This is a genomic window from Pedobacter gandavensis (assembly GCF_014172405.1).
Taxonomy (GTDB): Bacteria; Bacteroidota; Bacteroidia; order Sphingobacteriales; family Sphingobacteriaceae; genus Pedobacter; species Pedobacter gandavensis.
The window spans coordinates 173,015-230,685 of record NZ_WNXC01000009.1 but is presented as its reverse complement, the minus strand read 5'-3'; the positions used below and the strand labels follow the sequence as shown (position 1 = coordinate 230,685).

The 57,671-nt window shown below is 40.2% G+C and carries 41 protein-coding genes (1 of these 41 cut by a window edge); 31 read left to right on the top strand and 10 right to left on the bottom strand.

The features are described from left to right. Positions 1-5,333, bottom strand: partial view of a DUF7507 domain-containing protein gene (locus GM920_RS21065; RefSeq protein WP_182961202.1) — the start only. The gene continues 6,418 nt to the left of window position 1, outside the view; the window shows 5,333 of its 11,751 coding nt (coding positions 1-5,333); its start codon is at positions 5,331-5,333; its stop codon lies off the left edge, out of view. Between the two features lie 417 nt (positions 5,334-5,750). Between GM920_RS21065 and GM920_RS21060 the strand changes: the two genes are divergently transcribed. From GM920_RS21060 to GM920_RS20940, 25 genes are all read left to right on the top strand, one after another. Continuing rightward, positions 5,751-6,302: a ferritin gene (locus GM920_RS21060; protein ID WP_182961200.1), complete on the top strand. Its 552-nt coding sequence runs from the start codon at positions 5,751-5,753 to the stop codon at positions 6,300-6,302. Positions 6,303-6,355: 53 nt separating this feature from the next. Next, positions 6,356-6,598, top strand: a complete 243-nt coding sequence (locus tag GM920_RS21055) for a hypothetical protein (RefSeq protein ID WP_182961198.1) — start codon at positions 6,356-6,358, stop codon at positions 6,596-6,598. A 901-nt stretch (positions 6,599-7,499) separates the two neighbouring features. Continuing rightward, positions 7,500-10,598: a SusC/RagA family TonB-linked outer membrane protein gene (locus GM920_RS21050; RefSeq protein WP_202986158.1), complete on the top strand. Its 3,099-nt coding sequence runs from the start codon at positions 7,500-7,502 to the stop codon at positions 10,596-10,598. A 102-nt stretch (positions 10,599-10,700) separates the two neighbouring features. Beyond that, positions 10,701-12,377 (top strand): RagB/SusD family nutrient uptake outer membrane protein, encoded by a 1,677-nt coding sequence (locus tag GM920_RS21045; RefSeq protein ID WP_182961196.1) that lies wholly within the window; start codon positions 10,701-10,703, stop codon positions 12,375-12,377. A 236-nt stretch (positions 12,378-12,613) separates the two neighbouring features. Beyond that, positions 12,614-13,840, top strand: coding sequence for a LuxR C-terminal-related transcriptional regulator (locus GM920_RS21040; protein WP_182961194.1), 1,227 nt, complete (start codon positions 12,614-12,616; stop codon positions 13,838-13,840). A gap of 291 nt (positions 13,841-14,131) precedes the next feature. Then, complete coding sequence (locus tag GM920_RS21035) at positions 14,132-15,082, top strand: CsgG/HfaB family protein (RefSeq protein ID WP_182961192.1); 951 nt, start codon at positions 14,132-14,134, stop codon at positions 15,080-15,082. A gap of 12 nt (positions 15,083-15,094) precedes the next feature. Beyond that, on the top strand, positions 15,095-15,583 hold the full coding sequence (locus tag GM920_RS21030) for a hypothetical protein (protein ID WP_182961190.1): 489 nt from the start codon (positions 15,095-15,097) through the stop codon (positions 15,581-15,583). A 1-nt stretch (position 15,584) separates the two neighbouring features. Continuing rightward, the gene (locus tag GM920_RS21025) at positions 15,585-16,484 is read left to right on the top strand and encodes a DUF6175 family protein (RefSeq protein ID WP_182961188.1); all 900 of its coding nucleotides are present in this window, start codon (positions 15,585-15,587) and stop codon (positions 16,482-16,484) included. 5 nt (positions 16,485-16,489) lie between these two features. Then, positions 16,490-17,389, top strand: coding sequence for a hypothetical protein (locus GM920_RS21020; protein ID WP_182961186.1), 900 nt, complete (start codon positions 16,490-16,492; stop codon positions 17,387-17,389). A 168-nt stretch (positions 17,390-17,557) separates the two neighbouring features. Further along, entirely contained in the window at positions 17,558-17,923 is a 366-nt protein-coding gene (locus tag GM920_RS21015; protein WP_182961184.1) for a hypothetical protein, read from the top strand. Between the two features lie 85 nt (positions 17,924-18,008). Then, positions 18,009-19,400 carry a TolC family protein gene (locus GM920_RS21010; protein WP_182961182.1) on the top strand — a complete coding sequence of 464 codons (1,392 nt, stop codon included), beginning with the start codon at positions 18,009-18,011 and terminating at the stop codon, positions 19,398-19,400. 12 nt (positions 19,401-19,412) lie between these two features. After that, positions 19,413-22,646: an efflux RND transporter permease subunit gene (locus GM920_RS21005; RefSeq protein ID WP_317171579.1), complete on the top strand. Its 3,234-nt coding sequence runs from the start codon at positions 19,413-19,415 to the stop codon at positions 22,644-22,646. A 5-nt stretch (positions 22,647-22,651) separates the two neighbouring features. Further along, positions 22,652-23,746, top strand: a complete 1,095-nt coding sequence (locus tag GM920_RS21000; RefSeq protein ID WP_182961178.1) for an efflux RND transporter periplasmic adaptor subunit — start codon at positions 22,652-22,654, stop codon at positions 23,744-23,746. A gap of 253 nt (positions 23,747-23,999) precedes the next feature. After that, positions 24,000-24,584 (top strand): RNA polymerase sigma-70 factor, encoded by a 585-nt coding sequence (locus GM920_RS20995; protein WP_182961176.1) that lies wholly within the window; start codon positions 24,000-24,002, stop codon positions 24,582-24,584. Between the two features lie 52 nt (positions 24,585-24,636). Beyond that, on the top strand, positions 24,637-25,815 hold the full coding sequence (locus tag GM920_RS20990) for a FecR family protein (RefSeq protein WP_182961174.1): 1,179 nt from the start codon (positions 24,637-24,639) through the stop codon (positions 25,813-25,815). Positions 25,816-26,202: 387 nt separating this feature from the next. Beyond that, a complete protein-coding gene (locus GM920_RS20985; protein ID WP_182961172.1) occupies positions 26,203-29,514 on the top strand; it encodes a SusC/RagA family TonB-linked outer membrane protein in 3,312 nt (1,103 codons plus the stop codon). A gap of 11 nt (positions 29,515-29,525) precedes the next feature. After that, positions 29,526-30,929: a RagB/SusD family nutrient uptake outer membrane protein gene (locus GM920_RS20980; RefSeq protein WP_182961170.1), complete on the top strand. Its 1,404-nt coding sequence runs from the start codon at positions 29,526-29,528 to the stop codon at positions 30,927-30,929. Positions 30,930-30,940: 11 nt separating this feature from the next. After that, entirely contained in the window at positions 30,941-31,687 is a 747-nt protein-coding gene (locus tag GM920_RS20975; RefSeq protein ID WP_182961168.1) for a DUF4843 domain-containing protein, read from the top strand. Between the two features lie 27 nt (positions 31,688-31,714). Next, positions 31,715-33,262 carry a PKD-like family lipoprotein gene (locus GM920_RS20970; protein WP_182961166.1) on the top strand — a complete coding sequence of 516 codons (1,548 nt, stop codon included), beginning with the start codon at positions 31,715-31,717 and terminating at the stop codon, positions 33,260-33,262. A gap of 11 nt (positions 33,263-33,273) precedes the next feature. Continuing rightward, positions 33,274-34,632 carry a TlpA disulfide reductase family protein gene (locus GM920_RS20965; protein ID WP_182961164.1) on the top strand — a complete coding sequence of 453 codons (1,359 nt, stop codon included), beginning with the start codon at positions 33,274-33,276 and terminating at the stop codon, positions 34,630-34,632. An 11-nt stretch (positions 34,633-34,643) separates the two neighbouring features. Next, positions 34,644-35,996, top strand: coding sequence for a TlpA family protein disulfide reductase (locus GM920_RS20960; RefSeq protein ID WP_182961162.1), 1,353 nt, complete (start codon positions 34,644-34,646; stop codon positions 35,994-35,996). A 10-nt stretch (positions 35,997-36,006) separates the two neighbouring features. Beyond that, positions 36,007-37,362 (top strand): TlpA family protein disulfide reductase, encoded by a 1,356-nt coding sequence (locus GM920_RS20955; protein ID WP_182961160.1) that lies wholly within the window; start codon positions 36,007-36,009, stop codon positions 37,360-37,362. A 4-nt stretch (positions 37,363-37,366) separates the two neighbouring features. Continuing rightward, positions 37,367-38,731, top strand: coding sequence for a thioredoxin family protein (locus GM920_RS20950; RefSeq protein WP_182961158.1), 1,365 nt, complete (start codon positions 37,367-37,369; stop codon positions 38,729-38,731). A gap of 21 nt (positions 38,732-38,752) precedes the next feature. After that, positions 38,753-40,012 carry a TlpA family protein disulfide reductase gene (locus tag GM920_RS20945; protein WP_182961156.1) on the top strand — a complete coding sequence of 420 codons (1,260 nt, stop codon included), beginning with the start codon at positions 38,753-38,755 and terminating at the stop codon, positions 40,010-40,012. A 47-nt stretch (positions 40,013-40,059) separates the two neighbouring features. Further along, positions 40,060-41,772 (top strand): S1 family peptidase, encoded by a 1,713-nt coding sequence (locus GM920_RS20940; protein WP_182961154.1) that lies wholly within the window; start codon positions 40,060-40,062, stop codon positions 41,770-41,772. Positions 41,773-41,838: 66 nt separating this feature from the next. On the opposite strand, the gene GM920_RS20935 is transcribed toward GM920_RS20940, so the two are convergent. The 7 genes from GM920_RS20935 to GM920_RS20905 all read right to left on the bottom strand — a co-directional run bounded on the left by GM920_RS20935 (position 41,839) and on the right by GM920_RS20905 (position 48,852). Beyond that, positions 41,839-42,306, bottom strand: coding sequence for a hypothetical protein (locus GM920_RS20935; RefSeq protein ID WP_182961152.1), 468 nt, complete (start codon positions 42,304-42,306; stop codon positions 41,839-41,841). 46 nt (positions 42,307-42,352) lie between these two features. After that, on the bottom strand, positions 42,353-42,751 hold the full coding sequence (locus tag GM920_RS20930; RefSeq protein ID WP_182961150.1) for a DUF4267 domain-containing protein: 399 nt from the start codon (positions 42,749-42,751) through the stop codon (positions 42,353-42,355). A 76-nt stretch (positions 42,752-42,827) separates the two neighbouring features. Continuing rightward, positions 42,828-43,397: a Crp/Fnr family transcriptional regulator gene (locus GM920_RS20925; RefSeq protein WP_182961148.1), complete on the bottom strand. Its 570-nt coding sequence runs from the start codon at positions 43,395-43,397 to the stop codon at positions 42,828-42,830. A 30-nt stretch (positions 43,398-43,427) separates the two neighbouring features. Then, positions 43,428-44,264, bottom strand: coding sequence for a sulfurtransferase (locus tag GM920_RS20920; RefSeq protein WP_182961146.1), 837 nt, complete (start codon positions 44,262-44,264; stop codon positions 43,428-43,430). 129 nt (positions 44,265-44,393) lie between these two features. Continuing rightward, the gene (locus GM920_RS20915; RefSeq protein WP_182961144.1) at positions 44,394-45,086 is read right to left on the bottom strand and encodes a hypothetical protein; all 693 of its coding nucleotides are present in this window, start codon (positions 45,084-45,086) and stop codon (positions 44,394-44,396) included. An 11-nt stretch (positions 45,087-45,097) separates the two neighbouring features. Further along, a complete protein-coding gene (locus tag GM920_RS20910; RefSeq protein ID WP_182961142.1) occupies positions 45,098-47,590 on the bottom strand; it encodes a TonB-dependent receptor in 2,493 nt (830 codons plus the stop codon). Positions 47,591-48,018: 428 nt separating this feature from the next. Continuing rightward, a complete protein-coding gene (locus GM920_RS20905; RefSeq protein WP_182961140.1) occupies positions 48,019-48,852 on the bottom strand; it encodes a DUF6266 family protein in 834 nt (277 codons plus the stop codon). A gap of 385 nt (positions 48,853-49,237) precedes the next feature. Between GM920_RS20905 and GM920_RS20900 the strand changes: the two genes are divergently transcribed. Then, complete coding sequence (locus GM920_RS20900) at positions 49,238-50,701, top strand: sulfatase (protein ID WP_182961138.1); 1,464 nt, start codon at positions 49,238-49,240, stop codon at positions 50,699-50,701. Next, entirely contained in the window at positions 50,698-51,873 is a 1,176-nt protein-coding gene (locus tag GM920_RS20895) for a glycoside hydrolase family protein (RefSeq protein WP_182961136.1), read from the top strand. The genes GM920_RS20900 and GM920_RS20895 overlap by 4 nt, the downstream gene beginning before the upstream one ends. Here the strand turns inward: GM920_RS20895 and GM920_RS20890 are convergent, their stop codons facing one another. Beyond that, the gene (locus tag GM920_RS20890) at positions 51,874-52,743 is read right to left on the bottom strand and encodes an AraC family transcriptional regulator (RefSeq protein ID WP_182961135.1); all 870 of its coding nucleotides are present in this window, start codon (positions 52,741-52,743) and stop codon (positions 51,874-51,876) included. Positions 52,744-52,877: 134 nt separating this feature from the next. Here GM920_RS20890 and GM920_RS20885 point away from each other — a divergent pair, with 134 nt between their 5' ends. Next, complete coding sequence (locus tag GM920_RS20885) at positions 52,878-53,765, top strand: phytanoyl-CoA dioxygenase family protein (RefSeq protein WP_182961133.1); 888 nt, start codon at positions 52,878-52,880, stop codon at positions 53,763-53,765. A gap of 198 nt (positions 53,766-53,963) precedes the next feature. Then, complete coding sequence (locus GM920_RS20880) at positions 53,964-54,425, top strand: DinB family protein (RefSeq protein WP_182961131.1); 462 nt, start codon at positions 53,964-53,966, stop codon at positions 54,423-54,425. 36 nt (positions 54,426-54,461) lie between these two features. On the opposite strand, the gene GM920_RS20875 is transcribed toward GM920_RS20880, so the two are convergent. Next, on the bottom strand, positions 54,462-55,739 hold the full coding sequence (locus GM920_RS20875; protein WP_182961129.1) for an erythromycin esterase family protein: 1,278 nt from the start codon (positions 55,737-55,739) through the stop codon (positions 54,462-54,464). Between the two features lie 178 nt (positions 55,740-55,917). Here GM920_RS20875 and GM920_RS20870 point away from each other — a divergent pair, with 178 nt between their 5' ends. Both GM920_RS20870 and GM920_RS20865 read left to right on the top strand, forming a co-directional pair. After that, entirely contained in the window at positions 55,918-56,970 is a 1,053-nt protein-coding gene (locus tag GM920_RS20870) for a sensor histidine kinase (protein ID WP_182961127.1), read from the top strand. After that, the gene (locus GM920_RS20865) at positions 56,967-57,644 is read left to right on the top strand and encodes a LytR/AlgR family response regulator transcription factor (protein ID WP_182961125.1); all 678 of its coding nucleotides are present in this window, start codon (positions 56,967-56,969) and stop codon (positions 57,642-57,644) included. Before GM920_RS20870 ends, GM920_RS20865 begins: the two co-directional genes overlap by 4 nt. Positions 57,645-57,671: the final 27 nt, after the last annotated feature.

Genomic DNA, 57,671 nt, shown 5'->3' with positions numbered 1-57,671 from the left:
ACGGAGTTGCCACAGGTTAAAGTTTTGATGCTTTCATTGGTTCCAATTGGACTTGGGTTCACGGTTACATCCACTATAAACTTGGTTGGATTTTCACACCCATTTGAGGATAAGGTATAACTGTATTTTACGATGACAGGAACTGCAGTGGTATTCACCAGGGTTTCTGAAATCCCAGCTGCTCCAGTTGCGGCTTCATTGCTAATGCCGCCAACTACAGCTCTCGTCCAGATAAATGTGCTGCCCGTTACCGCTGATGTTGGGGTATAAGAAAACAAGGTATTGCTGCAAGTAGTCGTGTTAGTTATACTGGTTAAGGAAGGTTTTGGGTAAACCGTAATTGATAATGTTATTTCTGAGGTACAAGAGCCTGAGCTCACAATACGTTTGTATCGGTAAATTTGGTTAACGTTTGTTAGGTTTACAGGCAATATTTCCGGATCATAATCTGCGGCGGTTGCGCCAGGGATATCTGTATAGGCTGTTGTACTGTTTAAAGAACTTTGCCATTGGTAAGTGTAACTGCCATTGCCACCTGTCATGGTTCCACCTTTGATAACCGTAGGGTCGCCGGTGAAACAGAAGTTTGTAATCGGTGTGCTCAGGGTATTGCCTTTAAGCGAAGGAGGAATGGTGATCGACAAGCTATTACTGTTAAGCAGGGCACAGTTTCCGGATTTAACTACTCTGTTATAAGTGTTGGTAACGGAAACAGTACTGGTATTACTTAATGTTGGCGTATAATTAATTCCGGTTGCTCCAGAAATATCAGTAAAGACACCATTAACCAGTAATTGCCATTGGTAGGTATAGCCACCAGCTCCGCCAGTAGGGGTTGAGCCTGTAAGAAGCGGCTTTTCACCTTCGCAAACTGCAGTTACTGCGGAGCTAATGTTGTTATTGATTAGCTCTGGATGTACAGTGATGTTTAAGGTGCTACTATTCGCACAGGCGATATTGTTGATCGTCCATGTTAAGCTAAACAGGCCTCCCACTTTACCTTTGAATGTAGCCGTTGGCGAGTTCGGATTGCTGAATTCATAATCTAAAGCTGGCTGACCGCTGGTTACTGTCCATGTGCCGGTTTCTCCTGATGCGGGCACATTTCCATTTAAAGTAATCGGACTGTTAAAACAAGTAGTTTGATCTAGTCCTGCGATAGCGGTACTGAGCAATTTGGTGACGGTGATTGTTACTGTGGCCTCTGAGGGGTTACATTGTCCACTAACCGTACTGAATTTAAAAGTATATTGACCTTCCAATAAACCAAATACGTTGCTGATCGGGTCATTAACATGCTCAAAAACCGGTTCCGGAGCACCCGCTGGTTTGTTTTCTACAGACCAGGTGCCGACCCCGATGGTTACCGGATTTGCGGTTAAAATAAGTGGTTCATATAAACAAATGGTTTGATTGCCGGAAGTAATCACCGCTGGTGTTGCTTCTGGATCTACCTTAATTACCATTTCGTCCGAGGAATAGCAACTTCCATTAGTTAAGGTCCACCTTAAGGTATAAGAACCGGCGGTTAATCCATTGATGGTCGTATTGTAGGCTGTTGCGTCTGTAAATGTGGCCGTAGTCGGACTTGGAGAGATAATCTCCCATAAACCGGTTTCTATTCCGGTAGGTTCGTTACCGCTAAGCGTAGTGGAGGTTTGACCACCCGCGGTAGGCGCACAAAGGAATTGATCGATATTTGCAGCCGCTTTTTTCGGTGGAGTTGAAGTCACCGTAATGTTCACTGTTGAGCTGGATGGACTGCAAATTCCGTTGGTAATGGTCCATTTAAAAGTATAATCGCCTGGTACAATTCCTGTCACCATACTCAGCCCATTGTTGGGCTGGTCGATAATTGGTTGCGGCGCTCCTGAAGGTATAGAGACTATTGTCCAGGTACCAAAGCCGATCAATGGAGTATTGCCCTGTAATAAGACATTGTCTGTACAAGCTGATAATTGATTGGCACCTGCCTGAGCAGTGGTTGGAGGAAAAGAAACTGAAATCTTCATGAAATCACTACTGGAAGATGATGCAGTACAATCACCATTGCTGATTTCCCATTTCAATAGATACACACCTTCTGTTGAAGGTTGAAAAGTAGAATTCCAAAGTGAAGCATTTGAAAATGTCCCTGCCGGGCCAGATTCCAGTGTCCATTTTCCTGTTCCGGAAATGGCTTCATTGGCCGTAAGTTGAAAAGGGGCAATCGCAGTGATCAGACTACACCTTTCCTGATCTTCCCCCGCCTCTGCAATAGTAGGTGGGGCAGAAATGGTATATATGGCATCATTGCTGGTTGCCGGACAACCGTTGAATGCGGCAATGGTATACGTAAAAGTATATATACCTGGCGTTAACCCTGTAACGATGGAACCGTTGCTGCCAGTGCTCTGAAGCGTTGGTGTGGCCGCACCTGCAGGAATGCTTTTTACAGACCAGGTACCGGTACTGTTTGAATTACCAACTAGGGTCACGGTATTGGTGTTACACAATTTTTTATCACCACCGGCATTAGCAGCTTTACTTACAGTAAGCGTCATTTGATCTCTGCTGTCCTCACAGAATAATCCTCCACTGCTGATCCATTCTAATTGGTAAACACCATAAATCAGATTACTTACTGTGGTTGTTGGACTGCCTAAATCGCTGAAGGTAGGTACGTTTGGTCCGCTGATTGCAGCCCATCTGCCATGGCCATTGCTAACCGGATTGGCAGCGAGGGTTGTGCTGTTTTGATTACAAACTGCCTGATCTGGTCCTGCAACTGCAATCGAAGAAGGCGTGGATACATTAATGGTCACTTCAGCTGAAGAAACTGCTGCACAACTGCTGTTGCTGATGGTCCAGGTGAATTTATAGCGCCCGTCTGTTAAGCCGGTAATTTCAGTATTGTAAGCTTCAGGGTTTGCGATGATCGCTCCTCCGGCACCCTCAGTTTGAGTCCAGAACCCTTTTCCGATGCCAGGTTGATTCCCTTGTAGTAGCGTAGCGTTTCCACATAAATTTTGATTTGCTCCTGCAATTGCAGTGGTTACCGGATCAGAAATGGTGATGCTCACCTGATCTGTGGTCGCTACACAACCTCCATTGCTCAATTGCCATTGAAAAACGTAGGTTCCATTGATGGCACCAGTTACACTTGTGTTATATGAACTTGCATTGAAGGAAGGTGCATTTGGACTATCTATTAAAATCCATGTACCAGTTTCTCCTGCTCCGGGAATATTTCCGTCTAAATTGAATGTTTTGGTTGCAGCTGGAAAACATTGATCTGCTCCAGCCAATGCCTGCTTCACACCTGGAGTCGTCGTGGTCGTAATCACTACCTCACTAAAGTCACTGTTACAGGAATTGGTAATGGTCCACCTGAAGGTATACTTAGTATCTGCTAACAAGCCAGTTGCTGTTGCATTTGCAAGCGTAGGGTCAGAAAGCTGTACTTCATTGGCAGGTACGCCATTTTTATAAACTGTCCATAAGGCAGTTTCATTTTTCAATGGGATATTTCCGGTTAAGGTTACCGGGGTATCATAACAGGTTGTTCTTGCATTCCCGGCCACTGTGACAGGTTTTACATTTTCAGAAACAACTACTTCTACATCTGCCTGACTGTTGGCACAGCCTCCGTCTCCACCAGAGATGACCCATCTGAAAGTGTATGACCCATTGATTAAGCCAGTAATCTCGGCATTTGAGTTCAATGTATTGTCGAATATCGCGGTGTTTGGCCCAGTCACCTGACTCCATTTACCGTTTCCTTTCGGTGGTACCGCACCAGTAAGTGTCGCGTTTTTAACATCACAAGCCAAGACTTGTCTTGTACCTGCATTGGAAGCTGAAGCATTACCGGATATCACAATTTTAATATCTGCATAGGCATCAGAGCAACCGCCAACATTGTTTTCTGTGGCACGTCTGTACCTTAATATGTAAGTTCCAATTTTATTGAAACCATCGAGTAGTTTTCCAGATTCAATAGCCGCGGTGTAGTTATTGATTCCGCCCATTTTGATCTCTATCGCAGAGCCTGCAGGAGCAGCTACCAAGGCAAAATCTGTTTTTGTACCACCAACACTGAAGTAATTAATGGTTACCGCATCTTCTCCACACGCAGCAAAGTAAGGTTTAGGTGTAGTGGTGATGGTGATAGAGGGTGCTGTTTTAAATTGAACCTCGTGTATGCCAATACTGGTACATAAGGTGATTGGATTGCTAATGGTATATTTAAACTTGTAAACGGTTCCCGGGCTGCTATCTAATCCGGAAACTGTAGTGACAGGACTATTTGTATTGGAAAAGATTGGGCTTCCATTTCCACCACTAATGTATTCCCAGGTGATGAGTTCACCTGCATAGGAAGGGATGGTTCCGCTCAAGACCACAGATGTTCTTCCATCACAAAAAAGTTGATCACTTCCGGCTGCATTGGTGATTTCCTGGGTTGCTTTGGCCACGTTAATGACCACTTCATCCGACCCATTGTAGCAAGAACTGCTTACTGTCCATCTGAATATATATTTACCTTCAATGAGGTTTGATATTGGAGTGTTGTGTTGATTTTTGTTTTCGATTACGGGTATGGATGGCCCGCTTACAAATAGCCAGGTTCCTGATTGACTTGTTGTTTTTGCGACGTAAGATCCACTTAAGTTCGTTTTTGTGCTAACATGATAACAGGATAGATTCTGATCATTTCCGGCATTTACGGGCTGGGTACCCAGATTGGTGATGGTGACATCATCAAAAGAAGTACAATCCCCTTTGGTTACCGTCCACCTGTAAGTTGCGGATTGCAGGTTTGCTGATGGAGAAAGCTGTAGTATTGCACCTGGGTTTCCAGGGTTTACAGGTTCCGGCATATTTGAATCTCCATTGATTTTAGTCCATCTCCCGGTTTCTCCCGGAGCTAATGGCGAGCCTTTTAGCGAAAAAGTACCCGGACATAGGCTTTCATCTTTTCCTGCATTTGCTGTGTTTAAGTCTGATACCGTGTACACAACGTCATCAAAAACCGTAGCGCCATCCTCGCATTGCGAACTGAGCCGGAAGGTGTAGCTCACACCTTTCACGTAGTTGGTCACAATCGCTGTGGCGTTTTTGTTGACATTTGTAGTCGCCGAAAGCGCTACTGCAGGGCCTGCAATCTGAGTCCATTTGGGCTCATTTTTAAATGCGAGATTACTTGATGCACTTCCAGTAAGAATAAATGTTGAGCCTGGGCAAATAGTTTGCGCAATACCAGCATTAACTGTACAGTTTTGAGCAAAAACATGGTTAACTAAAAGTACAAAGAATAGAATAGGGACAAGTAAACGTAATCGATGGAGCATTTTGGTAAATTATAATTAAAAATTCCGCAAAAATGTAAAAAAATACCTGTAAAAGAGTAAATTAAACGTTAATTAATATTGTTTATTAAATAGAATTATATTTGTTTATATGAAATATTCTGGTATACAGTTGTTTGTGTTTTTATTTTTTTCTTCTGAATTACATTTGTTATTTATTGCTGTTTTATTTATTTTAAAGTAAATGATTACGTTTATTGATTAATTGCATATCAGGTTAATCTCGGAATGGCATTCAGATATTCTGGTGAATTAACCATTCATTTTTATGGATTAAAATGGCTGTACCAATTGGATTCTTACTGAAACTCATATTTTGTAAAATGCCTGGTCATATGGATAGAAAACAATTGGTCTGGATACCTGTTAATAGTTTAGACGTTAAAAATAGCTTAGCATATGGACACGAACAGACTTTCAAAAACATTAGCTGTCGGGTTAAATACTCAAATGACTAAAGAAGCTGCTGCGGCACAAATTTATCTTTCCTATGCTTCATGGGCGAGCAGTGCGGGTTATGATGGAATCTCAAACTTTCTATTCAGACATGCAAACGAAGAGCGCAGCCACATGATGAAATTTCTCGAATATATCTTGCAGCGTGGGGCTAAAGTGAAAATTGAGGCCATACCTGCTCCACCAGAAGATCCGACAAGTGTACAGGATTGTTTTAATAAAGTGTTCGAATCTGAAATCGATAATACGAAGGCGATTTATAAATTGGTGAAAATGAGTTTGGAGGAAGAAGATTGGGCAACCTGGAATTTTATGCAATGGTTTGTGAAAGAACAAACGGAAGAAGAAACCATGGCCATGAACTTATTGGATAAAATCAAAGTTGCTGGCGGGTTAAAAGCCAGTGGCGATGCCCTCTATGAACTAGATCGGGATCTGAGAGGTACACCAGATGATGCTGCGCTTGCAGAAACAAAAACGACTGAAAACCCCTAGTGATTTTAATTTTACGCACTGTTTTTCTGTATCTTATTTAAATAATAACGGCCATGGAAGTTGTAAATCAAAATATAAGCATTCAGGATTGGGAACAAACGCCAATTTATGAAAACAATAATCCGAATGAAGGTCCGATACCCGAGGATGAAGAAGATGACGACGCTGATGATGACTTTTTTGAAGATGACGATCAGGACGATTTATCTGAAAATACGGAAGGTAATGACGACGAGGAAGACTTTGATGACGGTGAATTCGATGAGGAGGACGATGATGAATTAAATTGGAAATAGGATGTCTATTTTGCATCCTGACCAAACCGCTAGAAAAGCCGTTTTTCTGAAAAGAAGAGTGGCTTTTTTGTTATAGATCATCCATTTTGATCAGAATTATAACCCGGTACGCTCAAAATCTATTGTATTTAAGGTGTTTATATAGATGTTTTGTAGGCCTGTGCTGATTTTTTTTAAAGCATAACAGGATCATATTTGAAGAAATTGACCGCAATTTTTATCAGAAAACGTGAAAATGGCTTAATTGCAAATACTTAGCTATAGATTAGCTTTCCACGATAAGGATTTTGCGTAATGCCAATCATCCCACATTATTTTAGTTTCAGGTTTTGGCATTGATTTTCGGGTTTAATAGATATGGTTTTTAGTAATATATTTATTTTCAGGTAGTTATATTTGATTTAAGTTTATTCATTTCAATCTTATTTTACAATAATAGTCGGAAAAATATTTTTTCTTGAATTATATTTAATATGGAATGTAATCGTAGTTTTTTTTGAAAAAAAAATACCTGTTAAATTTATCGCCGCTAAGCGCTTCTCTCCAATAGTTTCCCTTTAAACTATTTATTGCTCATATTCAAACGTTTGCGTAAAAGCTTTTTAGCTAATTCGGTCATTATCATTTCAGTAAAATGAAGTGTTATGTATTACATAATCATCACTCTTATCTCTTTTCATTTTTGTGCATTCGTTTCATAAACGGCTCTGAAACGGGCTGTTCCAATTGTTTTTTGGTAGAAAAAAATCCTAATGGCTTTGGAACTGAACGCAATCGTTTGCGTAAACATCTGCGCTATGAGTTGATACATAATGATCTAGCTTTAATTTGATAAATCCTAAGGCCCAAAATGCAGGTTAAGGCTTCAGGATTCTTCAATAAACTATCAACTAAACCGATTATGATTAAAAATTTACAAGACCAACTTCTTCGTATGATGAAGTTAACCACAGTGTTGCTACTTCTTGCTATTGTGCAGGTAAGGGCAGCAGATCCAATTACTGTTCATGGAACAGTAACAGACAATAAAGGAGAAAGCATACCTGGAGTGAGTATTAAGATCAAAGGTACTACACGTGGTACTGTTGCAGACGCCCAGGGAAAATATACGATTGTTGCTCCTGAGACATCAAGTATCCTGGTATTTAGTTACCTTAATTATACCACTAAAGAAGTGGTTGTGGGCAACAGAACAACGATCAATGTCTCTTTAGTTGAAGCACCGGAATCTTTAACTGAGGTGGTTGTTGTTGGATATGGTACACAGAAAAAAGTGAACCTTTCTGGTGCTGTGAATACAGTAGCCACCAAAACAATTACCAACAGACCAGTGACTTCCTTAACCAATGCATTACAAGGAACTGTTCCTGGGATGGCCATTATTTCCCGTCCAGGTGATGTTGGTGGTGATATTGGATCAGTGAACATTAGAGGGCGTGGTAACCTGGGTACTTCTAGTCCATTATATGTGGTGGATGGTATACCTGTTGGAAGTGGTGATTTTGCCCGTATCAACCCTAATGATGTAGAAAGTATTTCTGTATTGAAAGATGCTTCTTCCTCTGCGATTTATGGTTCAAGAGCAGCTTATGGCGTTATTTTAGTTACGACTAAAAAAGGTAAAGATGGTAAAATGAGCATCAATTATAATGCTTATTACGGTTTACAATCGGCCTTGATTTTACCAAATTGGTTGGGTTCATATGATTATGCAACCTTACGTAATGAAGCAGCTTTAAATGCAGGTAAAAAAGTAATTTATACGCCTGAAGCATTAGATAAAATTAAGAACCATTCAGATCCGGATAATTTCCCGGATAACGATTGGTACGACTTAACCTTAGACAAAACTGCCCCAATGATGGAGCACTCCATTAATATTTCAGGTGGCGGAGTAACGAAGTATTTCTTAAGCGGTTCTTATTTCGACCAAAACTCCCTTAATCCAGGTAAAAACTTGAAACGTTACACTTTGAGGTCTAATACAGAAAGCCAGGTAACTGAAAAGTTTAAAATCGGTTCTAACATTTCCTTTATCAGAGATGCCCTGGACAATAAAAATGGAAGTACCAATTTTCTTTCTTTAAACAGAGTAGTACCATTGTTAGTAAACAAACAAAGCAATGGCGAATGGGGAAGTGTGAATGGTGGTGTAATTGATGGAACATTGGCAGCTAATAACCCTGTACGTACCTTACAAGAAGGTGGACGTAACTCTTATAATTACAGCAGATTATTAAGCGGAGTGAACGGAACTTATACCCCGGTTAAAGGATTAGATATTAGTGGGTTAGTTTCTTACAATTATTACAATTCTGTGGTTTCTGCTTTCACAAATACCATGGATCCGATCAATAACTTCTTTACCGGAAAGCCTATTAGTGGAACAGGGGTAGCAGTGAACCAATTGGATGAATCCTGGTTTAACAGTGGTAAATTCCTTGCACAAGCGACAGCGAGTTATGAGAAAAGTATTGATAAACACTACGCAAAGTTATTGGTAGGTTCTTCTTATGAAGATTACAAAGATAAGTCTATCAGAGTGATTCGTAAAAACTTTGTAAACAATGATTTAAATGCGATCAATGCAGGTTCAGCAGATCCATTAAATACAACAAGTTCTGGATCAATCAATGAAAATGCATTTGAATCCGTATTCGGTAGGTTCAATTATGCTTATAACGACAGGTATTTATTCGAGGCAAGTATGCGTGTAGATGGTTCTTCTCAATTTGCGCCTGGTCATCGTTGGGGTGCTTATCCTTCCTTCTCTGGTGGATGGCGTATTTCTCAGGAAGATTTCATGAAATCAATAGGATGGATATCTGAGTTGAAATTACGTGGATCCTGGGGTAAATTGGGTAACGTAAGTAATGTAGGTAACTATGACTTCTATGATGGTTTAAAGACCGGTACTGCTGTTATTCTTGATGAAAGTAAACAGGATGGGGTATGGCCTGGAAAACTGGCTAATCCAACCTTATCATGGGAAAAAGTAACGATGACTAACATTGGTATCGATGCTGGTTTATTCCATAATAAATTGAGTTTCCAAATTGATGCCTTTGATCGAATGACCAATGGTATCCTATTGGTAAATCCATCTTTACCTGATGAGGCTGGATTGACACCTGACTTAAGTCCTTCTGTAAACTTAGCTAAAGTTCAGAATAGAGGTTTCGAGTTCTCCTTAAACCACAGCAGCCATATTGGAGAGTTTAATTACTCAATCGGCGGAAATTTCAGTAGAATCTGGAACAAAGTAATTGACCTTGGTGGACAAGGAGATCAGATTAATGGAAATTACATTAATCGTGTAGGTTTACCAATCGGTTCTTTCTACATGTGGGAAGCAGAAGGTTTATTCGCTGATGCAAATGATGTAAAAAATCATGCCGTACAATCGGTAAATACCAAGCCAGGTGATATTAAATATAAAGATGTAAGTGGACCTAACGGTGTTCCTGATGGTATAATTGATGGTGATGACCGTAAAATAATGGGTGGTGATGTTCCATACATTAGTTATGGTCTTAATCTGTCAGCAAGTTATAAGAACTTTGACTTTTCAGTGTTGGGACAAGGTGTCTCTGGCGTTAAGGTTTACCTTGATTCAGAAGCTTCTCAGGCCTTCTTTAACGGTGCTGGAGTAAAACAGTATCAGTTAGGTCGTTGGACTACAGAAAATCCTAATCCAAATGCAGCTTATCCTCGTTTACTACAGTCTGCCGATAATACGCAGAATTTAAAACAATCTAGTTTTTGGTTATTTGATGCAGATTATTTCAGAATTAAATCTGTAACGCTGGGTTATACGCTCCCTAAAAACGTCATTCAACCTTTACATATTCAGAATTTAAGGTTCTATGTGTCAAGCAATAACTTACTTACAATTAGAGGAGATAAAAGGTTAAAAGATTTTGATCCGGAAATGGCTTCTACTCGTGCATCTTATCCGCAAACAAAAACCATTTCTTTCGGAATTAACTTAACGCTTTAATCACCTAATCAATCAACAAAATGAAATTAATCGCATGTTGTTTTCAACAGAAATAAATGTGCTCACGATGACTTCATAATTGTTAAAATTAAATATACACCGATGAAAAAAATATTATACTTACCCCTTGTGGTTTTTGCGCTATCGATACAAACATCTTGCAAAAAATCATCACTTGACAGGGTACCGCAAGACCAGATTTCCAGTGCAACTTTCTGGACTTCACAAAACGAAGCTAGATTAGCCTTGAATGGATGTTATGGCTATTTAAATGGAGGTTATAGTAATGTTTATGATGACGGATCATCAGACAATGCCTATGCACAATACCCTTGGGAGAGCACGGCAACTTCTGTCAGCGCCGGAGATATTGACGCAACACTTGATCTGGGCTATAATTCAAGGTACGTTTTTATCAGAAAGTACAACTACTTCCTGGATAACGTGGATAAAGTTCCAATGGAGGACGTGATGAAACGTAGATTTATTGCTGAGGCAAGAGCACTTAGAGCGATCACTTATTTTGATTTGGCCAGGACTTTTGGTGCAGTACCGCTGTTGACAAAAAGTTATGTAGATCCACAAGAAACCGCAGTAGCACCAACAGCAGAAGCGGATGTAATTGCATTCTGCTTAGCAGAATTAACCAGTGCTGCGGTTGACCTCCCTGCGACTTATGTAGGTGGAACTGGTAATGAGACAGGAAGGATTACTTCTGGAGCAACTTGGGCTATAAAAAGCAGAATTCAAATGTATTATGGTAAATGGGCTGATGCTGTTGCAAGTACTAAAGTGATCATGGGAATGGGCTACAAATTATTTAGGGTGACAGCGGTTACTCCAGATATCCTGAAAGATGATTATTCTTCATTAGTGACTTTTGCAGACGCTGCTGAAAAGGAAAAATTCTATAAAGGCCTGGCCAGTTATGAACAACAATTCTGGACTGTAAATGAAAATAGTAAAGAGGTGATTCTAGCTTCACAAAGTATCACCAACTCTTCTTATGAATATGGAAATGGATTAAGAACATTGCTTCCTCCTTCTGATTTAGGAGGCTGGAGCTCCATTACACCTACTCAAGAATTGGTTAATGCGTATTGGGATAAAACCGGACACACCTTTGCCGCACCTACTGCAGCACAACGTGCCACAAATTATAATAATGGCAAACCAACTACCACCTATTTTGATGAGTTTAAAAACAGAGATACTCGCCTTTATGCAAGTGTTTTATTCCCGAGTAATCCTTGGAATAGCTTCAATGCCGGTTATACATTCACATGGGGTAGAGGTGGAAATAACAACAGTAAAACTGGTTATAACTTTAAGAAAATGGTGGATCCTGCCTACATAGAAAATGACTGGGATGGTGCTCAGGATTTCCCTATCATTCGTTATGCAGAAATTCTACTAAGTTATGCTGAAGCACAGAACGAAGTTTCGGGTCCGGATGCTTCTGTGTATGATGCACTAAACGATGTACGTGACCGTTCAGGTATGCCAACTGTTGATCAGACCGTTTTTAATAGCAAAGAAACCGTACGTGAGTTGATTAGAAATGAACGTCGAATTGAGCTAGCAGGTGAAGGTCAACGTAATGCTGACATCAGACGTTGGAACATTGGCAAAAATGTAATGAAAAGTACTTACGACTTAACCAATAGTATTGTTCAAGAGCGTAACTGGCAAGATAAATTTAAAGTAATGCCATATCCTCAAAGTGCATTGGATCACAATGCCAATTTGAAAGCTGCTCAATCAGCAAAAGGATATTAGTATTTGCATTTTTATAGACCGAATTTCCCTATAGGTCTAATATGTTATTAGGGGGTGAATCAGACAGGTTAGGGTCGAAGTTTACAACCTAGCCACCACAAACCTTCTTTACAATTGTAAAGAGGGTTTTGTGTTTTTAGAAATATTTACAAACTTTGTGTTTAATAACCTTTAGGTAATTTTATTCTATCTTTATCGATTCAAATTAATTTTATAATCGATATCTTTTACTTTCCATGTTTTTCCGTTCCCTATTACTGATCTGTGCGACTAGTCTTTTAAACCTGCTAACACCTGCCTTCGGCCAAACAATTGATTATGATAAATTACAGGAAGAGATTTCTCTGTTAAATGACAACAATCAAAATGAAAAATCACTAATCAAGTTAGAAGCGATCATCAACGATGCTGAATCTACGGCCTATGATAAGTACCATGCCTACCTTCAAAAATCGCTAACTTATAAGCAATTGTATAATTATACAGCTGCTTTGACAAACCTCCAAAATGCTTATCTGGAGGGCCAAAAAAGTAAGCATCGGATAGAAACGGAGACCCGCATATTAATTGAACGCATCCTAATCCATTATGATTTAAAGAATGATAAGGAGTTACTGGAAGCTATAAAACAGGTTGACCCTGCTCAGCTTCATTATGTAAAGAAAGAAACACTTGCATTTTACATCTGTGTCCTTGGTCAACTGGAGTTTAAAAAAGATAATCTTGTCGCTGCTGAAAAATATTTCGATGATGGAATCAAGCTTTTGGAACAACAAAACCCTAAACATTTACCGGTATTATACAAAGCAAAAATTCAATTGTATACCCGATTAAAGAATAAGCAAAAAGCACAGGAAGCCTTCGATAAAGGCTTTTATTACGCGAATAAATACGGTATAGATATCTATAGAATTACGATGCTTGAAAGTATGATCCTCTACTACGTAGAGAATGATGATTATAAGCATGCTTATGAAGTACAGAAAAAGGTAAGTGAAGAAAGACGTCAATATGATGCTGCCAATCGTAGTGGGAAATTAAACCAGATCGAGCAGGAACTCTTACAACATCGTAATTTGGAAGAAAGTAGCAACCAAAAGAAGATAACCTTACTTTATGTTTATGTAATCATCCTGCTGTTGGCGCTGATTTTTGCTTTGTATAAGTTGAATAAAGCAAATAAACAACGTCGGCTTTCTATTGAAAAGGAATTGGAATTGTTGCGTTTCCGTTTACTAAAAGATGCAAATTCAACAGATACCCAGGAAAATCCGCCGTTATCAAAAAGCATTGAAACCTCCAAATTAAAGCCCCGTCATTTAAAAATTATTGAACTCGTTCGTGAAGGTAAAACCAATAAGGAAATTGCCTCCGACCTTTTTATCTCCGATAATACAGTAAAGTATCACCTCAAAACTATTTATGATATTCTAGAGGTGAACAGCCGATCAGAATTGATGTAATTGACCTGGTTTAAAAGAAAAAGGCTTTCCTTTTTCTTCCCTGAAAATCAATAGCGAGCCCTTGTTTTTTATAAGGGCTTTAGGAACGCTTTGCCAGTTGGTTTTTATGGTGTCAAGTGTAACTATCTTAAGTTTAGTTGTTTGTCTGTAGTACTACCCATCGGACTACCCGATGTTTCTGCTGTAAACTACCAACCGACTACCGCTAAACTACCTCCTGCAGACTAGGATCGCCAGTCTAAATAGCCAACATTTGCAGCTCGCAAATTTTCATTACCATTTTATCAAACCATGATTAAAAAATCATTTTACTTAGCGTCTTTATTCTTGTGTAGTTTACACCTAAAAGCACAGGAAAAAATAAGTGTCGCATTTATTCCTATGTCCTTTGATGAGGGAGTTGTTTCCAAGATGGAAGTCAAAATCATTCAAGAAACCATCATTAATTCATTTGTTTCTTCTAAAAGATTTACCGTGGTAGACCGCAATAATCTGGAGAGTCTGGAGAAAGAAAAGAAACTCCAAAGAACAGAAGCTTTTATGGATAGTAAGGAGTCATTTAAAGATGGCATTAGCAAAGGCGCCAGCTATCTTATTGAAGGCAACATCCTGGGGATAAAACATACGAGCAAGAAAGATAAATGGAACAGTAATGTGACCATACAATTAAAAGTATTGGATGTGTCAACAGGAGAAATTGTAACGACAGAAAGTATAAATTCTGAACCGGTTGGAGAGGCAGAAGACTTAAAATCGATTATCAAAACGCATTACAGCAAGGATGAGCTTAAAGCTCAGGAAAATAGAAATCAGCTGATCAATCAACCAAAGGATAATTCGGATGCCTCCTTTAAAGTGGCACTGGACCGTTTAACTGATAATGTAAAGCTTTTTACCGGTAAAAATTTTCCGATGCGTATTGAGATTGTGGAATGGATTGGCAAAGGCGGGAAATCGCTATCTGCACAAAAATCCGGAGGAAATTTCAAAGGGCCATTTAAAGATTTTGTCATTGCCGCTGGTTCAAACCTGGGGATCAACAAAGGACAATTGCTGGATATTGTTTCCAGGAACACCGTAAATGTAGGTGGAAAAACGATCGATAGGCAGCAAAAAATTGGCACAGCATGGGTATTTAGCGTAGACGATGGAAATTTCTCCAGCGCAACGGTAATCGATGGGGAGAAAAATATAAAAAAAGCCGTTGCAGATAAAGTGACGTTTGGAGTCTTAACTAAATAATTCAAAATAAACATGAGAAAAATTAAACTTTTGGTACTGTTGGCTATAGGCCTGTCTGTATCGTCTAGCTGTACTAAGAAACTATTGTCCAACCCATATTCAAATTCTGCTGTGATCAATCACGAGGCACAGGGATTGGTAACGTTAAGAGGAGTTAGTGATGAATTTCCGAACAATAGTAAAGATGAGGGGCATGCAGTCGCGCTTAAAAATGCACAGCAGAAAGCTTTAGAACAATTGTTTTACATGGGCTTCCCAGGTACTGATTTCAAAAACCCAATGATTCGCAAGGGAAAATCTGTTGAAACTGAAAATAAAGCCTTTTTTGATAAGTTTTGGAAAGGTGATTACAAACAGTTTATCACAAGTTCAAATTCGACCTTTTATACCTGTGCAGATAATAAAAAATGTGTTTCTGCGGTCGTAGAATTCAAATTGAATTACAATGCTTTACGTACGGAATTGGAGCGTAATAAAGTGTTAAATAAAATAGGTTTTTAAGATGAAAAGTGTTTTTTCAACGGGGTTAATTTGCCTGATTTTAGCATGCTTTGTGCCTAATGCTAAGTCGCAAATAGCAGCCACCAGAAGCGCTGAGGTAACCCGGGCTGCGGCAAAAATCATGGTGGTACCCTATAGTAAGCAGGATGAAAATGTTCAAACGGTTTTAGATAATAATCCCGCTGTACGTACCGCAGTGTCTAAGGTAAAGGAAGCCTTTGATCAGCGGGGATGGTCTACTGTAGATTTCGTGGCCAATTTACGTGCTGCGCAAGCCAATTCTGCCTTTACGGCCGATAGGCAGTCCAACTTCAAATCCGATTTATTGAGTGGCTCTGGTGCAGATTTTTATGTGCAGGTAGATGTGCAGAACAATACGGACGATAGCGGTACCAATATTACCTTAAACGTAACGGCATTTGAAACCCATACTGGTGCGAGCTTTTCAAACCAAACGGCATCAAGTGGACGTTTTGTAACCAATGATGTAGAGAAACTCATTACGCGGGCATTTGAAAAGATGCAAGAAGAGTTTATGAATAACCTGATGGTAAAAACCGATGAGATCAGAGACATTGGAAGAGCATTGGTGATACATTTCAATCTGGATGAAAATTGTGCAATAGATTTTGATTCGGAAATTGAAGGCGGAAAGTTTTTAAACGAAGCCATTGAAGAATGGGTTTCTGCTAGTGCATTTAGGGGTAGAGCTAATTTAGCCGGTATTATTGAAAATAAAATGGTATTCGACGAAGTTCGTATTCCTCTGTTTGATCAGGAGACAGATAAACCATTTAATCCCAATAAATTTGCGAATGAAATTATCCGGTTCTTAAAGAGTAAAAACATAAATGCAACCAGGAATATTAAAGGTCAGAGTTTGTTTATTACGATTAAGTAAGGGAAATGAAAAGAACGCTGTTAAATATATTGCTGTTGGTTTTTTCAAGCTCATTGGCTTTCGCTCAAAATATCAAGGTAAGTGCTATAGGTTACAGTTTTAGTATTCCCGAGGGCGATGCATTGGTGGAGAAAAAACAATATGAGTTCTTGGTAGAACAATTAAAAAAGAACTTTAAGAATAGGTTGAGCTTTTCCAACCAGTCGCCATTTTATATTGTTCCTAAAATTAATATCCTAAGTAATATGACGGCTGGAGATATGGGAGATGTGAAAGTGATGAAGGTTCAAGTTCAATTGATGGTAGAGAATCCTGACCTTCAAGTTACGTTTAATACTTTTAGTAAAACCACAATTGCCACGGCTACTAATGCCGAGGCTGCAATCTTAAAGGCAATTCAGGAATTAAAACCCAACGATAAAAAACTCAATGAGTTTTTGGTGTCCACTGAGCAATTGATCCATAATTTCTATCAGGAAAATTGTCCGAAGATTTTAAAATCTGCTAAGCTAAATATTGATCGTAAAGAGTTTAGTAAAGCATTTGCCTTATTGCGGTATGTTCCTGAGGAGCTGGGCTGTTATCATGAAGTTGAAGGGTTGATTACTTCCATTTATCAGCAACATAAAAATGAATATTGTGGCAAACAGTTGCTCAAAGCAAAATTGGAAGAATCGAAAGAAGGCTATGATAAAGCTTTAGCATACCTCCGCTTTGTGGATCCTGCTGCCAATTGTTATCCCGAAGTTTCTGCACTGCTCCAGCAAATCGGAACAAAGGTTAATATGGAAACCATCCGGCAGTTTGAAAAGGAGAAAAATATTTTTGACAAGAAAACTGAAATGGAGAAAATGAAAATTCTTGTAGCCAACACAGACGATATCTCCTTGCACATTCATAATTAATTGTAGTATATTTTTATACCTGAAATGGGCTTTACTAATTTTATTTTGGTGAAGCCCATTTTTTTTGAAGTGTTTATTACAGTTTTTTTCTATGCGCAACTTTTCTGTTACTTGTTCTCGCTTAAGTTTAAATTTTTCAAATTTGACATTCGTCATCAAACAGAGTAGATGCTTAAAACACTTAAAATTCTTTTCTATTTTTCTGCCATCCTTTTCATAGGAAAGCCATTTCTGGGTTTTTCCTTATTGGATCGCAATCAGAATGAAGTGGTTACCAGTGTACTCCTTGGAAAGCTTTTTAGTAAGCGAAAGCATGACTATATTGAAGATGACCTGATGGAATCTGCCGCGATCCAGCAAATGCTCTCGCGCCCGCCAATTGAATCAATACTCACGTTTTTTGGTTTTCTGGCATTACTTTTTTCAGCGCTTGTTGTTAAGGTTAGGCTGACAACAGCAATGCTTCAGGGAATTCAGGTCCGGCTTCCGGGCAGGGATGATACCTATCTCCATACCATGACCTTCCGTATATAGGATTTTCCTATTCTTCTTGACGGAACCACATCAGATGGTTTCTTACGGTTAAGGTTCAATTTCGGATTAACACACATAAACACAAATGTTGTCTTTAAAAAAAGGCCTGTTCATACTATTGGTAAGTAGTTATGGGCTGGGCATAAACGCGCAAACTAAACAGGGAAGCTTATCCCCTAATACCCTGATTGATCAAGTGAACAGTCATGCACCGTCATTAATGGCTGATGAATCTGCCATTATCATGAGCAAAGCGGAGGCGGGAGAGGCTGCTTACAATTGGTTGCCAAATCTCAAACTGAACTACCAGGCAGATTTGGGAACGAATAATAACGTTGCCGGACCTTATTTTGGCTTTGGTATCGTTCCTTCCAATTCCAGGGGAGTTAGAGAAAATAACAATTACCATGCGGCACTAACCAATCTTGGGATTATAGCCCTGGACTGGGAACTCTATAATTTCGGTGCTTTTGATGCGTTGAATAAGGTAGCGAAATCTAAGATTCAGATCAGCCAGAAATCTTTGGAATGGTCAAAATTTCAGTTGCAGAACCTGAGCATGGCTGGCTATCTTCAATTGCTGCGCTACCGGGATTTGCTCCGGATTCAATCTGCTGCAATTGAGAGAAACCAGGACATTGAAAGGTCCATACTCGCGCTGGCCAAAAGCGGCGTTATTGCGGGCGTAGACACCAGTATCGCGCAAGCGGAACTTTCCAAATCAAGACTGGATTACATCGAACTGTCTAACGGGTACAAACAAGTGCAGCTAAAATTGGCTTATTTAAGTGGACTACCTCTGGATTCCATAGTACCAGATACTTTGGTTCAACAGAAATTGATTAGCAATGGAATTGCTGTCCTTGCCCAGCATAATGTTGATTTAAGTAATCCTTTGGTAGAACTACAAGAATCGGTTTACAAGCATAGTCTGGATAAGGAAACTGCGGTAAAGAAAGGATATGCGCCCAAAATTTCCCTTCAGGCTGCGGCTTGGGGCAGGGGATCGAGTATTACTTCCAACGATGAATTTCAAAATTTGTCTGAAGGATGGGGAGTTGATCGTAGCAATTACCTGGTTGGCCTGGGCATCTCTTATAACCTGAGCGACCTGAAACGCCGCCAGCTAAAGCTACGGAGTCAGAAAGCTGCTACAGCTTATGAACTCAGCAGATTAAATGCACAAAAACAAGAACTTTCCTTGCAGAGCAAGCAAGCCTATGCCGAGCTAAATACCGCATTGGAAAGGTTGAGGGAGATCCCCCGGCAACTTATAGCCGCAAAGGCCGGCTATCGGCAAAAACTGTCACTCTATAAAAATGGGCTAACCAATATCATAGAGCTTAATGCCACACTCGCCGTCCTGGATCGAGCGGAAAGGGATTTTGTAATGGCCAAGAATGGCTATTGTACTGCGCTGCTGCACTGCGCTGTGGGGACCAACCAATTTAATCAAATTTTGAACCTATTACGATAAACAATTATGTCCATGCTTAGCACAGCACTAAAAAGGCCAATTACGATCGTGGTGATTATTTTCAGTCTCCTGATCTTTGCTTTTTTGAGCGCGATTAAAATACCAGTAGATATATTTCCCCAATTGAATCTGCCGACTATTTACGTGATAGAATCTTATGGCGGGATGTCTCCACAACAGATGGAAGGCTTTTTCTCTACAAGACTTCAGGATCAGTTCCTGTATGTGAATGGGATTAAGAACATCACCAGTAAAAATATACAAGGGCTTACCATGCTCAAACTCAGTTTCTATGAAAACACCAATATGGCGGAAGCTTCTGCTCAGGTAGCACTGCAAGTCAATCGTGCAATGAAGTTTTTCCCACCTGGAGCTTTGCCACCCCAGGTGGTACGGTTTGATGCCTCCTCACTACCAGTTGGCCAGCTGGTTTTGTCGAGCAAAACCAGAAGTTTAAAGGAAATCTACGACCTGGCCGCTACCCGGGTACGCCCGATGTTTGCCGCTGTTCCAGGATTATCCGCGCCACCGCCATTTGGGGCCAATTCCAGATCCATTACTGTAAACATCGATCCCAATAAACTGAGAAGCTATAACCTCACTACAGATGAAGTAGTTAGTGCATTGGCCAAGTTCAATGTCATGTCGCCATCGGGAAACCTGCGCCTGGGAAATACCATGATGGTGACCACCATGAATTCCCTGGTCAAGGAGGTGAAGGAGTTTGGCAATATTCCTGTACTGGTCAAAGGAGGTGTTCCCGTCTTGATCAAAGACATTGCACGCGTCAGCGATGCTGCAGACGTTACCGTAGATTATGCGCTGATCAATGGTAAACGCTCGGTTTATATACCAGCAGTAAAGACCGCCGACGCCTCTACCTGGTCCGTAGTCCAGACATTGAAAGCAAAAATACCCGAAATGCAAAGTCTCTTGCCCGATGACGTCAAAATTTCTTATGAGTTTGACCAATCGGTGTTTGTGATCAACGCTGTGGAGAGTCTAATTACGGAGGGTTCCCTTGGTGCATTACTCACTGGTTTGATGGTACTGCTGTTTTTGAGGGACCTGCGCAGCAGCTTGATTGTGGTGATCACCATTCCTGTTTCCATACTTATTGGTGTGATGTTGCTGGGTATGTTCGGACAAACGATCAATATCATGACCTTAAGTGGATTGGCATTGGCGATTGGTATATTGGTAGACCAGGCGACGGTTGCAATAGAAAATATCCACCAGCATCTGGAAATGGGAAAACCCCAAAAGCAGGCCATCTATGATGCCTGTCAGGAAATTTCTTACCCTTTACTGCTGATCTTACTCTGTATCCTTGCTGTATTTGCCCCTTCATTCCTGATGAGCGGTGTGCCTAAAGCGATGTTTCTTCCACTATCCTTATCGATTGGACTGACGATGATCGTTTCCTATATCCTTGCGCTCACTTTGGTGCCGATCTTAAGCAATTGGATGATCAAGTCCGAACGATACCAGCATTATGAACATGGTAAAGTACATGCGCATGCTGGAGAGGTGCTGGATGAAGCTGAGGAAAGGCAAGTTGAGGCCCATTTGAAGGAAGAACAAGCGCATCCGGAGAAGAATGACCTTTTTGAACGTGTAAAACTTCGTTACATGAACATCATCACGAGCTGGATGCCTTATAAAAAATTACTTGTGCCCATATATCTCGTTTTGGTCATTGGGTTTGCTGCTGCAGGATTCGTTTTTATAGGAAAAGACATGATGCCTAAAGTGAGTAACGGACAGTTCCAGATTCGGATCAAAGAACCAGATGGAACAAGATTGGAGCGTACCGAAGATAAATTGAAACAAGTGTTGTCTATCATCGACAATACGGTTAATCATAAGGTGTCGATCAGTTCTGCTTATGTCGGACTCATACCAAGCAGTTATGGGGTCAGCAACTTGTACGTTTTCAATACAGGTACACACGAGGCCGTGATGCAGGTGAATTTGGATAAGGACTACAAGGTCAATATGGATGAGCTGAAAGATGCACTGCGGAAAAATATCGCTTTTAAATTTCCTGACCTCCGCATCAGCTTTGAACCGATAGACATGACAGAGAAGATCATGAGCCAGGGGGCGAGTACGCCGATTGAAGTCCGGGTGGCGGGAAAGGATATGAACGAAATTGAATCTTATGCCAATCAGGTGGTTGCTAAGTTGAAAACTATTGATTACCTGCGTGATGTGCAAATCGCTCAACCCTTGAAGCTTCCTGTAGTAACCATAAATATTGACCGACTGAAAGCCGCGCAACTTGGTTTGGATGTCGCGCAAATTTCCAGGTCTGTAACAGCCAGTACTTCTTCCAGCAGGTTTACAGAGAAAATCCAATGGCTGGACGAAAGTAAGGCCTATACTTATCAGGTACAGGTTCAGGTGCCTGAATATGTGATGAACACGATGGATGAGCTAAAGCAAATTCCATTGGTGAGGGGACAAAGTAGTCCTGTTCTTGGCGACCTGGCGACCTTCAGTATCAGGTATACCCCAGGAGAATTTGACCGGGCAGGTCCCAGACGATTTTTAACCATAGGCGCGAATATCCACAAGCAGGATTTGGGTACCGCAACGGCAGCGGTAAATAAAGCTTTGGCTGCTTTGAAGACGCCGCCTAAAGGAGTGGTTGTTGAACTTAAAGGGATGTCCAGCCTGCTCACAGAAACGATGAATAGTCTGCAATATGGGTTGCTCTTTGCTATATTGGTGATCTTTCTTTTGCTGACTGCCAATTATCAGTCTGTTAAATTGGGACTGACCGTCCTGGTGACGGTGCCGGCAGTAATTCTTGGATCTCTGACATTATTACTGCTCACTGGATCTACACTGAATTTGCAATCTTACATGGGAATGATCATGTCCACAGGCGTATCTGTAGCCAATGCCATTCTAATTGTGACCAATGCCGAGAACCTGCGGTTGGATTACAAGAATTCTACCAAGGCCGCCATCACGAGTGCTTCGATCAGACTTAGACCAATCCTGATGACCAGTCTGGCAATGATGGCCGGGATGATCCCGATGGCCTCCGGTATGGGAGAGGCCGGAGAACAAACCGCTCCTTTAGGAAGGGCAGTGATCGGAGGTCTATTCGCTTCCACGCTTGCTGCCTTGTTTATCCTTCCTCAGGTCTTCGCCTGGCTCCAGGATACAACGAGCTTAAAATCAGTCTCACTTATGCCCGATGATACATTAGAAAACCAAAACGAAAACCAATAAAAATCATGACAACTTATCATAAATATATTACAACTGTTGCTGTTATAGGCCTTCTCGCTGCTGGTTGTTCCAGTGGAGAACAACCTAAAGACCTTAGAGATCATAAAAAGGAAACCACAATAGCTGAGGATTTGCTGGCTAAGGTGCTGAAAAAGGGTTTAATCAGCGATATAGTCCTGTCTGGTAGTCTTAAACCTTATAATGAGGTCAATATCTTTCCCAGGGTAAATGCCTTTGTAAAAACCATTGCTGTTGACAGGGGAAGTTTGGTCAGTAAAGGGCAACTCCTGGCTACACTGGAAGCCCCGGAAATGGAGTCACAGTTGCAGGCGGCTAACTCGAGGTTTACACAAGCCACAGAGAATGCGCGTGCCAGTAAAGAGAAGTACGGACGACTAAAGGAAGCCGCTAAAGAACCTGGTGCCGTTTCTCCCCTTGATCTGGATAATGCAATGGCCAGGATGAAAGCTGATGAAGCCATTGCTTTGTCCGAAAAATCTAACATGGGCTCCGTAAAAACCATGCAAAGTTACCTGCAAATCTATGCCCCATTTGATGGCATGATTATTCAACGTAATGTGTCACCGGGAGCCTTAGTCTCACCGGGAAAATCTACGGATCAGCCGATGTTTGTGTTACAGGATATCAAAAAACTTAGACTGGAGGTTTTTATCCCGGAAAATTATGTAGACAAGGTAGACCTGAAAAAGCCGGTGAGCTTTATTTTTAATGCGACACCAGGACTGACCCGCAAGGCAAAGATCAGCCGTTCAGCCAATACCTTAGGTAGTACACGATCAGAAGCGGTGGAGGTGGATATTGCCAATGCCGATCAGCAGCTTAAGCCAGGCATGTATGCTGAGGTACGAATTCCTTTGTTATCGGGAGCGAGGTCCTTGCTGGTACCAAATTCTGCAATTGTGCGATCTACCGAACGTCAGTATGTGATCGTCGTTAGGGCAGGGAGGGCAGTTCTCGTTGACGTGAAAGAAGGATTAGCAGCTCCTGATTCCACTGAGGTATTTGGGAATTTAAAGGCAGGTGAGCTGGTTTTGAAACAGGGTAATGATGAAGTCAAAGAGAATGACTTCATTAAATAAAATTCAAACACAGCCGCTTCTGCGGCTGTGTTTGAATTTTATGGAACTTTAGAACCTCTTATTTTGTAGCCAAATTTTGGATTTATGATGACTAATCCAGTACCTGAATTATAAGATGGCCTACTTCTCGGTGAAGGTGCCCCTGAGCGACATTTGAAGTTATTACCACGTTTTAACTGGTTTCTTTCTAACAAAGGTTTTTAGAGTGTCATTTTTTTTTTATAATCTTATGGCGTCTTTAGGAATGAATAATATGTTTACTCAAGCAGTATTAGTGGATGAAGAGTTACTTTCGTTATTGGAGACAGACAATGAAAGTGGCCTTAAGCTTATTTACGACCAATATTGGGAACGATTGTACCTCGCTGCATTTAGTATTTTAAAAGATGCTGATCCCTGTAAGGATATTGTGCAAGATGTGCTTTTGCAATTATGGATTCGAAGGGCGGAGGTGAAAATTGATTCATTAAGAGCTTATTTGTTTACTGCGGTTCGTTACAAAGTACTCAGCTATATTAAATCGGCAAATAATCGAAAGGTATTTATTGAGCCTGAAGAATTGGAAAAATTAGCTGGTTTCAACCTCATGAAAGATCGGCTGAATGAGCAAGATGTAGAAAAATTACTGGAGCGGGGGATTGCTTTACTTCCTAATCGTTGTCAACAGGTCTTCTTGCTGAGTAGAATGGAGCACCTGAGTAATAAAGAGATTGCAAGCAAAATGGGAATTAGCGTAAAAACTGTCGAAGCCCAAATTTCCATTGCCTTAAAACAACTCCGGATAGTCATGGGAGAAGTACTTTTCTTTACCTGTGTGTGTTCACTCTTCCTAAAATAATTTTTTTTTAATTCTACTTAGGGGTTAGGTCTTTTTATTTAGACGTACCTGTATGAAGCCCTTAATCACAGACACTCAATTTAGAGCATTGGCAGAAAAATGCCAGGAAGGAATCGCTACTGAAGACGAAAGAAAAGCTTTTGATGAAGCTTATCTATTGCTGATGAACAGACATACTTCCTGGGATACTTCGCTGATGGGAGAGAAAGATGCTGTGCGTAATGAAATATACGAAGGTCTTTTTGATCAGGTACATCAATACCAGAAAAAAGGCAGGGTATATTCAATAGGACGATATTTATCGGCTGCAGCAATTCTGATCATCGTTGGAATTTCAGCTTACTTTTTCCTGATGAAAGGAAATCACAAAGATCAATCGATGGCCTCCAATATAGTTCCCGGATCAAATACTGCAACTTTGATTTTGGGTGATGGTCGGAAAATCAATCTGAGTGATGCCGAAAACGGAGCCTTAGTTGAGCAGACCGGAATCCAGATTACAAAATCTGCTGATGGGCAGTTGCTATATAAAGTGCAGGCTACTGACAGCAATGCGGATCAGCCATTAACCTATAACACCATCGAAACCCCAAAAGGTGGACAATACCAGGTGATTTTACCCGATGGCACCAAAGTGTGGCTGAACGCGGTTTCTTCTCTGAGATTTCCGATGTCTTTCGCCTCCGCTCCAGACCGGAAGGTTGAACTGACCGGGGAAGCTTACTTTGAAGTTGAAAAAGATAAATCACATCCATTTAAAGTCATTAATGAGGGACAGGAAGTCCAGGTATTGGGTACTCATTTCAATATCAATAGCTACAAAGATGAAGGGGCAATCAAAACAACCTTATTGGAAGGAAGCGTGAAAGTGTTGTCTACTTATAGCGGAAAGGGACTGAAGCCTGTTGAGGTTATCATCAGACCCGGAGAACAAGCCATCTTAAATCAGCAGGGAATAGACGTCGTAAAAAAGGATGTCGATCAGGTGATCGATTGGAAAAACGGCGACTTTCTATTTCAGCACGAGAGTTTAAGGGAAATCATGAACAAGATTGGCAGATGGTATAACGTGAAAGTAATTTATGATGCAGATGTGAATACTGGCCTTACTTTTAGTGCCCAGATCTCCAGGTCGAAAGGTATCCCCGAAATCCTCAAAATCCTGGAATCTACAGGAGAGGTGAAATTTGAAATCAAAGGATCAAGTATAAAAGTGAGTAAGAATCAGTAACCGGAGTAATCCAAAGAATCAAAAAAACCTATATAACCCAACTAACCGAATTATTTACCCTAAACCAAACCATGACTGCTAAAATGTTTTGCCGGCAAACGTTGGTGTAAAAAACATGCGTATAAGAAAAAAAACTACCTAAAAATCTTCAAGAATGAATCCTTAAAATAAGCCAGGAGTACTGGAATACTCCCGGCTAGCAGTTTTAATGGCATTCATCAATCCCGGTATGATCGGGAATTGCTTAAACAATTAATGAACAACCGCGTGATGCCAAACTACTTCTTGTGCAGTGGCATTCACGTATTAAACTAAACCAAATGTATGAATTTTTACTTTACTAGCCTATGCCGGCCACCGGCAGGCCTAGCTAAAATTTTGCTGATAATGAAATTGATAATTGTGTTATTAACAGCTGGTTTTTTGCAAGTCAACGCAAGTACCTATGGTCAGAGTATAACGTTGAAAAAGAAAGATGCCACCCTGTTGAGCATTTTTAAAGAAATCCGGAAACAAGCTGGCTATGACTTTATTTATAGCGATCGGATGATCGCAAATGCCAAAGTGATTGATGTAGATTTTAAACAGGTTTCGGTAGTAGAAGCCCTGGATAAAGTTTTTTTAAATCAACCTTTTGTATACGAGATTGACAAGAAAGTGATTGTGGTGAAAGCCGTGTCTGCTGTCGTAAAAGATCGTATTATTACTGGTAAAATAACCGATGAGCATAACAATGTGTTATCCGGTGTATCGGTGAAGAGCCAGAAAACCAATACAGTTACCAAAACGGATAAAGACGGAAATTATGCCATCAAGATCACTGACAATGCCGATGCGCTGTCCTTTACCTATATCGGATACGAAACGAAGGTAATGCCTGTTACGGATAGAACGGTCATCAATGTGCTACTCAGAACCACGGTTAGTAAGTTGGAGGATGTGGTCATTACCGGTACTGGTATTGATCGGAAAAAGGAAAGTTTTACCGGAGCAACTGCTATCTTTTCAGGTGCAGAATTAAAAACTGTAGGAAACAACAACATCATTGCGAGTTTAAAAGCCTTGGATCCTTCATTTGTGGTCTTGGATAATCAGACGATGGGATCAAATCCCAATGTCTTGCCTGATATTGAAATTCGCGGTAAAACATCGGTGAATGGACTTTCTTTAAAAGACGCATTCGGTGTTCAGCCCAACCAACCTCTGTTTATTTTAGATGGATTTGAAACCACACTGCAGATTATTGTGGATTTGGATATGAATACGGTAGGCTCTGTAACCATTCTGAAAGATGCGGCTTCTACTGCACTTTATGGTTCAAAAGCATCCAATGGGGTCGTGGTTATCGAAACGCTGAAACCTAAAGAAGGAAAAATGCAATTCTCATTTACCAATGACATGCGGGTTAATACTCCGGATCTGAGTGTATATAATATGATGAATGCCCCGGAAAAGCTGGAATTTGAAAGGCTTTCCGGAAAATATATCATGGCTACCGACGTTGCACAACAATTGGTTTTAGATTCTATTTATAATGGGCATCAGCGTAGGATTGCCAGTGGTGTGGATACCTACTGGTTAAATGAGCCGGTACGTACTGTAGTAAGTCAGAATATCTCTATTGCGGCAAATGGTGGAGATCCTGTGTTTAGATATGGGGTTGGATTTAACTACAAAATGGAGCCAGGTGTGATGAAAGGCTCTAACCGGGATAGTTGGGGAGGAAATGTGAATCTGATTTATAGAAAGTCAAAAGTCAATATCAATAACTCCATTTTCTTCAGGGGGAATTCGAGTAATGAATCGCCTTATGGAAGATTCTCTGATTTTGTGAACGCCAACCCGTATTATGAAAAGAATACTACCGATCGCTTTCTGGATCAGTCCAGAACCTTTGCATCGGAGTTTGTGACCACTGCATTAAATATTCCGAACCCCTTGTACAATGCCTCTTTGCCATTTAGAAGTGTGGGGACTGGAATGGAACTTCAGAATAATTTTAATTTAATCTATGATATTGTTTCCAAATTAAAGTTCAATGCGGGCTTTCAGATTTCGAAGGCCGTTAGTGACCGGGAGGTGTATACCTCACCGGATCATACCCAATTTGCCTCAAAAACTTTTACACAACGTGGTTTATACTCCAATAATTCAATCGACCGCTCATCTATGAGTGCAAACGGACTCTTGACTTATGGAAATGTATTTGCGGAGAAACACTCCCTTACGGCGAATTTAAGGGGGCAAATGTCCATTAGCAAGAACAGCTCAGAGACCTTTATTGCCCAAGGTTTCCCTTCAGGAGCAGCACCTAGTTTAAGGTTTGCTTATGGTTACGCGGCTAACAGTCGGCCTACGGCAAATAAATCAGAGTACCGCAGTATCAATGCAGTAGGATCTGTGAATTATGCCTACGATATGAGGTATTTGTTTGATGCTTCTTACCGGATCGATGGTTCTACCGCTTTTGGATCGGTTAATCCTTTCTCTCCTTACTGGTCTAGCGGGATTGGCTGGAACATCCATAAGGAAAGCTTTATGAAAAATTTTAAAGTGCTCAACCGCTTAAAGGTCTATAGTAATGTTGGGGTAACCGGAAATCAAAATATGGGTACCATACTATCCTCTTCTATTTATACTTATTTAAAAACCTATAACCAGTATGGGCAAGGGCTAGAGTTGGATAGAGTGGGTAATCCGGATCTGTTAGCACAAAAAACCACGCAAATCAGTAGTGGACTGGAGTTTGGACTTTTTAATGACCGCCTTACAGGTTACCTGACCAGCTATAAAAAGAAAACGGTAGATATGGTGGTAGCACTGGATTATCCTACTTCCTCAGGTGTGGCAAACTATCAGGCAAACATTGGTAATTTAACGACCAATGGTTATGAGCTGAGATTGAGTTATGCCATCATCAACAATTATGCAAAACGCATCGTCTGGAGGACAACCTTAACTGGGGCAACCTTAAATAGTACGTATGGTGGCTTTGGAAATTCCTTAGAAAACCTGAATAAAAAACTACAAAATACAGAGAAATCGGAGAATTTCAATACGCAGAAATCGGTGTTGACTTTAGAACGATTCAGAGATGGCTATAGTCCTTATGACCTCTGGGCAGTTCGCTCTTTAGGTATTGATCCGGCTACTGGTAGGGAAATGTTCCTGGCAGACGACGGATCTCATACGCTGGATTATAATTCAGTGAAGAAAACTGTGGTAGGAAGTGGGAAGCCAGTGCTGGAAGGTGTATTTACCAACAGCTTTAATTATAAAGGATTATCCCTTTCGGTGATGATGCGTTATAAACTAAAGGGGGATGTTTTCAACCAGGCCTTATTGCAGAAAGTGGAAAATATTACCTACCAGGGGATTGCGAACAATCAGGATAAACGGGCACTATATGACCGCTGGAAAAATCCGGGTGATATCTCTCAGTTCCGGGGGATTTCGTTAACGACTACCACAGAAATTTCCTCTCGTTTTATACAGAATGAAAGTGTGCTTTCCTGTGAGTCTATCAGCATGGGCTATACATTTACCGATAATCACTGGTTGAAAAATATGGGTTTAAGAACCCTGAATTTATCAGGTTATACGAATGATATTTTCCGCTTTTCGACGGTTAAACGGGAACGTGGAATTGATTATCCATTTGCAAGGTCAGTGTCCTTGAGTTTAAGAGCTTCATTTTAAATCATAATACAATGAGAAATAAATATAAATATTTGATTGTAGCTATAGTTGCGGTAGCGTTCTTTTCATCGTGTAAGAAATTTCTGGAGGTTACTCCGGAGGATCAGCTGACAGAAGATCAGGTTTTTAGCAGCAAAAAAAATGTGGATGCCGCCATGAATGGTTTGTATGTAAATATCGGCACAAAAGGCTTGTATGGCGAAACACTTACTTTGAACACTCCTGAGATATTTGCGCAGCGTTTTAATATTCCTGCAACACATAGCATGTACAAGTTCCATCTTATAAATTTTACGGATGGAACGGTGAGCACAAAAATGTCGGAGATCTGGACTGCGGCTTATGATATCATCTTTAAATCGAATGTGTTCAGAGCCAGATTGGAAAAGTCGCGGGGTATTCTGGATGCAAAAACAGATTCTTTATACCGCGGAGAGGCTTTAGCGATTCGCGCAATGTTGCATTTTGATTTGCTCCGCTTTTTCGGACCGGTGTATAGTACCAAAGATTCAGTACTCAAAAGCATCCCTTATAATACGCAGAGCGATGTGGCCGTGATGCCTTTTGAATCAGCCAATAATATCATGTCGCATATTGTGGCTGATTTGAAGGCGGCGGAGCGACTGGTCTCATCGAATCTGGCGGTAAGTCTGGATAAAAAATATAAATTTCATTATTATGCCGTAAAAGCATTGCAAGCGAGGGTGTTTATGTATAGAGGTGATAAGGTTTCTGCACTGGCTGCCGCGAAGGTGATTATCGACAATCAGCAGAAATTCCCATGGGTATTGCGTGGAAATCTGACCACAGAGAAAATCAATCCGGATCTGATTTTCTCTTCAGAAATGATCATGGGGGTTTATAACTCGGATCTTTATGCTAGTCAACTCAAATTGTATGACGATGCTGTGGAAGCAAAGAATATTTTAGCCCCGCTGGATCTTCGCTTAAATGCGGTTTTTGAATCTAATACCGAAGATTTTAGGTTCGGTTATAATCAGCTTTGGAGAACTTCCGGCAATAAATCCTACAAAACCTTTTGCAAGTATCTGGATATCGATGATAAAGATAAACCCTGGAGAAATACAGTGCCGCTTTTAAAGCTCAGTGAAATGTATTATATCGCTGCGGAGTGTGAGCCGGATAAGGCAACAGCTGTTGGTTACTTAAACACGGTGCGCCTGAACAGGAGCCTGACTGCGCTGGCCCTCAGCTTAACTGATGCCCAGCTTAAAGCAGAATTACAAAAGGAATACATCAAGGAGTTTTTCGGAGAAGGACAATTGTATTTTTATTATAAAAGAACCAATGCCACCGCTGTTCCAAGTGGTACTTCTGCAACGGCTACTACTCCAATGTATACGGAAAAATATGTAGCGCCAATTCCTCAGACAGAACTCGACAACCGCAATTAATCTGAAAGAACATGAAAAAAATTACACCTATAATTATGGTACTGTTGATGGCCTTAATCCTGGTATCCTGTGAAAAAGGCCTGATGACTTATGACAACAAAGACGCGGATGTGTACTTTTCTGATGCGGGAAGAACAGTTCCGGAAGTTGCCTTTGATTCTACTTACGTTTCTCTTTCTTATTCCACGGCCAAAGACTCCACGATCAAAATTGTGGTGGCCGTAAGCGGCAGTCGTGTGGATCATGACCGGGCGTATAACCTGGCCATAAATCCATTGTCGACGGCTATAGAAGGCGTCCATTTTGAGGCCTTGCCCAGATCTCTGATGATCAGAAAGAATAAACTTTTAGATACCATCAAATTGAAATTAATCCGTACTGCTGAAATGATGACGAAGAGTTTTTTTGTCAAGATTGACTTAATGCCCTCGCCGGATTTCAGTACAAAATTCAACACCAGAGCAATAAAGGGTAAATCAATCAGTACAATCTCTACGAAGATCTTATTTGATGACCTCCTCAAAAAACCGAAGTTATGGGCAGATAATAGATGGGGAACTTTTTCCAGAAAGAAATTACTTTATGTATGTGATTTCCTGGGAATTACTCCGCAATACATGGATGGTGATATGTCTAATGATGAAGTTGTTGCTTTACCAAGATTGGTGCAACGTCATCTGGACAGGTTAAAATTGGAAGGTAATCCGGTTTATGAGGAGGATGGTAGCCTGATGGCTATGGGTTACCTGTCGTTATAATTGTTGGTTTTCATTTAAAAGAAGAACATGATGTTTAAATATAAAATTTACCTCTTTTTACTACTGGTTTTTAGTGTGTTTACCTATTCCTGTAAAAAAGACCTTGGCAATTATAGCTATAAGGATATCAATGAGATTAAATTTCCGGCCGAGCTAGATGGAAAATTAACGGCCTATGTAGCGAAGAATTTTAACGTGAAACCTGTACTGTCCTTTAGCAAGGACGACTCGGGCGACACTTCCCGCTATACTTATGAATGGGTGTACTTAACGTCTCCAGCTACAGGAGCTGTTAAACTGAAAGTATTGGCGAACACCAAAGACCTGAATATCATCATGAATTTACCGGTGGGAACTTATGAAGGTTATTATCGAGTTACGGATAAGGAAACCGGCGTTCAGTTTCGGAAGCGCTTCATGATGGAAGTTAGAAATGAATTTAATGAAGGTTGGCTGTTGATGACGGATGTAAACGGGATAGCTCAGTTAGATATGCTTTCTCAGCAGCCAGATGGGCAGTTTCTGGTGGTTAATGATCTTTTAGGTACACTGAGTTCAGGACTGAAATTGGCAGGAAAACCCAAACTGGTCTATTGCTATAATACCGGTCCATTGAAAGGTTATGGAATTAATCTTCCTTATGGCATTTACATCGGTACAGATAAAAGTACAGATAGAGTACATCCCGACACCTTCGAATGGCGCAATAATTACAATGTGAAAAGTGAAATCTTAGACCTTGATCTTCCGGCAGGTTTTCATATTGATGCGATAAAAATGGCAACGGAGTATGAAAGGGCCTATATGGTTTCAGATCAGGGAAATGTATTGGCTTATCAGCGGGATATTAATCTAAAATACGGCATGCCGCTGAATTACGACAATGTGACCAAGCTGAAGTATAAGGTGGCTCCTTTTATCGGGGTTGGGGAGATTCTTAATAAAATGAGGGCCTTTTTTTATGATGCGGAACACCGTCGTTTTGTAACTCATGCTACTCAGTTTGATTCCACTTTAAGTCCGATTCTGGATCGTGATGGGGATGATTTTAAGTTTAGTTATAACCATACTGATAAAGATATGCTGTATATGACCTGGGTGCCTTATGCTACAGGTGAGGTGTTTTCGGTGTTAAAAGATCCAGCAGGCTCAAACCGTTACCTGGCCTGCTTTGATCCGGTAAGTTACAAACAAACCTATTATGGTCAGATCGTAGCCCCTGAAATTGAGAAGGCAGAAAGTTTTGCGATTAGTCCTGATTTAGGATATGTCTATTACGTGGTAGATGGGAAATTGTACCAATATAATAAAAATACTAGTCCGGCTACAGCGAAGATGGTCCTTGATAAATCTCCAGAGAAAATCAGCCTGATTAAGTTTCAGGCTTATCACAATCCGAAAAAATATAAGGACAGTAATAAATTATTGGTCTGCAGTTATAATCCGGCATTACCCGAAGGGAAGAATGGAAAGATGGAACAATATGAGGTGATGCTTGCCGGACAAGGATTAACGCTAGAAAAAACATATACAGGTTTCGGTAAAGTGCAGAGTATACACTACAGAGAAAGATAAAATAGATTTTTATGAAAAAGATATTCGCAATTGCGACGATACTATATAGCTTGGCAATTTCAACCGCTGCTTTTGCGGAGGAGGGGCTGAAAACCCTGGTTAAAGGAGAAATGACGGTACAGGAGGGAGCTGCCTCCCTTTTTATAGAAGGTTTTAGTCTGACCCAAAAGGGAAGGACTAAATTTAAAAACGGAAGTTTCAGTATGGAAACGACTTTGAAAACCCCTGCATTCTGTATTTTAACCACCACTGATCCGCTTGTTAAAGGCTTTAATGTATACTTGAAACCTGGCGATGATATCAGCATCAAGGTGACTGGTAATCAGGTTTTTTTAACGGGAAAGGGTGGCCCCCTGAATCAGTTTCTATTTCATCTTAACCAGAAATATGATTATGAAAATCCGAAGTTTACAGCTAAAGAAGTCTATGCGAATCGTGTAAAAGCAATTAATGCGGCTACCGATGAAGAGGTGAAATTGAACAAAGCTATTTTATTGGGTTATGCTCAGGGACAGTACCTCGATAAGGTGTTTGGCCCCTATATGGAGTCGAAAGTGAGCGGAGAAGTTGATGAAATTCACAAACTGAAGTTTGATGATCTTAACTTGAATTTAGTACCTGAAATTACTGGCTATTACAATTGGTTCAAAACGATCAATGAGATCATGTTCGCTAAAATGGAACAGGGTAAGCTTAAGGTACGAAATTCAAATACCTGGATTGCCGACTTTGCCGGAACCATTGAGAATCAAAAGCTAAAAGAAGCTTATATCGTTCAGTTATTGGATTTTGCTTTGCTGGAAGAAGATATTTTTAAAATAAAAGACCTCGCCAAAGCTGCAATGCCTTTAGTGAAGGATCCGGAAAATGTGGCTAAGATTAAAGGGATTGTTAGTAGAGTTGATGGGATTACCCGCTTTAACAATGCTGTGCCCGGTACTGATTATAGCAACTATACCTTCCAGAAACCAGATGGTTCTAAAGCGAAAGTCAGTGATTTTAAGGGCAAATATATTTTTATTGACATTTGGAGTACCTGGTGCCACCCTTGCGTAGCAGAAATGCCTTTCCTTAAAAAAGTGGAGCAGGAAATGGAAGGGAAAGATGTGGTTTTTATCTCTTTAAACGGAGATAAGCAGGAAGATTACTGGAAAAATTTCATGAAGAAAAGAAGCATGACTGGCGTACAACTGTGGATGCCAGGAGGGATTACCGTAGATCCTTTCTTTAGTCAGATTGGTAGAACTGGGATTCCCCGGTTTTTAGTGATCGATAGAGCGGGCAAAATGGTAAACGCCAAATGTTGTCTGCGTCCTTCCAATCCTGTCCTGAAAATCTATCTGGAGGAGTTACTGAATCAACAAAATTAAAAAAGAAAAAGATGAGATTAATATTAACACTGGTAACCTTGTTACTGGCAAAAGTCGGTTTTGCTCAGATGAGCGAGATTCGCGGCTCGATACAAAATGGTACTCAAAAAGATATATCACTTTTTAGAGTTACGGATGGGAAAGCAGAAATGATTGCCAACACGCAATTGGGAGTAGATGGTTCATTTGGGTTTTTATTTACGCCGTTAAATGAAGGTTTTTATGCGGTAGGTTATGCCAAATTAGAGAAGGGTGCTTTGTTCCCTTTTTACCTGAAAAAAGGAGATAAAGCGGAAATCCAGATAGATAAAAGAAGGATGCAGTTTGTGGGAAAACAGAGTCCGGAAAATACCATCCTTTCTTCCTGGATAAAACTGACTCAGGAGCTAAAGGTTAAATCGATCTATTTTATGGAACTGCCTTTAAGCACTTATCAGGATTTCTTTCCTGAACTGACCAGGATTGCAGCAGAAACTCATGATTTTAGAAAGACGATTAAAACAAAGAATGAAAATTTTAATCGCTTGATGACTGCCTTAACCTATTTTGATATGGATTATTATGCCATGCACTTTCTCCGTACACCGCGTAAAGAATTCGCAAAAAAAGAAGATTATCCGGCTTATTATAAGTCGATTGTAGTTGATGGTAAGTTTAAAAATGATGATGTTTTATCCACTTTATACGGGGAGGCTTTGTTAGTGGATTACGCGGATTTTGCAGGAGGAAAGACAACAAATATTGACGAAAGATTGAAATTTTTCTCTACGGATCAACAGAAAGGAGTTTATACTTTATTCAGGATGACACCTTTCATGCAATCTTATCCTCAGTATGAAGGAATGGTTAAAAGTTATGGCAAATACTTTGGTTCAGAAAGCTTGAAGAAAAGAGTAGATGAGCTAGGTGCTAAATTGTATATCACTTCTGCAGGTGGTAAAGCGGTAGATTTTACTTTCCCTGATCAGAATGGTAAAATGGTTTCCTTAACTGATTTTAAAGGTAAGGTCGTGGTCCTCGATATCTGGGCAACCTGGTGCAATCCTTGTAAAAAGGAAATCCCTTACTTAAAGAAACTAGAAGAAGAATTCAAAGGAAAAGATGTAGTCTTTGTGAGTATTTCTACAGATGAGCTAAAGGATAAAGGAAACTGGCTGAAGATGGTGGCTGATATGAAGCTTGGTGGGGTACAGTTGTACGCCGGTGGTTTTGTAAACAAAGTGACTGATTTCTATAAGATTGAAACGATTCCACGTTTTATCGTGATTGATAAAGAAGGTAAACTGGTAAGTCCGAATTCGGCCCGCCCTTCTGATCCGAAGTTAAAAGCCATGCTGGAAACGGAATTGACAAAAGCAAAATAACCCCTGACTCATGAAAAAAATAACACTCATTATAACGGGACTATTATTTAGTCTTTGTTCTTCGGCCCAAATGGCACAAATTTGGGGAACGGTGAAATCTGATGGCTTCGACGATAAGGATATCACCCTTTATGCCATCAAAAATGGCGAAACTGAAGAGATTACCAAAACCCGCCTGGCCAAAGATGGTTCTTTTGGCTTCCTGTTTAACCCAGAAAAAGAGGGGATGTATGCGATTGGCTGGGGAGAATTTATCCGGGGAAAATATCCGGTTTACCTGAAAAAAGGCGATAAGGCTCAGGTGGCCATCAATACCAGAACTTTCGATTTTATTGGTCAGCAAACACCAGAGAATACGGTGCTGTACAAATGGGTGAAAATGTCGGAATCGATGCGGTATAATGCCTTCCATTCTATGCAACCGCCTAAGGAGTTCTTTCCTACTTTAGAAGTACTGGCCACAAAAGCAGAAGCCTTTAAAAAAACGATCCAGACTAAAAATCCAGTGTTCAACAAATCCATGAAGGCAATTGTTGGCTACGACCTGGATTTATATGCGTTAAATTTTATGGTGGTTCCAAGAGGGGTATTCCTGACAAAAGAACAGCTTTCCCCTTATTACAGTACCATCGTTAGTCCAACGAAATTTCAGTCTCTCGAAGTATTGGGAATGCTCCATGGAAAACGTTTTCTGGAGTTGTATGCCAACTTCGCCATCCCGGGTCGCGGCACAACTGATCAAAAACTCCTGGCATTTAATAACGATGCGGTAAAAGGTGCCTATGTCCTGAATGATGTCAATGGGATGTCCGGAATTAAAAATTATACTGCTTATCAGAATTTCATGAATAAGTACGGTCAATATTTTAGCACAGCAGATCAGAAATTAATGGTAGAAGAATTGGGTACAAAATTATACAGCATGGAAAAGGGGCCTAAACCCGCAATCAATTTTACTTACCCTGATCAAAATGGCAAAGTAGTTTCCTTGAGTGATTTTAAAGGGAAAGTAGTGATTGTTGACGTTTGGGCTACCTGGTGTGCGCCTTGTAAGCAACAGATTCCCTACCTGAAGAAAATGGAGGAAGAATTTAAGGGTAAAGATGTTGCCTTTATTTCTGTAACGGTAGATTATGAGAAAGACAAGCAAAAATGGTTAGACATGATTAAGGAAATGAACTTAGGAGGTACACAAATGTTTGCTGCTGGCTGGTCTAAAATAACCAAAGACTATGCGATTTCTTCGGTTCCAAGATTTATGATGTTTGATAAAAAGGGCAATGTGGTTTCTGTGGATGCCCCTCGTCCTTCTAATCCAAAATTAAAAGAAATGCTGGAAAAGGAATTGTTAAAAGGTAATGAGTAAAAAGATGAAAAAGAACTTGATCGGCATTTTTCTCTTATTCAGTTCTCTGAGTGTTTTTGCGCAGGGTATTGAATTTGAACATAGCTCCTGGAGCGAGGTGCTAAAGAAAGCGAAGGAACTAAATAAACCTATTTTTATAGATGTGTATACCAGTTGGTGTGGGCCATGTAAAGTGATGGCGGCAGAGGTATTTACAAGGCCTGAAATTGGCGCCAAATACAACAAAGGATTTGTCAACTTTAAAATTGATGCGGAAAAAGGAGAGGGGATTGCGATTGCCCAAAAATACGAGGTAAAATCTTATCCTACCTATTTGTTCATCAATCCAGCGGATGAATCTTTGTTCGACAGGTCTAAAAGTTCTATGCCTGCGGCTAGTTTTAATGACCTGGCGGATAAAATCCTGACTAAGTTTTCCGGTAAAAAAGAAATCAGCCTTGCCGAACTGGAGGCCAAATATAAAAGTGATAATTATGACGAGGGCTTTGCTCAGGCTTATATCAAACGACTGAATGCGGAAGGGAAATCGACCAGGGAAGTCTTGGGGAAGTACCTGACTAAGTTTGTGAGCAATAAGCCCAGTACTGCGCAGCTTTATTTTCTGGGATTAAATTTTAGCAATGGCACGGATTTAAATCTGTATCGGTATATGATTGATCATTATAAAATGATTGATGCTGTTTTATGTAAAAATGATGGGATTGCAGCAGGTAGTTTATATCGAAACTTGCGTACGGAAACCGGTGCTAAGATTGAAAGTATACTGAGCAGTAATGTTTTAATTGCTGAAAATGGATTGCAGTTAAAGCAATTGTTCCAGGATCTGAATACGGTTGAAATTGAGGAAAGAAAAGATAAAAAAGTCCTGGAATATAAAATCCGGATTTATACTGGAAATGGCGATACTGCTCAGCTTTTAAAGGCTTACCGAAGTTATATTCAGCAGTTTTTATTACCAGCGGATCAAACTGCTGCTATAGGCAGGGAATCTATCATCCTCAACAAAAATGCTCCGGTGCCGGTACTTCCCATTGATTCGGCCACTGCCGCCGATTGGTGTTGCAATTATGCAATTAGGCTGACTAAGCTTTCTAAAGACCCTGAGGACAAGCAACTGGCGGGCCGTTTATTTGAAAAAGCCATGGGCTTAAGTAATTCAGCCGTCATTCAGAATAAGCGGAATGTGACGACTTATAATCTTGGGGATCAAGCGAAAGCGATTAAGCAGCAAGCTGTTTTGTTAGCGGAATTGCGCAATAGCCATGCTGAATACCTGGATGATGTAGCCGCTACACTTCAGAAAATGGAAAATAATGAACCTAATATTTCCGTATTCCAGTACAAACGGAAGCTCCTTAAAAAGCATTAAAAGATGATTTATAAATGTAATTTGATAAAAAAGCTGTTCACAATTGCCGCATTGATGGTATGGAACATTAGTGCTTTTGCCCAGTCCACTGAAATCAGGGCTGTTGTACCAAATCCTGTATTGACTAGAGTAGTGTATTTATTTCAGATTGAAGCTGGAGAGACTAAAATGCTTAAATCTACTACTGCGAAAAACGATGGCGTGTTTGTTTTTTCTGTTGAGCCTCCTTATGAGGGCTTTTATATGATTGGCGGTTTTACCGCCATGGCCGGACAATTTCCTGTGTACCTGAAAAAAGGTGATCAGGCAATGGTGAGCATTGAAAAAGGTAAAATGAATTTTGTAGGTAAGCAAACGGAAGAAAACAGTGTTTTATCGGCCTGGACTCAAGTGAGTCCGGCAGAAAAACTGAAGTTTCAAAAGAACATCAAAACCAAAAATGACAGGTTTAATGCCTTGATGAAACAGTTTATTGGTTTTGAACAGGATTTTTCCGCAGTTAAAGCGCTTAAACAAAATACAGGTACCGCGGAAAACTTGTCGGAGGAGCGCAAAAGGCTCCTGGTAAAGGACAAGTTTAAAAACGATGAGGTGTTTTCCTATCCCAATGGCAAGGCCCTGATTTGTATGTATGCTGATTATGCTGCAAATGAAAACAATGCGGAAGACGGGCTTAATTTCCTTTCTACAGATCTTCAGAAAGGGGTTTACATTTTTGAAAGGATGAAAAATAAGCTAAAATCTTATCCTCAGTTTGAAGAGATGACTGCTCAGTACGGTAAATATTTTAAAGATCCGGGTTTAAAAGCCAAGGTTGATGGATTGGGGACAAAGCTGTACCATGCCACTCCGGGACGGAAGGGTTCTGATTTTAGCTTCCCTGATCAGGATGGGAAAATGGTTTCGCTGAGTGATTTTAAAGGGAAAGTAGTTTTGGTGGATGTCTGGGCGACCTTTTGCGGACCTTGTAAAGCGCTTATTCCGGATTTAAATAAACTGGAAGCAGAACTGCAAAATTATAAAGATCTTGTTTTTATTGGTGTTGCTCAGGATGGGCCAAGGGCTAAAAATACCTGGCTAAAGATTGTTAAGGAGCAACAAATGGGCGGAATTCAACTGTTTGCCGGTGGAGGGAACAACGTATTGGCCAACGATTATAAAATCAAAGTGATGCCGAGATACCTGATTTTTGATCGCCAGGGGAATGTAGTTACTACAGAAGCCCCATTTCCAAATAGTCCGGGATTAAAGAAAATATTGCTGGCAACCCTGGAAAAATAAGCACTGGAAAGGTAATAGCCGGAAAAATACTAAAATAGAAAAATCAAATGAAGAAGATAATCATACTGCTATTGCTTTGCCTGCAAAGTATTTGGCCGGCATTTGCCCAAAACGAAGGTTTTAATGCGGGGCAGTTGGAAAAAGAAGTTAAACTAAATCTAAAAAACGCGTATGCAGCATCGGTTCGGATTGTGAATCTGGATTCCAATCAGCAAGCAGTAGGCGGGTTTTTTAGCGGTGTGGTTGTGGATGCTGAGGGGCATATCCTGACTGCCGCCCATGCGATAGGTCCGAATAAGCCTTATCTCGTTGTTTTTCCAGACGGCCGCCGGTTTAAAGCCAAAGGTTTAGGGGTAATCCACTCCATTGATGCTGCGATGATGCAGATCGTTGAAAAGGGAAAATGGCCATTCGCGAAAATGGGCTGGACTTCAGTGCTTGCTCCTAATGTGCCCTGTATCAGTATTTCTTATCCGGGGAGTTTAACGGCGAAAAAGCCGACTATTAGGTTCGGTTATGTTGCCGAGTTGAAACATAAAACCGGCTTTATGCGCAGTACTTGTTTAATGGAACCCGGAGATTCAGGAGGACCGCTATTTGATCTTCGAGGCCGGGTAATTGGTATTCATAGTCGGGTAAGTATTTATTTAACGGAAAATATGGAGGTGCCTATAGATAATTTCAGGAAATACTGGACGGCTTTAACCACACCTGTTGTTCATACGGCATTTATTCCTGAGGATAAACTGAAAATGAATAAGAATGAAGAACTGCTGAAACCAGTTCCGCAAATGTCGGATCTGATTGCCGGGTTTAAGCAGCAGGACTCCCTTTTTCAGAAAAATGTATTTACGGTTAAGGATTCTAATCATGTCAGTATTTTAAGTGCATTGGTAAATCTGAATGGATTAATTCCGACAGCCGCTTTAACCGGCAAAAGTTTTTTCATCAGCAAAAGTTCTATGGTAGGGCCAGATGCAAAGGTAGAAATGGTTGATGGAAGTATGATTAAGGCTAAAGTGATCAGTCGTGATGAAGCAAATGATCTGGTATTGCTTCAAATTCCTCAGGAAATCAACGGCGGGATTAACCTCAATGGCGGGACCAAGCTCAATATGGTATCCGGAACTTATGATTTTGATCAATTGGGGAGCTTTTTAATCTCTCCTAAACCAAAAGTAGCAGGAGAGTTGAGTGTGTTGGGGAATTTCCAGGTGAGTATTCCGAAATCTTCCACTACTTATTTAGGCGTTGGTACCAGTTACAATCAATCGGATTATAAGATTGTGGTGACCGGATTATATCCTTTACCGGTAGAAAAAGGGAATATAAAAGAGGATGTAAAAGCCGATGATATTGCGGTAAAAGATGAGTTGAAGAAAATTAACGATCGTTTCCTGCTTACGACAGATGATTTGCCAGAGGAGTTGTCGAAATATACAACCAACCAGCAAGTGACTTTGCAATATGCGAAAAAAACAGGAGCGCTTTATACGAAAACGTTTACACTTAAGCCCCGCTATGTAGAAGAGGACAGGAGTAAAGACCTGTTTATGGATGGTAAAAGTAGACGTAGGGATAACTTCAAAGAGGTATTGATTCATGATGGTAAACTAAAACCTTCGGAATTTGGCGGGCCGCTATTTGAGGTAAACGGTGATTTTTATGGCATTAACATCGCCAGGTTAAGCCGCACCAGCAGTTTAACGATTCCCGCCTCGGTGATTGTCCTTTTTGTGAAAGCAGTAACTTGGATTTAGTGGTGATATGCTGGTGTTTTTGGCTTATGGTTTTATGATATGATAAATGATCCGAAGCAGGCCCAGTTAAAACCGAAATGAGCTCAAAATGAAAATGCTCAGCATGATCAGGAGTTGAGAAATGTAAAAGAAGTTAAGTCGCTTTTTGATGCCTTTAATTTCGTCGTTTAACTGGAGTACCTGCCGGGAAGCGATATGCTGATCTAATTTTTTTGCTTGTCTCGGTCCAATAAAAAACATATTCAAAATAAATAGGATGACGAGTATCATTTTTAACCTGAACCATAATTGGGAATCTACCGGCATCATGGTTAGCAGTGCAATTCCGGAACTGATTACCAATAAGCCACCAATGCCAATCAGGGGAGAAAATGAAGAAACAATTTTTCTTAACCATTGGGCTTTTTGCCAGTCTTCGTTTACGAGTTTCCAGAATTGACGAAAGGTGACAAAGTCCGCAAGCATAATGCCAGCAAGTATTACAAAACCCGTAATGTGCATAGTGAGTGCTATTTTAAAAAGAAATGGAGTCATGTTTTTTTAATTTAAATTTTATGATATAAAGTCGCATTAAGGAAAACTATTGGCTTATGGTTTTATGATTTTTGAGATAATAAATCCCACAAGCAAAACAAATAACTATCGCAATCAAGTGAGCGATGGTATGGCCGATTACATACTCCGGTTGGGAGATGACAATACTAAAATCTGCTAGGGGAATAATAACTCCTGTTAACAGCACCCAACCTAATGCCTGCCATTGTTTTTTCAGCAGTAGTACCAGAATAATTAGCCCAAAGAAAAAATCACGGATTCCTTTGATGTATTCAAAGGAAAAATCCATATTGAGCTGAGGTTTGATCCCATAATCCGTTGAAGCAGCGATAGGGTCAAAAAAGAATCGAAGGCCTATAAATAGGAGACCCAGGCCTGAAAGGAGGCAGCAATAGAATGCAGTTTGTTTTAATATACTTTTCATAACATTGATGTTTTTGTCAATGTAAAAGTCCTCAATGCAGCATGGAATTTCATGCACCTGGGTTAACAAATCAGGCCTATGAAATTCTTTTTCTGATTCGGCTAAGTGATTGCGGTTTTACACCTACAAAAGATGCGATATAGTACTGGGGCAGGCGCTGTTGTAAATCATAATGATCCCTTATGAATTTTTCATAGCGGACCTGAGGAGAATCGGTATAAAATGAATTTCGGTCTTTTAATGTTTGTACAAAAACCTGCTCAATGATATTTCTTCCAAAACGTTCTCCTTCTTTTATTTTAGTATAAAATTCTTTCAATCCATCATAGGAGATCACCATCAGTTCAGTATCTTCCAAAGCTTGTATAATTTGATTGGAAGGGCTTTGCGGTACGAAGCTTTCATAATTGCAGGTAAACTCATTTTCCTTTGAAAACCCATAGGTCTTATCTTCACCTTCATCATTAATGTAATAACGGAAAATACCTTTTGTTATAAAACCAACCTGTCTGCATACATCGCCTTCTTTTAAAAAGAAAGTTCCTTTTTTATAAGTTTTACTTTTGAATAAGTTTTGAATAATTTCTTCTTCTTCTGAACTTAATTTAATAATACTCTTTATAGCTGAAAGTAAAGGGATGTTCATTTTATAAATCGTAAGTTTTTAATTTAAAATTTAACCTAAGGCCAGAATCATCTGCTTGTTATTCCTGCTCCATTCGCTCCAGCTACCTACATACAATTTTGGCAGTGCTAAACCTGCATAGTCTATCGCTAAGAGCGTATGACAAGCAGTTACGCCAGAACCACAATGTACAATCACGTTTTCAGTTTTATAATCAGCTAACGCATTTGAATATTTTTCCTTTAGAATTTCAGGAGCTAAAAAAGCACCATTGGCATCAAGATTTTCCGTAAAAGGTATATTTATAGCACCAGGTATGTGACCAGCAATTAAATCGATAGGTTCGGTTAAACCTGCAAAGCGATTTGCATCTCGAACATCAATGATTACATGATGATCACTATTGCTAGTAGCTTCCACTTCATCCATTTCCGCCAATGGCAACTGCCATGCTGTGATTGGATATGGCGCTGTTGGTTTCGCTAATGGAACCTCGGCATTTACAGGAAAACCAGCTTTAATGGCAGCAGCATAACCACCATTTAAAACCTGAACTTTTTCATGACCTATTGACCTTAACATCCACCAAAATCTTGCTGTAGCATTAGATCCGTTTTTATCGTCATAAATAATTACATGGGTTTGGTTTGTAATTCCGTATTTCCCTAAAAGTTGCGCAAAATGCTCAAAACTTGGTAGGGGATGCCTTCCCCCAATAGCGAAATCCTTAATGTCTGCCAGATCAGTATTTAAATCCAAATAAAAGGCGCCATCTAAGTGTTGTTCATCATATCTGCCTTTCGATCCTGCACTGACATCAAAAAGAAGGAAATCGTTTTTATCGAGCATAAGCAATTGCTCAGGTTGTATAATGGATGGTAGTTTCATGATTCTTAAAATTATGAATATACAAAAAATCGATCAGGATGAACATATCAGCAGTTAAAACAAAAAATCACCAGGAATAGATTCCTAATGGAATCATTCCTGGTGATTTTTTAAAAGGATAGCTTTTGCTTATTTTGCGATTGCCCAGTTTACCGCGGCATCGAATAATTTCAATCCATTTTCCTTCAACAAAGGAAAGGTCGTATTGTCTAAAAAGAAAGCAACTCTTCTCGCTGGTGCGATAAAATCATAGTCCATCGTCGCGCCCTTTTCGTAACCAAAGATGATGGCTTTATCCGGCTGACCAGGGATTGTAGCAATGATCGAAGCACCTAATCCGGGTTTCCCCCAGCCCATTGGCTGATCTTTTCTGTAAACAGAATTGATGCCGGCAGGAAGTCCGGCCGCAATCGGATGCGGGGCATTCACGATCCAGATATAATGTTCGCCGGTTACTTCACCGAAGTCTACATCTTTATTTCTGCCGGTAAAGCGCATGTCGTCAAGGATGTCATTTTCCCAGCTCAGAATTGGGGTTGCCACATCTTTATATTTTCCTTCAAAATCCTGCGAGCCTACCGTCGAAGAGATAATGATCAGGTCATAAGCATTTGCTTTTGGTACTTCCGCCGACTGGTCCACAAGGGTGACCTTGTAACCCAGCGAATCCAAATGTGCTTTTACTTTTTCATCAATGGGCCTGTCGCGGTATTCCATCCTTAGCACGTAAAGGATATTTCCACGTTTTTTTTTGCTTTGCGCATTAACGCCCAGAAAAACAAGGCTAAATATCAGGAGGGCAATCGTTTTTTTTATCATCATATGATTTATTATTAAAAGGCATAAGTAACAGAGGTTAACCAGTTTCTTGGCGCTCCCGGATATAGGCGTGAACTGTCATAACCACCCACCCAATGTGTTTTATTAGTCAGGTTATTCATGTTCAGTTGCAACTGTAATTTGTTAATCTTGTAATAGAGCGCGGCGTTGAGCAGCATATAAGCTGGACCTTTGGAAGGCAATATGCTTTGCTGGCCCTGGAAACCGAAAGTACGTTTGCCCACATAATAGGCACCTGCACCTAAACCAAGGCCTTTAAGGCCTGGAATGCTGAACTGGTATTTCGCCCAGAGACTACCCATGTGTTTTGGCGTATTTGGTTTTTGCTGATTGTTATACAAACTATCAGCACCACCTTGAGCGCCTTTCAACACGGCATGAATATAAGCGTAGGTGGCAACCACGTTGAGGTTAGGGGAGATATAGCCGACTATATCCATCTCCAGACCTTTGGAAATATCTTTACCAATCTGAATCATCAGCTCAGGATGGTTCGGATCCAAAGCATTGTAAAGTGAATTGCGTTGCTCAATTCTATATATGGATGCCGTCGCACTTAATCTTTTATTGAACCAGTCGGTTTTTAGTCCGGCTTCCAGTAGATTGCTTTTCAGTGGATCAAATGGACCGCCAGAAAGTGAATTCTGAGAACTTGCCGTTTGTGGGTTATATCCGGTGGTATAGGTGGCATAAGCGTTGATATCCCGGGTAACCTCATAGGTTATTCCAATACGTGGAAGTAGCGCGGTTTGTGTAACCCGGTTTACTTCATTTGTTTTATAACCGACATCAGTAAGATAAGTATCATAGCGTAGACCAAGCAAAACTTTAAACCTATCGATAGCAATCTGATCCTGTACATAGATGCTGTGTTGCTGGCAATAGGAAGGGACAACTACGTCTGTCGGATTAGGGGCATAAATATAACCACTTACATCCAGCAGGGAATGTGTATTCTTGCTCAGGTCAAAAGAAGGAACATTTGGTTTAGGGATCATTTTTCCTTTGTACGCATACATTTCATATTTTGCCGAGTCTTTTACTACATATTTAGTGGTTACTGTACCGTCTTTTAAACGGTATCCTGTGGCATCGTTTTGAGAGGAACCCAGGGGAATTTTACTGTCATTGTAGTCGTAACCGGTAATCAAAATATGTTTTAGCGGCCCGGTTTTGAATTCTGAAGACAGGTAAGCTGTAAAGCTGTTACTGTACTGCTCATTGTGACGTATACTGGCTCTTCTGAAAGCAAGTTCCTCGATCTGTTTTCCCTTCGCATCTACCGCAAAGGCCGTACTTCGGTGTTCGAATAGATCCTGGCGATAGCCCGTTCTTAAGAAAGAGGTATTGAAGGTAATGTGATCCGTTAGTTTATGGCTCAGTGAGGTAGTGACCAGGTAAGTCTTCTCTTTCAGGTAGTCATTCTCATCGGCAACATTGAGCGATATCGGTGTAGAATAAAGGTCTGTAGAGCCAAAAATGGACTGTCCACGATCTAATCTGCTGTTCGATTTGTTATATACCAGGTCAAAATTTATCCGGGTTCTGTCTGAAGGAATGTAAGATAAGGATGGAGCCACAACGATATTTTTGTCAAACAGAAGGTCACGGAAGGATTCTGCATTTTCGTAACCGAGGTTTAGACGGTATAATACTGTTTTTTTCTTATTCATCGGACCAGTTAGATCAGCATTAGCTCTCCAGGTATTGAAGCTTCCCCTCTGGAAGTTGAGAGATCTGAAATTTGTGTCTAAAGGTTTTTTGGTTACTTTATTGATTGTTCCACCCGGATTTGCATTGCCGAAAAGGGCAGAAGCAGGACCTTTGATAATTTCTACACGTTCCAGATAGTTTAACAGATTTTGTCGCCAGAAACCGTTAAATGTCCTCAATCCGTTGAATAATTGATTGGAGTTACTGCTCCCAACACCACCCTGGTTCCTGAATCCACGGATAGAAACATCGTCGTAGAAAGTATACTGGTTTACACCGCTTACATTCTTTACGATATCCGTCATCCGTACTGCTCCCTGATCCTGCATGAGTTCTTTGGTTACATACTGTATGGATTGTGGTACATCCTTGATCGCAGCGGCGGTTTTTGTGCCCCCAAAAGAAACGGCATTGGTATAATTTTTCTCTTTTCTACCCGTGATTTCGACGGTCTGCAAAGTTTCATCACTAGGGCTAAGGATTAATTTAATGCTCGTTTCGTTAGCCGTCTGGATGTCTATTTTACGGCTGATCACGTCATATCCTATCAATATAGCCTTGATGGTCAGGTTACCTTTTAGACTGGTGCTGAATTGGAAATGCCCCTTGGCGTCGGTCATGGTTGTACTTTTTTGTTCAACCAGCGCAACAGTCACGCCTTCCAGTGCTTCGCCCTTTGGATTCTGAACCTGTCCTAGGATTAGCGTTTTTTGTTGTGAGAAAGCGGAGAGGTTAAGGAGGGTAAATAATATAATCAGGTAAGGATGTCTCATGCTTCAAATTTTGCGCAAAGCTAGTGCTTATTTAGACCTAATACAAATAACAATCTTTATTTGTCGGTTAAGGTCTAGCGCTGAGTGCCTTAGAAAATAGAATGGTCTGGAAACGCAGTGATACAAAGCAGAGTTTGTAACTACATTTTAAATTCATGGAAATTAGGCCCTTGTTTTCAATAAGAATCTCTTCCTTTGCAATCAATTGATAAAAAGGAGGGTGTTTTTATTTAGTTTAACTCTTTTGGAGATTGACTTTCATGGTTATAGAAAGCCCGATGTTTGGCGGCGTAAAATGGATCAGAATAGCCCACCTGGCTCTGCTAAAATTTAGCAAAAAGCGATCCGGTTGACCGATAAATACCGGTCAAAAGTAGCCAAACAACAGCCATAAATTTTGGCAAAAGAAAGGTTAACGATGGAGGAAATTAACCAGGCTTTCCGGGTAAGTGTTCCAGTTGTTTTTTGAGTGCCTGATATTCTTTCTCCAGGGATTTAAAAGCTTTGTTTTTTGGACGTTCCCCGTAATTGGCGATCATTTGCCTGGAATAACTGCCTTCCACCTGATCAAACCTTGTTTTCACTTGCTGGTATTTCAGTTCTTGTTGTTTTTCTGCTGCATTTTTACCCGCACCATTCAAATTACCAAGATAAACACTGTCGGATACCTTTTCGCCATCCGCAGAAATAAAGGAAATATAGGGCTCCAGTTGTTGATTCAGTAGCTGTTCATGCATCGGGATAAAACATTTTCCTTCTTCTCTTCTGGCTATATTCAGGTATTCCTGGTCTTTTCCCGTTTCCGGGCAGCATATCATCACCATCACACTGTCGTTGTACTTTAAGTCCGTACCATCTTTTGGATCCCAGGTGATTTCAAGTCCAGCGGCTAACTTGTTGATTTTTAAATCAGCAGTTTCCGGCAGCTGTCCCTGACTCAGCTTTACCTTGCTGTAATCGATGCTTATATTAGGATATTCACCCTTTAAAGCCTGTTTTTTATGGTAGGAAGTGGCTAAGTTATGTGCATTATGTACCGTCCCTCTGGCTTGTAAACCGTAACCAAGTTTAATAAAGCCAGCCATTCTGCTCAGCAGTTTGGTGGTCACCGCCATTTCCTGGTAATTGGCCAGTTGAAGCCTGCTTGGCTTACCTTTTCTGCCGATTAAGCGTACTACCGGTTGTCCGTTCAACATATAAAAAACAAGATTGCCTACTTTTCCGTTAAGGTGGCCCTGTGGGCCGTTTGAAGCGATTGCCATGCTAGAGAGGTTAAAGGTTTGAGATTGAGTTAGGTATTGTCCACTGTGGATCGTATGAAGATACTGATTATCTTCGGGATATCCGGTTATTGACCTTAAAGTTTTTAAAGTATTAAAAGTAATTTATAAGCTGATCTATAGGTTGTTGATAGGGCTGTTGGCTATTTTAGGCCCTATCAACCCTCAAACAAATTCGGAAGAAAGCCCCGATAATTGTATGGTCTATGTGGAGGGATCCTAAGGGAGGGCTGTTGTCATCGTATCGAAACCTGGTTATTGCCAATAAAATAGGATAGTGCATCATTTTCAGTGTATAATACATTGTATGAAAATGAGGAAGGTGATAGTTTTGTTATTATTGTGGAATTGTTTTTAATAATTTGTCATGAAAGATCATCCAAAGAAGCTGGCCTTATTATTTGCCTGGATCCTGTTGTCAGGTACTTTACAAGCACAATCACCTAAAAAGCCCAATGTGCTTTTTATTGTATCTGACGACTTAACGGCTACTGCGGTGTCTGCTTATGAAAATAAGGTTTGTAAAACGCCTAACATTGATAAATTGGCTGGTGAGGGGACACGTTACACTAAAAGTTATTGCCAATACCCGGTTTGTGGTCCATCCCGGGCCTCTATGATGTTCGGCTACTATCCCAGTGCGACAAAAACTTATGGATATGTCAGTGGAAGGGAGCATGTTGGAAAGCAAAGGGCATCCCTTCCGGAATTATTTAAAAACAACGGCTATTATACGGCAAGAGTTAGCAAAATATACCACATGGGTATTCCCATAGATATTGAGGAAGGAACAGATGGAACGGACGACAGCGCATCCTGGACGGAAAAATTTAACAGTCAGGCTGCAGAATGGCAAACACCAGGGGAGGCGGAGCTGGTACAGAACAATCCTGATGGAAAGATAGAAAGGATGGGTGGAAATAAAATGACCATTGTGAAAGCTGAAGGCGACGATCTTGTTCATGCAGATGGAAAAACGGCCAAAACTGCCAGCGAGCTGATTCGCAAACATAAAAACGAACCTTTCTTTCTGGCCGTTGGATTTGTTCGCCCACATGTTCCTTTTGTAGCTCCAAAAAGATATTTTGAGGGTTATGATTACAAAAATATGAAGGTTCCTGATGTGGTAGAAAATGACTGGAATGATATTCCTCCGAGTGGTATAAATTATGTAACCAGTAAGAATGCAATGATGAATACGGTGCAGGAACAGAAGGCAATTGCAGGTTATTACGCTGCGGTTTCCTTTATGGATGATCAGGTAGGAAAAGTATTGAAAACATTAAAGGAAGAAGGCTTGGAAAATAATACGATTGTTGTCTTCATTTCCGATCATGGTTTTCACCTGGGGGAGCATAAATTCTGGATGAAAGTAAGCCTCCATGAAGAATCGGTACGTGTACCGATGATCATTAAAGTCCCGGGAAAACAACCTGCAGTGGTGGATGGTTTTACGGAGCTGATTGACCTTTATCCGACATTAGCAGAGTTAGCAGGATTAAAATATTCCAAACATATCCAGGGGAAAAGTCTGGTAAAAACCCTGTCTAAGCCTTCACATACGGTCAGAGATGAAGCTTTTAGTGTTTCGCTTGATGGGGAAGCTTTTCTTTTGAGAACAAAAGAATGGGCTTATATCCAGTACAAAGAGGATGCTTCCAAAGGTATCGAGCTGTATGATATGATCAATGACCCGAAACAGTTTAATAATTTGGCCAAAGATCCGAAACACCTGAAAACGATAAAGATGTTGCAAACACGTCTGGCGAATAAGCTTAAAATGGTTAGGAAAAATGACCTGGAAATACCTGTTGCAGTTAAAACGAAATGATGAAACAACCTATATTTATGTTGGGTAAAAAAGTATTTTTCTTTGCTTTACTACTTTCTGCTCAGCTGGGTTTTGCTCAGAAAGATTCAGATCTTAGCATTAAATTGGGGAAGGTAACGCCAGAAAATATCTTTCAAAGTGATGATTATTACAACTGGTGCCCCTCTGTAATTGCCGGTGATGATGGTAAATTTTATATGTTTTATTCCCGTTGGCCGCATGGCAAGCGTAAACTGGATGATGATCCTTTAAATTATATTTTTAATGGTTTTCAGGGCTGGATGAAATACTCGGAAATCGCCTGCGCAGTCTCTGATAAGTTACTGGGACCTTATAAATTTGTTAAAACGGTGTTGCCTCATACCGGGAGCCCCGGACAATGGGATAGGTTTACGAAACACAATGCGCACATCAGGAAATTCAATGGCTATTATTATTTGTACTATATCAGTAGTTCTTTTGATCCGAACTTTGCTTTTAAAAACAACCCCAACCCGAGTCCGGAAAGCTTGCAATGGATGAAATACAATGCCGCACAATCTATAGGTGTGGTAAAGGCAAAAAGTATTAAAGATCTTTTAGCCGGGAACTATACCAGGCCTGATGGGCCAATAATGACCGTTGATCGGGAACAAACTTTTGAGATTGCCAATAATCCTTCGGTTACGCAGGGGCCTGATGGAAAGTACTATATGATGTATAAATCCAGGATTCCTGGTGGACAAATGACCTTTTGGATGGCAAGATCAGAGCAACCATATGGAGGTTTTAAAACCATTTCCAATGTAACCAATGATAAGGATTTATCAAGTGAAGATCCATCTATGTGGTATGATCAGCAGCTGAAACGTTTTTTTGCCATTGCCAAATACTATTCGACAAGTTTAAAATATGCCCCGGAATTTGGCTGTTTATATTTAATTGAATCTAAGAACGGTCAGGATTGGTTGCCCGCAAAAAATGCATTGGTTTCGCTGAAGGAGCTTAATTTTAAAGATGGCACAAAAATGAAGTTGAAAAATTTAGAGCGTCCGTTTGTTTATACCGACCGAACTGGTAAACCTTTAGCTGTATTTGCTGCGGGTAATATCTTGTCACCAGGTCAAGGGGATGTCAATCATGTGGATGCGGAGCATAACAGCTTTATTGTTGGATTTTCAGTGCTCAAATAATTAGGCAAAATCAGGGTCTAGTTTATGATATTTCAACCGGAATTGTAAAGGCGAAATTTGCTTAAATCGCTTAAACTGCCGATAAAAGAAAGGTAAGGTTTCATAACCACAAGCATAGCTAATTTCCTTCACCTGAAGGTCCGTTTCTATGAGTTGTTTGCAAGCCATATGGAGCCGGAATTCGTTTAAAAAAGTGAAGAATGTTTTTTTCATTACCCGACTGAAAAATCTGGAGAAATTTTCTTCAGTCATGTGTAAATGTGCTGCGATATCTTCCAGTCTGATCTTTGATCCATAGTGTTTTCTCACATATTGATAAATGGAGTTGATCCGGTCACTTTGCTGCGATGCGGTGGTTATCGTAAAGTTATGGTCGCAAAGGATTTGGTATTCCGGTTGTTCTGAGATCAGCTGCATGAGGTTTAAAAAACACATTAACTTTTCAAAGGACTCCATTTCCAGCATTTTGATGAGGGTGTCTTTTATTTTGCAGGCGAAAACTTTATCAAACCGGATTCCTTTTTCAGAAAGTTCCAGCATCCTTTTGATGTGGCTAAACTCAGGTTGTTTCAGCCAGTCTTGTCCAAGTAAATTGAGGTCCCACTGAATGACAATGGCTTGGGCTTTATTGATTTGTGGCCCCACATTTTTCCAGCAATGCGGCAAGCTTGGCCCCAATAGCACGAGATCATCCTCCTCGAAATTTTCAATACTATTACCCACATAGCGTAAACCGGAACTTCTAAGGATATAGGTTAATTCAAATTGGGGATGAAAGTGCCATGGCGCGTCAAATTCGTCTTTTTCCTGGAAAAATGCTTTTAAGGAGCTTGAGGGTAAAGGGGAGATAAATTCAAAAACTGGTTTCATGAGAAATACCTTATTTTTTGTTCATTCGGACTAAATGGGTTATTTGATATACAAAATAGGGTATTATTAAATCAATATAAGCGATTTCAGGTGTTTTTTATTTGGGTAATTTGTGATTCATCAATTCAATAGCCATGCAAGATTATTCAGAATTTCATCATCAGCTAACAGATATATTTAAAAAACCGTCGACTAAAGATCAATGGGATGAATACAGGCTAACAGAGGAGCAAATACAGTTCTTTAACGAGAATGGATATTTAAGTAACATCAAGCTTTTAGAGGAAGAGCAGATTGATTTTTTAAAAAATGATTTGCACCAGATTACCAATGTTAACCACCCTGGAAATGCGCTTTTTCATGAGTTCCATTCCAATGAATCATCGAACCCTGAAACTGTTTTATTTCATGCATTGGGTGCCTGGCGAATTACACCTGGTTTCCATGATACGCTTTGGAATCCCGCATTTTTGATGGCAGCAAGTCAATTGTTAGGTAATCAGGGGGTACGGTTTTGGCATGATCAGCTATTTTGTAAACCAGCAAAGCATGGTGGTGTTGTGGCCTGGCATCAGGATTATTCCTATTGGACAAGGACGGTCCCTATGCAGCATTTAACCTGCTGGGTTGGATTAGATGACTCCAGTGTTGAGAATGGTTGTTTATTATACATTCCTAAAAGTCATAAATGGGGCTTGCTGGAAAAACCTGAATTGGCTGGTGACATGAACGGTATTGCAGATCACCTGACTGAAAAGCAAAAAGAAGAATTTATTCCTGTTCCAATAGAAATGAAGAAGGGATATGGTACCTTCCATCATCCTCTATTATTGCATGGATCCAATGAAAATAGGTCTAATCATTCCAGAGGGGCATTCGTATTAAATGTATTTGCTGATGGTACCACATCAGCGTCAGGGAAAGCATTGCTAAAGGGAGTACCTGCAGTTCCTGAAGGTGATAAAATGGAAGGTCAGTTTTTTCCATTGCTATTTGATCCGGTAGAAAATGGATCACTTTAGGATCCTACTTTCATGATTTTTTTAGCAATTATTATGTTCCCTTATTTATCATATTCGGGATTACATGTGCATGGACGATTTACCTGTGGTTAAGTAAAATGAAAGTGGACAAACCGAAATAAGGAAACTTTATTCCTTATGAATTGTCTTGTTAATATTGGTTTGTAAATGACACCTTATATTTAGATATTTCATAACATGAAAGCCTTAATTGAAGAACTTAAAAAACTTTTAAGCGGCGGCGGTGCCCATGTCGGATTAAAAGAGGCAACGGAAAATATTCCTTTTACGCTGCTTGGCGAAAGGCCACATGGATTACCTTACAGTATTTGGCAACTTGTGGAACACATCAGGATTGCACAGTGGGACATGCTGGAGTTTAGTAAAGATGCCAATCATCAATCACCAAAATGGCCTGATGGATATTGGCCAAAAGAAACTGCTCCGGAAACTCAAAGTAGTTGGGCGGAAAGTTTGAAGCAAATTGAGGATGATCTGGAGGCATTTATTGAACTGATTCAGCAGCGGGATTTGTTTGAGCCCATTGCACATGGAACTGGACAAACCCTGCTGCGGGAAGCATTTCAAATTGCCGATCATAACGCCTATCATACTGCTGAAATTATTGTCATCAGGCGTTTGCTGGCCATCTGGAAGTAAATTTCATCATGCGTTCTATAACATCAAAAACGGTTTTTATTTTAAAGCAGTCGCGGCATTTGTATCGCTAATGAACAAAAAGGCATCGAAGAGGTTACTGATATTGGTTTTATCATTGGTACTCGGGTCACTTTTTGGTGTGTAGCCTATAAACCGTACCGGTTTCACTTCGTTTTTGCTATTGTATAGCTTAGGGAAAAGATAGAAAGCTGGTTTGGCCAGAGATGCAAAACGAGTTTCCCAGGATTCGGGTACTGTTTGTTCTAATGGATAGGCTTTCATCGGATTGGTATAGGTATCTCGAGATTGTTCTGTGGCCGCAAAAGTACCTGTAGCAGTACTGGTGCCCATGACAAAATACTGCCCTGGAAAACGTTTACTAATTTCTCCACCCATGCCACCAACTGCATTGTCGTAGATACCAGTTTTTGCGACATGTGCATTGTGTGCCCAGATGATCATCTTTTCATTTGAGTTCTTTAGAATTTCAGCTACGTTATCCGCCATATTCACATCTCTGCTTGGCTCATCTGTTTTGGTCAATTGGTGGTAAAAAGGGGCGAATCCCTGTTTAACATTCAAAATGATCAAATGACTTGTTGATTTGGTCTCGGCAGACAAATTACCAGTACGAATCATTTGATCAAGGCTATCCGCCATTAAATAACCCTGGTAACTGCTTTTGGTCATGGCCTTAAAATCAACTTTGCTGTCTTTTTGATTCATGGCTTCCCAAACTTCATCCTGTAGGTTGGCAGGGGCTTTGAGCTGTTCCACTTTAGCTAACAATAGGGGTTGATGAGCTAATGTTTTTTGTAAAGCCTCGATGTCTGCATTGAGATAAACATAGTCGATACCCTCAATGCTGATTCTCTTTTTGTGGCTTTGATTATAGCTTCTTACCCAGGTCAGCAATTCTTTGGTTTCTTCATTTTGCCAGATACTCAGCAAACGATTTTTCATGATGGTCGTTAAATCTGCTTTGGTGTTGAGTTCCTGGTTTAACAATAGGCCATCACTGAGGTCGTTTTCAAAAGCAATATGCGTAAAGCCTTTTTTCTCTATTAGCTCACGTGTGATCCAGTAGCGTAGTGTATTGAATTCAGCTGTACCGTGGGTACCTTCTCCCAAAGCTACTATTCTTTTCTGGCCCATTTGCTCGATCAAGGGTTTAGCATTACTGATGAATTTTTTTTGATTGGTCTTGTCAACCTGATATACACCATTTGTGTTGTTTTGACTGTTCGCTTTTTGTGCCTGGCTGTTTAGGGATAAACAAAGTGTCGCAATCAGGACTGGAAGAATTGTTTTCATGTTTTTGATTTTTGATGAAGCAAATCAACGCAAAGAAAATCTGTACACTTTCCATTATTCGACTGAAAGCAAAGAATGCCCTACTAAATTTGCACTGATTTTTTTAGTCGTGTGAAAATTAGCCTTCGTCGAAAATACGCCTTCATCAATCAATAAATATGACGACTTTAGTCATGTCATGAAGAAAATAAATTTCACCTTTCCTATTTTTTTTGAACTGATCATCTGGTTGCTGTACGTAGTTTTTTATAAGTATTCATTTTACTTAGAACAAATCAAATTGCCACATATTCCCAATAATGATTTTCCTTACTTGGAGATTTGTCTGTATGCCATTTGTTCAACTTTGTTGGTTATTCCTTATTACCGCTTGATGATTCCTTATTTTCTGCAGCGTAAAAAGTATTTGTGGCTGTTTATCGTCACCGTAGTTTATTTTTTATTTGTTATTCCTTATAACAATATCGCTGTTTCCTGGATTTTTAATCAATGCACAAAAGGTACAGCGGTTAATGAGTTTTTTAGATATACCTATCAGGTATGGGATTTGAATATCCTATTGACCGACCTCATTGCCTTCTTTTGCATTGGCTTAGCAAGATTCTCTTATCAGAATGAAATGAAACGTCACAAATCTGAAACGGACAACCTGTATCTGCAATTAAATATGCTAAAAACCCAGTTACAACCTCATTTTTTATTCAATACACTCAATAGTTTATATGGTTTGAGCTTAGTAGGCTCTAAGGATACACCTCGTTTTATCCTGTTACTTTCTCAAATGATGCAGTATATTTTATACGATTGTGATAAAGAGGAGGTAAGCCTGCAAGAAGAAATTGATTTTTTGAAAGGTTACTTTGAATTGGAACAGCAAAAATTTCCTAAAGCAAGTATCATTTTTGAGGCGCCAGAAGTGGATGAATCTATTAAAATCCCCCCTTTGTTATTTCTACCTCTGGTAGAGAATAGCTTTAAACATGGCAGGCATAAACTGGAGGACCATGCCTCAGTGATTGCGCAAATACGAGTAACACCTGAGGAAATTATTTTTTCCATTCAAAATGATAAATTGCATGCCATTCCCAATTTTGGCGCAAAAAAAGTAGGAGGAATTGGCTTAGTGAATATCAGGAAAAGATTAAACCTTTACTATCCGAATCAGCATCAGTTGATTTTGGCAGATGAAAATGACCAATATAAAGCAAATGTAATTTTGAACCGTAAATGAACTGCATCATAATTGACGACGAGCCAATGGCTCATCAAGTATTGGAATACTATATTGGCCAAACTCCAGGCCTGGAACATTTAGCCTCTTTCAGGAATGCAGTAGAAGCGTTTGAGTACTTAGGACAACACAAGGTAGATCTGTTATTTTTAGATATTGAGATGCCTTTGGTTAATGGATTACATTTTTTGAGGGCTTTAACCACCAAACCGAAGACTATTTTTACGACGGCTTACAAACAATATGCCTTTGAGAGTTATGAACTCGATGCCGTTGATTATTTGTTAAAACCGTTTTCGTATGAACGATTTATGAAGGGAGTTAACAAGGCCGGCTTGTCAAATGAACCCATCGAAGAAGCTCAAACTAACTATTTACTGATTAAGGATGGCCAAAGTCTGCTCAACCTTAAACAACAGGATATCATTTACATTGAGGGAAGTAAAGATTACGTGAAGATATTTACAAAAGGGAAATTCTACCTGGTATACCAAACTTTGAAAGGGATACTCGAACAGTTAAAGCCGGGACATTTTTTGCAGGCCCATCGTTCCTACATTGTAAACAAGAACCATGTGCAACGAATTGTAGAAAACAATTTGATATTCAGTGATCAATCCTTTGTCCCGATTGGACCTATGTATAAAAAGGACTTACTAGAAGCAATGAAGTAAGGATTTCATTTCGTTATTAATTTGATA

Coding starts and splice junctions, on each gene's coding strand:
- GM920_RS20975 (WP_182961168.1), top strand. CDS start 30,941: ATGAAAAAAATTACACCTATAATTATGGTACTGTTGATGGCCTTAATC.
- GM920_RS21020 (WP_182961186.1), top strand. CDS start 16,490: ATGAAAAGAACGCTGTTAAATATATTGCTGTTGGTTTTTTCAAGCTCA.
- GM920_RS20870 (WP_182961127.1), top strand. CDS start 55,918: ATGAAGAAAATAAATTTCACCTTTCCTATTTTTTTTGAACTGATCATC.
- GM920_RS20865 (WP_182961125.1), top strand. CDS start 56,967: ATGAACTGCATCATAATTGACGACGAGCCAATGGCTCATCAAGTATTG.
- GM920_RS20900 (WP_182961138.1), top strand. CDS start 49,238: ATGAAAGATCATCCAAAGAAGCTGGCCTTATTATTTGCCTGGATCCTG.
- GM920_RS20960 (WP_182961162.1), top strand. CDS start 34,644: ATGAGATTAATATTAACACTGGTAACCTTGTTACTGGCAAAAGTCGGT.
- GM920_RS20970 (WP_182961166.1), top strand. CDS start 31,715: ATGATGTTTAAATATAAAATTTACCTCTTTTTACTACTGGTTTTTAGT.
- GM920_RS20915 (WP_182961144.1), bottom strand. CDS start 45,086: ATGATGATAAAAAAAACGATTGCCCTCCTGATATTTAGCCTTGTTTTT.
- GM920_RS21000 (WP_182961178.1), top strand. CDS start 22,652: ATGACAACTTATCATAAATATATTACAACTGTTGCTGTTATAGGCCTT.
- GM920_RS20940 (WP_182961154.1), top strand. CDS start 40,060: ATGAAGAAGATAATCATACTGCTATTGCTTTGCCTGCAAAGTATTTGG.
- GM920_RS20880 (WP_182961131.1), top strand. CDS start 53,964: ATGAAAGCCTTAATTGAAGAACTTAAAAAACTTTTAAGCGGCGGCGGT.
- GM920_RS21050 (WP_202986158.1), top strand. CDS start 7,500: ATGATTAAAAATTTACAAGACCAACTTCTTCGTATGATGAAGTTAACC.
- GM920_RS21060 (WP_182961200.1), top strand. CDS start 5,751: ATGGACACGAACAGACTTTCAAAAACATTAGCTGTCGGGTTAAATACT.
- GM920_RS21030 (WP_182961190.1), top strand. CDS start 15,095: ATGAGAAAAATTAAACTTTTGGTACTGTTGGCTATAGGCCTGTCTGTA.
- GM920_RS21010 (WP_182961182.1), top strand. CDS start 18,009: ATGTTGTCTTTAAAAAAAGGCCTGTTCATACTATTGGTAAGTAGTTAT.
- GM920_RS21025 (WP_182961188.1), top strand. CDS start 15,585: ATGAAAAGTGTTTTTTCAACGGGGTTAATTTGCCTGATTTTAGCATGC.
- GM920_RS20905 (WP_182961140.1), bottom strand. CDS start 48,852: ATGGCAATCGCTTCAAACGGCCCACAGGGCCACCTTAACGGAAAAGTA.
- GM920_RS20950 (WP_182961158.1), top strand. CDS start 37,367: ATGAAAAAGAACTTGATCGGCATTTTTCTCTTATTCAGTTCTCTGAGT.
- GM920_RS21015 (WP_182961184.1), top strand. CDS start 17,558: ATGCTTAAAACACTTAAAATTCTTTTCTATTTTTCTGCCATCCTTTTC.
- GM920_RS21045 (WP_182961196.1), top strand. CDS start 10,701: ATGAAAAAAATATTATACTTACCCCTTGTGGTTTTTGCGCTATCGATA.
- GM920_RS20885 (WP_182961133.1), top strand. CDS start 52,878: ATGCAAGATTATTCAGAATTTCATCATCAGCTAACAGATATATTTAAA.
- GM920_RS20930 (WP_182961150.1), bottom strand. CDS start 42,751: ATGAAAAGTATATTAAAACAAACTGCATTCTATTGCTGCCTCCTTTCA.
- GM920_RS20875 (WP_182961129.1), bottom strand. CDS start 55,739: ATGAAAACAATTCTTCCAGTCCTGATTGCGACACTTTGTTTATCCCTA.
- GM920_RS20995 (WP_182961176.1), top strand. CDS start 24,000: ATGTTTACTCAAGCAGTATTAGTGGATGAAGAGTTACTTTCGTTATTG.
- GM920_RS20980 (WP_182961170.1), top strand. CDS start 29,526: ATGAGAAATAAATATAAATATTTGATTGTAGCTATAGTTGCGGTAGCG.
- GM920_RS20955 (WP_182961160.1), top strand. CDS start 36,007: ATGAAAAAAATAACACTCATTATAACGGGACTATTATTTAGTCTTTGT.
- GM920_RS20985 (WP_182961172.1), top strand. CDS start 26,203: ATGAAATTGATAATTGTGTTATTAACAGCTGGTTTTTTGCAAGTCAAC.
- GM920_RS21035 (WP_182961192.1), top strand. CDS start 14,132: ATGATTAAAAAATCATTTTACTTAGCGTCTTTATTCTTGTGTAGTTTA.
- GM920_RS20890 (WP_182961135.1), bottom strand. CDS start 52,743: ATGAAACCAGTTTTTGAATTTATCTCCCCTTTACCCTCAAGCTCCTTA.
- GM920_RS20920 (WP_182961146.1), bottom strand. CDS start 44,264: ATGAAACTACCATCCATTATACAACCTGAGCAATTGCTTATGCTCGAT.
- GM920_RS20935 (WP_182961152.1), bottom strand. CDS start 42,306: ATGACTCCATTTCTTTTTAAAATAGCACTCACTATGCACATTACGGGT.
- GM920_RS20965 (WP_182961164.1), top strand. CDS start 33,274: ATGAAAAAGATATTCGCAATTGCGACGATACTATATAGCTTGGCAATT.
- GM920_RS20910 (WP_182961142.1), bottom strand. CDS start 47,590: ATGAGACATCCTTACCTGATTATATTATTTACCCTCCTTAACCTCTCC.
- GM920_RS21005 (WP_317171579.1), top strand. CDS start 19,413: ATGCTTAGCACAGCACTAAAAAGGCCAATTACGATCGTGGTGATTATT.
- GM920_RS20895 (WP_182961136.1), top strand. CDS start 50,698: ATGATGAAACAACCTATATTTATGTTGGGTAAAAAAGTATTTTTCTTT.
- GM920_RS21055 (WP_182961198.1), top strand. CDS start 6,356: ATGGAAGTTGTAAATCAAAATATAAGCATTCAGGATTGGGAACAAACG.
- GM920_RS20925 (WP_182961148.1), bottom strand. CDS start 43,397: ATGAACATCCCTTTACTTTCAGCTATAAAGAGTATTATTAAATTAAGT.
- GM920_RS20990 (WP_182961174.1), top strand. CDS start 24,637: ATGAAGCCCTTAATCACAGACACTCAATTTAGAGCATTGGCAGAAAAA.
- GM920_RS21040 (WP_182961194.1), top strand. CDS start 12,614: ATGTTTTTCCGTTCCCTATTACTGATCTGTGCGACTAGTCTTTTAAAC.